Origin of the sequence: Methanococcus voltae PS, from assembly GCF_024807035.1 — an archaeon.
GTDB classification, from domain to species: domain Archaea; phylum AGJL01; class Methanococci; order Methanococcales; family Methanococcaceae; genus Methanococcus; species Methanococcus voltae.
In genome coordinates this window covers 230,687-288,357 of the sequence record NZ_JANUCQ010000002.1, presented here as the reverse complement: position 1 = coordinate 288,357, position 57,671 = coordinate 230,687, and the positions used below count along the sequence as shown (strand labels likewise).

The 57,671-nt window shown below is 28.7% G+C and carries 50 protein-coding genes and 1 pseudogene (2 of these 51 running past the window's edge); 35 read left to right on the top strand and 16 right to left on the bottom strand.

What is annotated here, in order from left to right:
- The 5 genes from M2325_RS04555 to M2325_RS04535 form a co-directional block, all read left to right on the top strand.
- Positions 1-318, top strand: partial view of a 50S ribosomal protein L13 gene (locus tag M2325_RS04555; RefSeq protein WP_209590935.1) — the 3' portion only. Its footprint begins 96 nt before the window's first position; 318 of the gene's 414 nt are visible here — the last part of the coding sequence; its start codon lies beyond the left edge, outside the window; the stop codon is at positions 316-318.
- Between the two features lie 16 nt (positions 319-334).
- Positions 335-739 carry a 30S ribosomal protein S9 gene (locus M2325_RS04550; protein WP_209590934.1) on the top strand — a complete coding sequence of 135 codons (405 nt, stop codon included), beginning with the start codon at positions 335-337 and terminating at the stop codon, positions 737-739.
- A 438-nt stretch (positions 740-1,177) separates the two neighbouring features.
- Positions 1,178-1,384: a DNA-directed RNA polymerase subunit N gene (locus M2325_RS04545; RefSeq protein ID WP_209590933.1), complete on the top strand. Its 207-nt coding sequence runs from the start codon at positions 1,178-1,180 to the stop codon at positions 1,382-1,384.
- Between the two features lie 39 nt (positions 1,385-1,423).
- Complete coding sequence (locus M2325_RS04540) at positions 1,424-1,609, top strand: DNA-directed RNA polymerase subunit K (RefSeq protein ID WP_209590932.1); 186 nt, start codon at positions 1,424-1,426, stop codon at positions 1,607-1,609.
- A 233-nt stretch (positions 1,610-1,842) separates the two neighbouring features.
- On the top strand, positions 1,843-2,781 hold the full coding sequence (locus M2325_RS04535) for a phosphopyruvate hydratase family protein (protein WP_259051623.1): 939 nt from the start codon (positions 1,843-1,845) through the stop codon (positions 2,779-2,781).
- Positions 2,782-2,871: 90 nt separating this feature from the next.
- On the opposite strand, the gene M2325_RS04530 is transcribed toward M2325_RS04535, so the two are convergent.
- The 7 genes from M2325_RS04530 to M2325_RS04500 form a co-directional block, all read right to left on the bottom strand.
- On the bottom strand, positions 2,872-3,069 hold the full coding sequence (locus tag M2325_RS04530) for a 4Fe-4S dicluster domain-containing protein (protein WP_209590930.1): 198 nt from the start codon (positions 3,067-3,069) through the stop codon (positions 2,872-2,874).
- A 143-nt stretch (positions 3,070-3,212) separates the two neighbouring features.
- Complete coding sequence (locus M2325_RS04525) at positions 3,213-3,512, bottom strand: HypC/HybG/HupF family hydrogenase formation chaperone (protein WP_209590929.1); 300 nt, start codon at positions 3,510-3,512, stop codon at positions 3,213-3,215.
- Positions 3,513-3,650: 138 nt separating this feature from the next.
- Positions 3,651-4,169, bottom strand: coding sequence for a YqaA family protein (locus M2325_RS04520; RefSeq protein WP_209631764.1), 519 nt, complete (start codon positions 4,167-4,169; stop codon positions 3,651-3,653).
- Between the two features lie 291 nt (positions 4,170-4,460).
- The gene (locus tag M2325_RS04515; RefSeq protein WP_259051621.1) at positions 4,461-5,819 is read right to left on the bottom strand and encodes a nucleotide sugar dehydrogenase; all 1,359 of its coding nucleotides are present in this window, start codon (positions 5,817-5,819) and stop codon (positions 4,461-4,463) included.
- Between the two features lie 90 nt (positions 5,820-5,909).
- Complete coding sequence (locus tag M2325_RS04510) at positions 5,910-6,842, bottom strand: UDP-N-acetylglucosamine 3-dehydrogenase (RefSeq protein ID WP_209631766.1); 933 nt, start codon at positions 6,840-6,842, stop codon at positions 5,910-5,912.
- 135 nt (positions 6,843-6,977) lie between these two features.
- Entirely contained in the window at positions 6,978-8,486 is a 1,509-nt protein-coding gene (locus M2325_RS04505) for a flippase (protein WP_259051618.1), read from the bottom strand.
- Positions 8,487-8,710: 224 nt separating this feature from the next.
- Positions 8,711-11,311: a DEAD/DEAH box helicase gene (locus M2325_RS04500; protein WP_259051614.1), complete on the bottom strand. Its 2,601-nt coding sequence runs from the start codon at positions 11,309-11,311 to the stop codon at positions 8,711-8,713.
- Positions 11,312-11,577: 266 nt separating this feature from the next.
- Between M2325_RS04500 and aglA the strand changes: the two are divergent.
- The 8 genes and pseudogenes from aglA to M2325_RS04460 all read left to right on the top strand — a co-directional run bounded on the left by aglA (position 11,578) and on the right by M2325_RS04460 (position 20,243).
- A pseudogene (aglA, locus tag M2325_RS04495) lies at positions 11,578-12,593 on the top strand (GDP-2-acetamido-2-deoxy-beta-mannuronate glycosyltransferase AglA).
- Between the two features lie 198 nt (positions 12,594-12,791).
- Positions 12,792-14,546, top strand: a complete 1,755-nt coding sequence (locus M2325_RS04490; RefSeq protein ID WP_259051601.1) for an asparagine synthase-related protein — start codon at positions 12,792-12,794, stop codon at positions 14,544-14,546.
- A gap of 123 nt (positions 14,547-14,669) precedes the next feature.
- Positions 14,670-15,725, top strand: a complete 1,056-nt coding sequence (locus tag M2325_RS04485; RefSeq protein ID WP_259051588.1) for a glycosyltransferase — start codon at positions 14,670-14,672, stop codon at positions 15,723-15,725.
- Between the two features lie 58 nt (positions 15,726-15,783).
- Positions 15,784-16,767, top strand: a complete 984-nt coding sequence (locus M2325_RS04480; protein ID WP_259051585.1) for an SDR family oxidoreductase — start codon at positions 15,784-15,786, stop codon at positions 16,765-16,767.
- Positions 16,768-16,885: 118 nt separating this feature from the next.
- Positions 16,886-17,905 (top strand): PfkB family carbohydrate kinase, encoded by a 1,020-nt coding sequence (locus M2325_RS04475; RefSeq protein WP_259051582.1) that lies wholly within the window; start codon positions 16,886-16,888, stop codon positions 17,903-17,905.
- A 4-nt stretch (positions 17,906-17,909) separates the two neighbouring features.
- Complete coding sequence (locus M2325_RS04470; protein WP_259051573.1) at positions 17,910-18,728, top strand: FkbM family methyltransferase; 819 nt, start codon at positions 17,910-17,912, stop codon at positions 18,726-18,728.
- A 57-nt stretch (positions 18,729-18,785) separates the two neighbouring features.
- Positions 18,786-19,343, top strand: coding sequence for an SIS domain-containing protein (locus M2325_RS04465; protein WP_259051571.1), 558 nt, complete (start codon positions 18,786-18,788; stop codon positions 19,341-19,343).
- 63 nt (positions 19,344-19,406) lie between these two features.
- Complete coding sequence (locus tag M2325_RS04460; protein WP_259051561.1) at positions 19,407-20,243, top strand: class I SAM-dependent methyltransferase; 837 nt, start codon at positions 19,407-19,409, stop codon at positions 20,241-20,243.
- A gap of 52 nt (positions 20,244-20,295) precedes the next feature.
- On the opposite strand, the gene M2325_RS04455 is transcribed toward M2325_RS04460, so the two are convergent.
- On the bottom strand, positions 20,296-21,357 hold the full coding sequence (locus tag M2325_RS04455) for a pantoate--beta-alanine ligase (RefSeq protein WP_259051558.1): 1,062 nt from the start codon (positions 21,355-21,357) through the stop codon (positions 20,296-20,298).
- A 340-nt stretch (positions 21,358-21,697) separates the two neighbouring features.
- Between M2325_RS04455 and M2325_RS04450 the strand changes: the two genes are divergently transcribed.
- The 4 genes from M2325_RS04450 (at position 21,698) to M2325_RS04435 (ending at position 26,789) form a co-directional block, all read left to right on the top strand.
- Positions 21,698-22,291, top strand: a complete 594-nt coding sequence (locus M2325_RS04450; protein WP_209631774.1) for an acyltransferase — start codon at positions 21,698-21,700, stop codon at positions 22,289-22,291.
- Between the two features lie 91 nt (positions 22,292-22,382).
- Entirely contained in the window at positions 22,383-23,732 is a 1,350-nt protein-coding gene (gene glmU, locus M2325_RS04445) for a bifunctional sugar-1-phosphate nucleotidylyltransferase/acetyltransferase (RefSeq protein WP_259051554.1), read from the top strand.
- A gap of 391 nt (positions 23,733-24,123) precedes the next feature.
- Positions 24,124-25,548 carry a tRNA(Ile)(2)-agmatinylcytidine synthase gene (locus M2325_RS04440; RefSeq protein WP_259051552.1) on the top strand — a complete coding sequence of 475 codons (1,425 nt, stop codon included), beginning with the start codon at positions 24,124-24,126 and terminating at the stop codon, positions 25,546-25,548.
- Positions 25,549-25,778: 230 nt separating this feature from the next.
- A complete protein-coding gene (locus tag M2325_RS04435) occupies positions 25,779-26,789 on the top strand; it encodes a DUF1786 domain-containing protein (protein ID WP_259051551.1) in 1,011 nt (336 codons plus the stop codon).
- A 77-nt stretch (positions 26,790-26,866) separates the two neighbouring features.
- Here M2325_RS04435 and M2325_RS04430 read toward each other — a convergent pair whose 3' ends face one another.
- The gene (locus M2325_RS04430) at positions 26,867-27,463 is read right to left on the bottom strand and encodes a MarR family transcriptional regulator (protein ID WP_209590904.1); all 597 of its coding nucleotides are present in this window, start codon (positions 27,461-27,463) and stop codon (positions 26,867-26,869) included.
- A 350-nt stretch (positions 27,464-27,813) separates the two neighbouring features.
- Between M2325_RS04430 and lysA the strand changes: the two genes are divergently transcribed.
- The 4 genes from lysA (at position 27,814) to M2325_RS04410 (ending at position 31,617) form a co-directional block, all read left to right on the top strand.
- Positions 27,814-29,106: a diaminopimelate decarboxylase gene (gene lysA / locus M2325_RS04425; RefSeq protein ID WP_259051920.1), complete on the top strand. Its 1,293-nt coding sequence runs from the start codon at positions 27,814-27,816 to the stop codon at positions 29,104-29,106.
- Between the two features lie 195 nt (positions 29,107-29,301).
- Positions 29,302-29,640, top strand: coding sequence for a DUF167 domain-containing protein (locus tag M2325_RS04420; protein ID WP_259051548.1), 339 nt, complete (start codon positions 29,302-29,304; stop codon positions 29,638-29,640).
- A 166-nt stretch (positions 29,641-29,806) separates the two neighbouring features.
- Positions 29,807-31,129, top strand: a complete 1,323-nt coding sequence (locus M2325_RS04415; protein WP_374759684.1) for a YcaO-related McrA-glycine thioamidation protein — start codon at positions 29,807-29,809, stop codon at positions 31,127-31,129.
- A 47-nt stretch (positions 31,130-31,176) separates the two neighbouring features.
- A complete protein-coding gene (locus M2325_RS04410; RefSeq protein ID WP_209590901.1) occupies positions 31,177-31,617 on the top strand; it encodes a UPF0146 family protein in 441 nt (146 codons plus the stop codon).
- Between the two features lie 92 nt (positions 31,618-31,709).
- Here the strand turns inward: M2325_RS04410 and M2325_RS04405 are convergent, their stop codons facing one another.
- Positions 31,710-32,558: a PhoU domain-containing protein gene (locus M2325_RS04405; protein WP_209590900.1), complete on the bottom strand. Its 849-nt coding sequence runs from the start codon at positions 32,556-32,558 to the stop codon at positions 31,710-31,712.
- A 343-nt stretch (positions 32,559-32,901) separates the two neighbouring features.
- Here M2325_RS04405 and M2325_RS04400 point away from each other — a divergent pair, with 343 nt between their 5' ends.
- From M2325_RS04400 to M2325_RS04390, 3 genes are all read left to right on the top strand, one after another.
- Positions 32,902-34,557 carry a 2-isopropylmalate synthase gene (locus M2325_RS04400; protein WP_259051535.1) on the top strand — a complete coding sequence of 552 codons (1,656 nt, stop codon included), beginning with the start codon at positions 32,902-32,904 and terminating at the stop codon, positions 34,555-34,557.
- 224 nt (positions 34,558-34,781) lie between these two features.
- A complete protein-coding gene (spcS, locus tag M2325_RS04395; protein WP_259051522.1) occupies positions 34,782-36,161 on the top strand; it encodes an O-phosphoseryl-tRNA(Sec) selenium transferase in 1,380 nt (459 codons plus the stop codon).
- Positions 36,162-36,253: 92 nt separating this feature from the next.
- Entirely contained in the window at positions 36,254-36,940 is a 687-nt protein-coding gene (locus M2325_RS04390) for a hypothetical protein (RefSeq protein WP_209590897.1), read from the top strand.
- A 68-nt stretch (positions 36,941-37,008) separates the two neighbouring features.
- Here the strand turns inward: M2325_RS04390 and M2325_RS04385 are convergent, their stop codons facing one another.
- Entirely contained in the window at positions 37,009-39,276 is a 2,268-nt protein-coding gene (locus M2325_RS04385) for a tetratricopeptide repeat protein (protein WP_259051519.1), read from the bottom strand.
- A gap of 399 nt (positions 39,277-39,675) precedes the next feature.
- Here M2325_RS04385 and M2325_RS04380 point away from each other — a divergent pair, with 399 nt between their 5' ends.
- Together M2325_RS04380 and moaA are read left to right on the top strand one after the other, a co-directional pair.
- Entirely contained in the window at positions 39,676-40,860 is a 1,185-nt protein-coding gene (locus tag M2325_RS04380) for a redox-regulated ATPase YchF (protein WP_209590895.1), read from the top strand.
- A 225-nt stretch (positions 40,861-41,085) separates the two neighbouring features.
- A complete protein-coding gene (gene moaA, locus M2325_RS04375; RefSeq protein ID WP_209590894.1) occupies positions 41,086-41,979 on the top strand; it encodes a GTP 3',8-cyclase MoaA in 894 nt (297 codons plus the stop codon).
- A 109-nt stretch (positions 41,980-42,088) separates the two neighbouring features.
- Here the strand turns inward: moaA and glgP are convergent, their stop codons facing one another.
- The 3 genes from glgP to M2325_RS04360 all read right to left on the bottom strand — a co-directional run bounded on the left by glgP (position 42,089) and on the right by M2325_RS04360 (position 45,621).
- The gene (gene glgP, locus M2325_RS04370; protein WP_209590893.1) at positions 42,089-43,705 is read right to left on the bottom strand and encodes an alpha-glucan family phosphorylase; all 1,617 of its coding nucleotides are present in this window, start codon (positions 43,703-43,705) and stop codon (positions 42,089-42,091) included.
- A gap of 286 nt (positions 43,706-43,991) precedes the next feature.
- The gene (locus tag M2325_RS04365; protein WP_259051516.1) at positions 43,992-44,321 is read right to left on the bottom strand and encodes a PspC domain-containing protein; all 330 of its coding nucleotides are present in this window, start codon (positions 44,319-44,321) and stop codon (positions 43,992-43,994) included.
- A 214-nt stretch (positions 44,322-44,535) separates the two neighbouring features.
- A complete protein-coding gene (locus tag M2325_RS04360) occupies positions 44,536-45,621 on the bottom strand; it encodes a formate--phosphoribosylaminoimidazolecarboxamide ligase (protein ID WP_209590892.1) in 1,086 nt (361 codons plus the stop codon).
- A gap of 341 nt (positions 45,622-45,962) precedes the next feature.
- Here M2325_RS04360 and rnhB point away from each other — a divergent pair, with 341 nt between their 5' ends.
- The 4 genes from rnhB to M2325_RS04340 all read left to right on the top strand — a co-directional run bounded on the left by rnhB (position 45,963) and on the right by M2325_RS04340 (position 49,391).
- On the top strand, positions 45,963-46,745 hold the full coding sequence (rnhB, locus tag M2325_RS04355) for a ribonuclease HII (RefSeq protein ID WP_209590891.1): 783 nt from the start codon (positions 45,963-45,965) through the stop codon (positions 46,743-46,745).
- Between the two features lie 194 nt (positions 46,746-46,939).
- Positions 46,940-47,974: a tRNA (adenine-N1)-methyltransferase gene (locus M2325_RS04350; RefSeq protein WP_259051513.1), complete on the top strand. Its 1,035-nt coding sequence runs from the start codon at positions 46,940-46,942 to the stop codon at positions 47,972-47,974.
- A 227-nt stretch (positions 47,975-48,201) separates the two neighbouring features.
- The gene (locus M2325_RS04345; RefSeq protein ID WP_209631780.1) at positions 48,202-48,684 is read left to right on the top strand and encodes a hypothetical protein; all 483 of its coding nucleotides are present in this window, start codon (positions 48,202-48,204) and stop codon (positions 48,682-48,684) included.
- A gap of 185 nt (positions 48,685-48,869) precedes the next feature.
- Complete coding sequence (locus M2325_RS04340) at positions 48,870-49,391, top strand: hypothetical protein (protein ID WP_209590889.1); 522 nt, start codon at positions 48,870-48,872, stop codon at positions 49,389-49,391.
- A 134-nt stretch (positions 49,392-49,525) separates the two neighbouring features.
- Here M2325_RS04340 and gatE read toward each other — a convergent pair whose 3' ends face one another.
- Positions 49,526-51,460, bottom strand: coding sequence for a Glu-tRNA(Gln) amidotransferase subunit GatE (gatE, locus tag M2325_RS04335; RefSeq protein ID WP_259051510.1), 1,935 nt, complete (start codon positions 51,458-51,460; stop codon positions 49,526-49,528).
- A 120-nt stretch (positions 51,461-51,580) separates the two neighbouring features.
- Entirely contained in the window at positions 51,581-52,927 is a 1,347-nt protein-coding gene (gatD, locus tag M2325_RS04330) for a Glu-tRNA(Gln) amidotransferase subunit GatD (protein ID WP_259051495.1), read from the bottom strand.
- 349 nt (positions 52,928-53,276) lie between these two features.
- Between gatD and M2325_RS04325 the strand changes: the two genes are divergently transcribed.
- From M2325_RS04325 to M2325_RS04300, 5 genes are all read left to right on the top strand, one after another.
- Positions 53,277-53,486, top strand: a complete 210-nt coding sequence (locus tag M2325_RS04325) for an LSm family protein (RefSeq protein WP_209590886.1) — start codon at positions 53,277-53,279, stop codon at positions 53,484-53,486.
- A 469-nt stretch (positions 53,487-53,955) separates the two neighbouring features.
- A complete protein-coding gene (locus tag M2325_RS04320) occupies positions 53,956-54,144 on the top strand; it encodes a 50S ribosomal protein L37e (RefSeq protein ID WP_013179660.1) in 189 nt (62 codons plus the stop codon).
- A gap of 468 nt (positions 54,145-54,612) precedes the next feature.
- On the top strand, positions 54,613-56,514 hold the full coding sequence (locus M2325_RS08270) for a thiamine pyrophosphate-dependent enzyme (RefSeq protein WP_374759671.1): 1,902 nt from the start codon (positions 54,613-54,615) through the stop codon (positions 56,512-56,514).
- A gap of 125 nt (positions 56,515-56,639) precedes the next feature.
- Positions 56,640-57,149 carry an acetolactate synthase small subunit gene (ilvN, locus tag M2325_RS04305; RefSeq protein WP_209590884.1) on the top strand — a complete coding sequence of 170 codons (510 nt, stop codon included), beginning with the start codon at positions 56,640-56,642 and terminating at the stop codon, positions 57,147-57,149.
- 242 nt (positions 57,150-57,391) lie between these two features.
- Positions 57,392-57,671, top strand: partial view of a class III signal peptide-containing protein gene (locus tag M2325_RS04300; protein ID WP_209631784.1) — the 5' end (the start) only. It continues 392 nt past the right edge of the window; the window shows 280 of its 672 coding nt (coding positions 1-280); the start codon lies at positions 57,392-57,394; its stop codon lies beyond the right edge, outside the window.

The following is a 57,671-nucleotide window of genomic DNA, read 5'->3' as shown; positions in this document are numbered from 1 at the left end:
GCTGAAAAAGCAATTATGACTGGTAGCAAAGAATTTGTTTTCCAAAAATACGTGCAATTAAGAAACAGAAAAAGTATTTCCAACCCTAAAAAAATGGGTCCAAAATTCCCAAGAAGACCAGAAGACATATTAAGAAGAGTTATTAGAGGCATGCTCCCTTACAAAAAACCAAGAGGAGTAGCAGCTTTCAAAAACATCAAAGTTGAAGTAGGAGCTCCTGCAGGTGTTGAAGCAGATATCATTTTAGGTTCAATGCCAAAAACCAACAAGTACGTAACTTTGGGAGAACTAAGTAGCTTCTTAGGTGCTAAATTTTAATTTGAGGTGATTTAGCGTGAAAGTTATCAATACAGTAGGAAAAAGAAGAACTGCAGTTGCAAGAGCTACTGCTAAAGAAGGAAACGGAAGAATTAGAATTAATAAAAAACCTATTGAGTTAACAGAGTCAAAATACTTAAAAATGAAGTTAATGGAACCTGTTATCTTAGCTGGTGAAGAAATAAACAACATTAACATCGACATCGACGTTAAAGGTGGCGGTGCTGTTGGTCAAGCAGAAGCAGCAAGAACTGCTTTAGGTAAAGCAATCGTAGAATTCGTAGGAAACCTCGAATTAAAAGATAAGTACTTAGCTTACGACAGAACAATGTTAGTTAGCGACGCAAGAAGAACTGAACCACACAAACCAAGTAAGTCTTCAAAAGGTCCAAGAGCTAAAAGACAAAAATCATACAGATAAATTATTTACTATTTATCTTTTAGATTTTACTTTTACTTTTATGAATTATAAATTGAATTATAAATTAGATATATATTGAATAATTATTGATTTTTAAGTTTTAGATTTTACTATTATTAATCTTATTAAGTTTATTGGGTTATTAATATCCATTTCAATTAGTAAAATAATAATATATTAAGAAATTATGGTTTACTAAGTTTAAGCTTTAGATTTTAAGTTTTTAAGTTTTTTATCAGATTTAACTTTATTAACATTATGTTTAACAATTATAATTTTAATATTGACGATATAAAACGTACGGTAAGACATATCTATCATAAGTACGTATCATAAATATGTATCATAAAATAGATATTAATAAATAATAGCTTAATAAATATTAATGAGAATCAATACACTTTAAACACTTAATAATTACCGGCAAAAGGTGATAACATGATGTTTCCGGTTAGATGCTTTTCTTGTGGAACTGTCGTTTCTGAAGTATACGAAGAATACCACGAAAGACTTAGTAATGGGGAAAAACCAGACGATATTTTAGATGACTTGCAAATCACAAAATACTGTTGTAGAAGAATGTTTGCATCTCATAGATTACAAAATAACAAAGATTTATTTGACGATGTTATGGAATACAAATAAATAATTTAATCTTACTCACAATTACGTGCGGGTGATTTTTTGAGCTATACAAAATTTGAAAAAGCGAGATTAATAGGTTCAAGAGCCTTGCAAATTTCCGGTGGAGCACCAACTACAGTCGATTCAGAAAGTAGTTCTTCTTTAGATTTAGCAATTGAAGAGGTAACCAAAGAGGTTGTACCCTTAACAATCAAAAAACCTAAAGTTATTAAATTAGATGAATAATATCAATATTATTAATTATTTAAATAAATATATATACCTATAATTTTCTCAAATTTCTATTAATTTTCCTTAGTTGTTATTTACTAATACTAATTTATCGGCTAATAATCAAATAAACAAAGCTTTATTTCGTCTAATTTTACCAATATTTACTAATCTATTAATTTATTATTAATAATGCTATTATCACTATTGATACTATAATAATTTAAAAATCAAAACAGGGGATTTATTTGGAATATGAAACAGCTATAAAAAGAGTAACTGCAAAGAAAGTATTCAAAAATTCCAAAATTCAGGTTAAAATATCCACAATAACCGAAAAAGGGATAGGGTACGATGTTATAGATGTGGATAATCCAGAATATGTAATTTCGGACATTGAAAATGTAATAGCTCCTGAAATCGTAGGATATCCTGCATATGACCAGGATTTCATTGACGCAATAATTTGTGACACAAATGTGGATAATCCTATGATTACAATGAGTGCATCGGTTAGTGTGGCCAGAGCTGCATCAAACAGTATTAATATACCAATGTTTAAACACATAGGCGGTATTTTATCATCTGATTTGCCCGTGGTAAGTTGTCCAATCTTGTCAGATAAAAAAGGTAATCAATTAATCGTATTTCCCATGGCGGAATCAATAGGGGAAATGATACATATTTATGAATTCATCATTGGAAATATATATCCTAAATACCAATCTAGAAACATGGAAGGCGAATTCGTCTGCAAGTCTATTTTTGATAATATAGACGACTTTTCCGAAATAATATCAAATATTGCAGAAGAAGAAGACTTGGATATCCTAATGGGTGCAAAAATAACCAATTACGACCAAAGAATAGAAGGTTTAGATTATTTAGAAGCAAATGAGATTGTAGATTTCGATGGTTTGTTATGTACTGAATGTATGGACGAAGAAGCCGATATTTCAAAAATAAATCCATATACAACGGGTTCTTTAACAGAAATGAAATATTTGATAAGCTATATGACAAATGCAGGTATTACGCCAATGATAGATTCGGAAAATACATCTTTCGCGCATTTGGCAATAGGTTTTAAAGTGCCAATAATAAAAACATGCTTAACATCTAAAATTTTAAACGAACTTTGGAATGTAGAAAGAGTTCTAAAAAATCCAAATGTTACAAGATTTTAAAATAAATATTTAAAAAATCTTTAAAATAAATTATGCTATCTTATTTTTTTATATATTATCTTTTTTAATTTTTTATTTTTATTTTTATTTTTAATTTGATTCAAAATCTAATATAATACAATCGTTAGGACAAACATCCGTGCAAACTTTACACCATACGCAAGTTTCTTCATTAATTGTTATTATTTTATCCTTTGATATATCAAATATTTCCATGGGACACGTATTAACGCATTCTGCACAATCTAAACCACTACAGAAATTATAATCTATTTTTATTTTAACCAAATTATTCCCCGTAAAATTTTAATTAGCAATTAATCGATAGTTAGTAATTAATAATTAATAAATAATAAATAATAATCAATAACACGTTTAAATAAAATTTAAAATAGTAATTTATTGTTAATGTATATTCTGAATTATGTAATTTATTCTTTTTTCATAATTCCCTTTAAATCTTCTGGAACGTTAACATTTTCGTTTTTTCCTTCCATTTCATCCAAAGCGTCAAATAAGTCTTCCCATGTATCAAGGGTTATTTTAGCATCTTCTTCGCTTAATTTTTCTAAAGCATAACCTGTATGTATCAATACATAGTCTCCAACGCTTACATCTTCAAGTAAAGCCAATTTAGCTTTTTGTTTAACGCCTTTGTATTCTGCAACTGCGTATTTTTCCCCATCTTCTTCAAAAATTTCAACAACTTTTGAAGGTATTGCCAAACACATATTCACTACCACCTAATTTAATTTACAATTATATAGTTTTTTAAAATATTTAAAGATAAGGGATTCAATTTTTTTATGGGATTCTATAAAAATAACAATAACAATAACAATTTTCATGTTTTGATATTTTATAGTATTTTAAAATGGCCAAATACCATGTGATTTTAAAAATGCGTATAAACCAAAAGGCGCAACTATTGCGCCATGTTTTAAAACTCTACTAATTATAACGGCAATGATATACGTTTTAAATGGCATTTTAAAAGCACTAGCTGACCAACAGATTAGTTCAAAAGGTATCGGTGTAACACCTACAACGATAATGCCCATAGGACCCCATTTTTCTAAAAAACGATTGGTCTTTTCATAGTATTTATCGCTTTTAAAAAATTTATGATACCATCGTTCCCCATATCTTGATGCAAGGTGGTATGTAACAATTGCTCCAAGAGTACTACCAACCGTTGAAGCTAAAAGTACCCAAAACCAATTTAAACCAAAAGTAAGACCGGGAATCATAAATATTTCGGTAGGAAATGGTTGAAATATTGATTCTGTAAATCCTAATACGAATATAGCCCAAACACCGTATTTTTGTACTAAATAAAGTCCTAAATCGACAAATGGGTTAATAAATGTAGACAATTCTATACTCATAGTACACCCTAGGTACTTTTTTATTTATTGTGTATAGTGTAAATTAAACACAGCATGTAAATTTTTCTAATTTTTATCGTATAATAGTTTGCAATATTTTATGTAATTAAAAATTATTCTAATAATTAAAATAAGTTTAAATCAAAATCATTTTCAATTATTATTGCATCAAACAATATATTATTTTTCATATATAAAAGAATGATAATTAAACTAATAATTTAAAATAAACTATAAACTAAACTATAAACTAAACTATAAAAATAACAGAAATAAATTAAAAAATAAATTTTATAATTTAAAATTACCTGCACTCAAATATTTAAATCCTTTTTCACGTGCAACAACTGGGTCAATTATATTTCTACCATCGACAATTAATGGAACGCTCATATTATTTTTTAAATCTCCTAAGTTCATATTTTTGAATTCTGCATGGTCAGATGTTATAATAACTGCATCCCACATATGAGCCTCTAATTCAGTCCATTTTGCACCAAATCTTTCTGCATCTTCCTCATTACACAATGGGTCGAAGGTATAAACGTCTGCGTCCCAACTGTTGAGTTCAGAAATTATTGGAATGGCAGCGCTCTTCATAAATTCCTTAACGCCCCCTCTAAAGGTAAGCCCTAATACAAGAATTTTGGCATTTTTAAGTGACTTTTCAAAGCTATTAAGACCTTTAATGGTTAATTCAACCATGTGATGCGCCATATAATCATTTAATTCTCTTGCAGTTTTAGTAATTCGTGGATTGAATTCTTTTGAAGAGTTGATTACAAACCACGGATAGACAGGTATACAATGACCTCCAACACCCGCACCGGGTGTGTGGATATGACAATAAGGTTGTGTATTAGCTGATTCGAATACTTCTAGAGCTTCAACATCATGCTCTTCACACCAAAGTGCTAATTCGTTAGCTAACCCGATATTAACATCCCTATAAACGCCTTCAAATACTTTAACGGCTTCAGCTCCTTTAATGCTACTAATTGGCACAATACCTGCGCTATTTATAGTTTCATACATTCCACTTAATATTTCAAGTGTTTTTGAATCATTAGCACCTATAATTTTGGGGTATTGACCTTTAATATCTCTAAGTGCAGTACCTGTCATAGTCCTTTCGGGAGCATGCGCAAGTCCAAAATCACCATCATTTAACTTTAAACCATTCTTTTCTAAAATTGGTATAAGACTTTCGGTTGTAGAAGGGGGCATTGTAGCTTCTGTAATAACTATATTACCTTCTTTTAATCCACTAGCTATTATTTCAGCAACATTATAAACAGGTTCAAGTTTAATATTGCCTTTTTCATCAGTCAGGGTAGGAACAAGTATAATCATAATGTCGGCTTTTTCAGCGGCAAGTTTTCCATCGGTCGTGGCAGTATAAGTTCCATTTTTAACGTTTTTAGCCACCAATTCACTTAAAAATGGTTCTTCTGTAATATGGTTTATACCTTTATTCAAGTTTTGAACAACTTCTTCGCAAATATCGACACCTATTACATTAACGCCAGCTTCTGAAAAGACATTTGCAAGAGGCAAACCCATTTTACCTTGACCATAAACTGCAACAGTTATTTCACCGTTTTTAAATTTATTTTTAAATTCTTCTTTTGATAAATTTAACATACTCATTTTATTACCTTTATCGTTATCGTTATTGTTAAATATATTGTTAGTTTATCCTTTTATTATTATTTTTAATTATATTTTTTTATCCTTTTATTATTTTGAACTCTTTAAAGCCTTAAGGGCAACTTCTAAAGCATGAAGGCCATCTTCACCACATACTAGCGGTTTTACATCATTTTCGACACTTTCAATAACATTCAGTAGTTCGTTTTTAAGTGGTTCTGAATGCTCTATTTTAGCTTTTTTAACCCATTCATTATCATATATTGTCAGAGATTGGTCAATATAGTCTAAATAAGCTATCCCTTCAGTTCCAATAACGCTCAAACTTCTGGTTTTGTGCGGTGTAAGTCTATTAGTTTCAATAATTCCATCAACATTGTTTTCAAAACTTGCAATAATAAGCGCATAATCCTCAGCATCGGAAGGGTGTTTTACATTTTTAGCTTTTGCGTAAACGTCTTTTACTTTTGAACCACATAAAAAGTGCATAGCGTCAATATCATGAACTGAAAGGTCAAGAATAACTCCTACGTCAGTGATACGTGAAGTCATAGGTCCAACCCTCTTGGCAGTCATCGTAACGATATCGCCCAAGACTCCCTTTTCAATATGTTTTTTAAGTTCTAATATCGCAGGATTAAACCTTTCAACGTGCCCAACCGCTAATTTAACGTTATTTTTCTTAGCAAGCGCTATAAGTTCCTTTGCATTTTCGATGCTATCTGCAATAGGTTTTTCCACAAGTACATTAACGCCAGCTTCTATAAATTCACTTGCAATTTTTTTATGTAAGAACGTAGGTACAACAATACTAACAAGGTCAACGCCTTCGTTTATAAGCTCCTTGTAATCGGTGAAAGCCTTTGTATCGAATTCTTTTGCTATTTCGTTAACTCTTTCCTCATTAGTATCTGAAACGCCTACTAGTTTTATATCTTTTTCTTTACTTTTTTCTAATTCTTTATAAATTCGAACGTGGTTGTAACCCATCATTCCAACGCCAATAACACCAACTTTTAACATATTATCACCTATTAACATTATTCCATATTATTATCTATTTGTATAATTATATTACAATCTTTTTTATTTTAACGTATATGATGTAATTTATTTAAGTTATTTAAGTTATTTAATTTATAATAAATAATATTCTATTTATTTTTTTACAAGCGAAATAATTTCTTCAATATCTATAATTTTTAATCCAAATACCATCATCAAATAAGTTACTAAATATACTATTGAACCAGCCAATAATTTCCATAAATCTAACGATATAAAATTATTCAATAATATTCCAGGTATTAAACTTAAAAGTCCTATAATAATTAATTTAAACGATTCTTTGTATTTAATTTCTAATTTCATATTCTTTTTAATGTATTTTCCAATTAATACCTGAATAATCATATAACTAATTAATGTAGTAATCGAAGCCCCTAGACTTCCAAATGGGGGTACGAGTAAAAAGTTTAATATGACATTTACCAAGACTCCGATGTACAAAAATTTAGTAACTATTTGGGGTTTTCCTACACCCATTAATATGGTAAAACATATGGCATTAACGGACGAAAATAATGTACTTGCCATTAAGACTCTCACTGCATCTGCTACTGGTAAATAACTAGAGTTAAAGAACACCGTTATAAATTCTGAGGTATAATAACTCAAAAAAATAATTAATGGCAATGTCATAGCCATCAAATATTTAAATACATTTGTAATTGCATAATTTAACTCTTTTAATTTACCCAGTGTCCACAATTCAGATATTATAGGTAATAATACAACAGATATTGAGCCAACTGCCATATTAAGCAATGTAACTGTGGGTGTCGCAACGTTACGGTATTCTGCAACTGCTATCAATCCAGTAAATATTGTTAAAAATACACCATCGATACATGTTAAAATTACCGAAGTTGCAGAGTTTAAAGTTAATGGTACTCCAAATTTTAATAATTGGGACGATAAATCTTTAGATATTTTTGATTTCGTACTAAAATATTCGGGATATACTTTTTTGAATATCAAATACCCGTATATGATTATCAATAATATAGGAACAATTGAATAGGCGATTACAGGTACAAATACGTTATTTACTCCTAAAATCAATAAAATTACCGATATTAAAAATATACTTGTTATATTTGAAGGAATTATCGTTGCCAAATATTTTTGTTTTTGAAATCCTGTTAATATATTGCGAATTATGGTTAATAGTCCATCAAAGAAGAAATATCCAACAACCATTATCATAAATGCGTCAAAAGCAATCAACAAATTACTCGTATACTGCCCAGTACTATTTAAATAATTATTAACTACATATGGGCTTAATAATAATAACAAAGCTACCATTAATAGCATAAATGCCGTTTGAAATAAAAATACAAAGTTTACAGAAGATTTAATAGATTTGTAATCGTTTTTTGCTTTAAATTTTGGTATAAATACAGATAAGGAATATGATACTCCTAAACCTCGGAATACAGCCAAAATACTAAGTAAGTCCAACATTGCATAAAATAAACCTACCTCTGTTTTAGGTAAGTAATTTGCATATAGCATCCTTACCCCATATCCGATAGGTCCTGCTAAAACTCTTAGCATAAAATTCCAGCTGATTCCTTCAAAAGCTTTTTGTTTGTAACTCAAAATATCCCTTTTTATATTCCTATCTTAATTGATTAGTTTATATATGTTATATAAAACTTTTAATCTAAATATTTAATAATTTATGATAATCTCTAATATATTAAATATTCTATTTAATCTAATTTAATAACTGAAATTCCAGCTTTTTTAAAAATTACAAGAGATATTGTAATATACTTAGAAATAATTAAAAAATAATTAGAAAAATAATTAAAAAACTAAATTTAAAAGAAATTATCTAAAGTTTTTTGAATTTTTTTAGGTTTTTTATCTAAACTAGATATTTTTATATCTTTGTTGTCAATAATTATGTCATCATATGGGATTTTTAACTCTTCAAACACTTTGTATGCTATTTTACCAATAGATTTAACAACAAGCTCTTTTTTGGTGGCAATATCTGCTATAGTTTTTATATCGGAGTTGTAAAGTTTTCTAGCTCTTACTCTACCTAGGTTTTTTACACCTAATAATTCTACTAAATCGGATTTTGCACCATATTCAATACGTAACTGTAAATCTTCTATGGTTTTCTTAATAAACGTTTTTATACTTGTGTCGCAGTTAAATTCTTCAAAAGTTCCCGACATCTCTAAAGCCCTAAATATTTCACGCGTGGCATGAGAAATCCATTTAATTTGCTCAATTTTATAATTTAAAATACCTGCTTCTACTTTGTATTTCTCAAAAATATCTGTTTCTGATGCTTCGTTTATCCATTCTCTAATCATTTTTGAGGTTTTGTATGTACAGATATTGTCGTACTCTTCACAATCATTAAAATCAAAAGCCATCATTTCTCCAACTAAATCTTCATATTCGTACTTATTTACTCTTAATAGTGGTCTCAATTCTGTAGATTTGCACATAAAATATAACATTCGTTTTTCAACATCGGAAATACTTCTAGGGTCGTTAATATCAATTTTGTCCTTAGAAATTGATAGGATACCTTCAGAAATATTTTTAGCACTTAATGGGTCGATATATTGTTGTGCAGTAACATTACCCAATTTTGTAGATTTAAATGTAGTACTTTTATCTTTTATAAGCTCATATTCTTCGTAATTATATTTTTTACCCTTTTTTTCATTTTTAGTATTTTTAACGTTTACGTTTTTAGCACTTTTAGAATTGCCCAATATTAAATTTCCATTTTCATCAAAGGATATATTATTTATACTATATGCACTAGGTTTTAATTCTTCATTAGAATATTTAACGTAGTTTAAAATTTTTTCTTCTTTTTCAACTTTATAGTCTGTCTTTAAATTATTATCAAACTCAAAACCGTATTCTATAAATCCATTTTCCATTAAAAATATTACTTCATCTTTTATATCTTCTACAATTTTCTCATAATCCCCATATTGGACGGCATAAAACGTATTTTTCATAAATTGTTTTAATTGGTAAAATGAAACAATTTCTCCCGAGAATATGCTTCCAAGTATGAATATACGAAGTGTTTTTTTATTAGATATATTAGAATATATCTCTTCAGGTTTTCCCCTCAACATATAAAGGTTATCTCCAACTTCTGAGGACTTTTTAACTACTATAATACCTTCACCGTATGGGTCAAGTCCAGGACGTCCTGCACGCCCTATACATTGCTGTATTTCCATGTTGGGAATATTTGAAAACCCGGTTCCATCAAAACGCTTAGTATCTCTAATTATTGCACGTCTACAAGGTAAATTTAAACCTGCTGAAAGTGTTGGAGTACAGCAAATAACTTTTATAAGCCGTTTTCTAAACGCATCTTCAACCAACTTACGCTGTTTCATTGCTAAACCTGCATGGTGAAAAGCAACTCCTTTTTTAACACATTCTGAAAGCTGTTCACAGGTTTTAGATGGTTTTTCAAGAATATTTAAGATTTCCGAGCTAATTTCTGCTAATTCTTCCTTTTCTGTTTCCTTTAAATATTTTGTAAGGTCGTTCTTTTTAGCTTCAGAAACTGCATTACGTTTTGAACTACAAAATACTAGGCAAGAACCGCTACTTTTTATACAATCTAATATTAAATTTGATATTTCACTTTTGGAACTACCATAATTCTTTAAATTCTTACATTCTTTGTTTTTACCATTTTCACAAATAACTACCTTATAGTCTTCAATTTTATAGAAATCTACTTTATTTTCATCGGGATGATAAAGTCCTTTTTTAAGTTCTACGGGTCTCCACGTATCAACCACGAGCTTTGCATTTAACCAGGTTGCAAGTTCTTCAGAATTACCAATAGTGGCAGATAAACCTATTATTTGAATGGGTAACATTTTTAATTTTGTCAAAACTATTTCTAAAGTTCCCCCTCGTTCTTTATCACCCAAAAGATGTATTTCATCTATTATAACTACTGAAACATCATTTAACCATGTTGTATTCTTTTTCCTCATAAGGCTATCGAGTTTTTCAGATGTCATAATTATAATGTCGTATCTTGATAAATTTTCCTTACTATCGTAATCACCAATTGAAATACCTATTTTTAAACCAAATTTGTTATATTTTTCCCTAAATTCGTCAAATTTTTCTGTAGCGAGTGCTTTAAGTGGTACGATAAATAGTGCTTTCTTCCCACTTGGTAAAAATTCTAAATCACCAGTTTCATTGTTATTTTGGGATTTTGAAGGTTGTAATACATGATTTATAAACGCCATTTCCCCTATAAGCGTTTTTCCAGAAGCCGTAGGTATGCTAATTATAAAGTTTTTATCCTTTTCAAGTATTCCTTCTTTTAATACTTTTTCTTGAGGTGGTCGAAGGTTTTCTATTCCATTTTTAGATAAAACGTTCATTAAAAGTTCTTTATTCATTATTATCATTTCCAATAACTAATTTAAATTATAAATTTAAAATCTTCTATAAAATAAAATTATTCTAATTTGTGCTTATCAATTATATTGTATCTTTATTTAAATAAATACTGATTTTTAATTTTTATATTACTTTTAATATTCATTTTTAATTTACCTTTAAATTTAAAACAATACTTATTAATATCTTAAAGTAATAAATTATTATGATATAAACTAGCATACTGCATATATTATGAGTATTTAAGCTATTAAGGAATGAAATTATGAAAATATTAATGACTGCAACAAACCCGGTAACCAACGACCCTAGAATATTGAAAGAAGCAAAAGCCTTAATTGAAGCGGGACACGATATAACAATTGTTGCATGGGATAGAGAATGCAAAAATCCCTCTGAAACTACAAAAGAAGGTATAAATATTATAAGGGTTCCTGTTAGGGCATCTTACGGAAATATGAAGGAATTTATAAAAACATTGCCTATTTTCTATAAAAAAGCTTATAAAATAATTAAGAAATTGGATTTTGACGCAATACATACACATGATTTTGACACTGCTTTTTTAGGATATATTTTAAAGAAACAAGGTATAAAAAGTAAAGATACAAATAAACGCATAAAATGGGTTTATGATGTTCACGACTTGTACGAGAGTTTTGTTGAAAAAAATAATCCAAATTTGTCTAAAATAATTTCAAAACTAGATGGTATCTTTATGAAAAATGCTGATACTTTGATAGTTACTACAGAATACGTTAGAGATTTACTATCTAAAAGAATGCCTGAAGTTTCTAAAAAGATAACAATTGTTAGTAACTCAATAAATTCTCCAAATATCTTGTTAAAAACTGATAAATCAGAATTCATGGTATTTTACGGTGGAGTATTGTCCAGAACTCGGTATATCTTAGAAATGATGGATATTTGCGAGGAATTAAATATAAAAATGACAATTGCAGGAATTGGCGTTTTAGAAAATGAAATAAAAAAGAGATGTGAAAAAAGCAATTATTTAAAATTTTTAGGTGAATTACCCCATAAGGAGCTTTTAGAAGAAATGAATGATTATAGTTTAAATTTTGCAATTTATGACCCTTCCATACAAAATAATATGATTTCTGTTCCTAATAAATTATTTGAATCGATGTGTTTAGGAATTCCAATCATCGTGATAGAAGGCAGTTACATGGCAAATGTCGTTAAAACAAATAATTGTGGTTTAACAGTGCAATTTAACGAACAATCTGTAAAAGAAACAATTTTAAAATTAAAAACTGATAAAGAATTATATAAAACTTTATCTGAAAATGCTGTTAAAGCATATCCTAATTATACGTGGAATAAACAAGTTGAAAAATTGTTAAAAATGTACAATAGTTTTAAAAATTAATATATGTTAATAATATTTGTGATACATACAATTAAATTTATATCTAAACTATTATTAATATATTAATTAGATTATCGGGTGATTACATGTCTGAATTGTATCTCGAATATTTTAAAGATGGAAAAAATCCTAAAAATTTTAAACCAAATTTTAAATTATATGTTCCAAATAATCCATTTGAAGAAATTTCTGAAAAATATTCTATATTTTTTTACGATTTTGACTGGAAAAATGATTCTATAGTTAGGAATCCAAAAGAGTCTATTAACTTATCTATATTAAATGGGGAAATATTACCTAAGGAAAAGCGTTTTAACCCCGCGGATACAAATAATATAGATTATGGTGCTTTTAATATCGTAAATATTAACGAAAATTCAATAGATATATATAATGATATTTTTGCAATGTTGCCAATGTTTTATTACAATGATAATGATATATTTATAATTTCTTCAAAAATGAAACCTATTATTGAACGTTTAAAAACTCTTAAAAAGATATTGACAGAAGATAGCGTAGGAAAATATTTTTCCGCTTCATCAGGATATTTAATAGGTGATTATACATTCTACAAGGAAATAATGTATTTGAGACAAGGTAGAAAAATAACAATTGATTTAGGGTCGGATGATATCGTATTTTCAAGATATTATACTTATGATTATTCAAAAAAATATAGAAAAGAGACAATAACAGAAAACGAATTTAAAGAAATATTTGATATATTTGACGAATCACAGGAAAAGATATTGAACGAATATTCTAAAAACATTGGTTTAATGATTTCAGGGGGTTTTGATTCAAGGTATATACTTGCACAAATGGAAAGATTAAATTTAAAGCCTAAATTAATAAATATGGGTCCTAAAAATAGCTTAGATGTGATAATCGCTAAAAAAGCAGTAGATTTGAGCGGAATTTCTGAAAAATTATATAATATGGAATTAAATCATAATGATATATTGAATAATGTAGAAGATTATTATAATATAACGGAAGGATTTGAAAAATCACTAGTATATCATAATATGGTTAATTATAAAAACTGGTTATTGGATAATAATGTGAAATATTTATATAATGGTTATGCAGGAGATGCAGTTTTAGGAGGTACTTTTTATCTGAGGTTGGATTTTGATGCCAAAAGTATCTTCGAACAAGTAGTTTATTTAAGAGATTTAACAGCCGAGATAAAAACAAGAGACGATTGTGTAAAAAGAATCTTGAAAAATTTAGGTGCAGGTAAAGAAAAAGCTTTAAAAGAAAAATATCGAGATTTTAAAGAAATAAATTTGCGCGAAATCGTGGAAAGAGAAGTTGATCAAATTAAAGAAGAAATAAATTATGAGAATTATATGGATATATATATTCACTTTCAATTTCTAACAAGAGTGCATAGGCATGTATTATATTGTACTTTAACTAGTAGGAGCTTTGCCGAGTTTATTCATCCTTTCTTTGCATACAGAATGTTTGAAACTTCCATAAAAATTGATGATAATATAAAAACTCAACATGAACTTTATAAAAAATACTTAAGAGATAGATTTTCAAAATATGCAAAATTGAATAAATCCGGTTGGGGTGTTAATTGTTATCATTCACCGCAAGTTTGTAGATTTGGGGAGTATTTTCATGCATTTAAAAATCGAGTAATTGATAGTACAAATAATAAGTTAAAAAAACCAGTAATTAAAAAAGATTCATATTACGACCCAATTTATTGGTATTATAACTCCGAGGAATTTAGAAATTTCTTAGATAATGATTTAAAAGATGGATTTACAATTAGGCATTTGAAAAATCTGGAAAAATTATATAATATTAAATATAAATAAATTTTCGAGTATTTTTTAGATTAAATATATAATATATTAATAGAGTGTATTAAATTAATTGATAATCTAATTTAAATTAGTAGGTACTTTATTAACGATATAAAACTTGATTTCAGTGATTTTATGAAAATATTACTTATTTACCCTCAAGAACTTCTTTCTGGTAGTATTGTTTCTAGAAAGATTAAATGTATTTTGGAAGACCATGATGTGGATTTATACGGTGTTTCATCCCCCTTGGATTCCTTAAAAAAAGCGCTTTTTGGAGAAAAGTATGATGTCGTAATTGCCACATGTTCTTCTAGGAATATAACTGTTGCTCCATATTTTTTATTTTCAAAAGCTGACCAAAAAATATTTTTTCCATACGATATAAGTCACTTTTGTAAAATACCGGGTGACCCAATATATCGTTTAAAATGCAATATTGGATTATTATTGGAAAAATTAATGTTTTTAAAATCGGATAAAATTATTCACAAGGGTCTATCAAATGAATTAGAGTATTTGCCATTTTATGACTCCAAAATAAAAAATAAGTCAGAATATTTATTTAGAGAATTTTTAAATAATAATCTAATTCAAGAGTATAATCCAGATATAAAACTTTCAAAAAAAGATGGGGAAATACATCTAGTTTATGTTGGGGGGTTGTTCCTAGAAGATGTAATTATGTATGAATCATTTTATACATTTTATCCAAAAATAACCAATCAAAAAATACATTTGCATATTTATTCCAAGATAAGTCGAGAAACTTTGGACAGATTTAAAGAAATAGAAAAAGAAGATATGTATTTCCATTATGAGGGGGCGCTCTCACATGACGAATTAATAAAAGAGATTACAAAATACGATTATGGTATTCAATTATTTGGAAATGATAAAAATATTCCTTACAATCTATCTGCAAAACTTGCATTTTCAAATAAATTATACGATTATTGTTGCGCCAATCTCCCTATAATTGCAAATACCGAATTAGAAGCAGTCTATGAATTTGTAAACAATAATAACGAAGATTTGGGCGTATCCCTAAAATATACTGAATTATCTAAACTAAGCAATAAGTTAAAATATATCGAAGATAATGGATTATATGAAGTATATGTCCAAAATATCAATACATTATTTAAAAAAATAAATGTAAATTCATTAATTGAGTTTATAACTGAATAATAATATCATTATTAATGGTATAGTAATTTTAAATAATTAATATGTTGGAGATTTTATTATGAAAGCAATAGTTACTGGCGGAGCAGGATTTATCGGTAGTCATATGGTTGAATTATTATTAAAAAATGACTATGAAGTTATAGCAATTGACAACATGGCGAATGGTCAGTTGGATAACGTTGAAATTTTTAAAGATAATCCAAATTATCATTTTGAAAATATTGATATTGCAAAAGACTTCAACGATGAAATTTTTAAAGATGTTGATTACGTATTTCATATGGCGGCACTTGCAGATATCGTTCCTTCAATTGAAGAACCTATCAAATACCATGAAGCAAATGTTACAGGAACCGTTAGGATTTTAGAGGCCTGTAGAAAATACAATATTAAAAAATTAGTATATAGTGCATCATCGTCATGCTATGGAATACCTGATAACTATCCAACATCTGAAGAAGATAATATAAGACCGGAATATCCTTATGCATTTACCAAATACATTGGCGAAGAGTATGTTTTATTTTGGAATAAATTATATAAGCTTCCTGCAGTTTCATTAAGGTATTTTAACGTTTATGGAACCCGTGCAAGAACAAACGGAACTTATGGGGCAGTTTTCAAGGTATTTTTAAAACAAAAGCTTGAAGATGAACCACTCACAATAGTTGGAGATGGGGAACAAACCCGTGATTTTACGTATGTAACGGACATTGCAAAAGCTAACTTATTGGCAGCAATTTCTGAGTTAAATGGCGAAGTTTTAAACGTAGGTACTGGTAAACCGCAGTCTGTTAATTACCTAGCAGGACTTATAAGTGATAAGAAGACTCAAATACCAAAGAGACCTGGGGAACCTGATTCAACACACGCAAATATTGATAAAATAACTGAAAAATTAAATTGGCAACCTGAAGTTAGCTTTGAAGATGGCGTACAAATAATGCTTGATAATATAGATTATTGGAAAGAAGCACCTCTTTGGACTCCTGAAGAAATTGAAAAAGCAACAAAGTCATGGTTTAAGTACCTTGGGAAGTAAGCATATAGTAATTAACAATGGCATAACTATGAATTAGTATGGCCATTACGTTGCAAATTTATCAAAATCTTACTAAAGAATGGATTTTGTACTTATAATACATTAAAGAGGTTTTATGATGGATAGTACCACTAGTAATTTTAATATCCTAGAAATCCTTAAAAAATTTAATGATTTAAACGTTTTATTAATCGGAGAAACGATACTAGACCAGTATTATTTTGTAACTCCAAAAGGTAGGGCTTCAAAAGACCCTATGCTTTCTACACAATACGAATACGACGAAATGTATTTGGGCGGTATTCTTGCACCTGCGAAGCATCTTTCTAATTTCGTAAATTCTGTAGATGTAGTAACCCTTATCGGTGAAACTAATTCTCATGAAGAATTCATACGTAATAATGTTTTGGAAAACGAAAACGGAAATAAAATTAATTTAAATTTGTTTGTAAAAGAAAATTCTCCAACAATTGTTAAAAGACGATATTTAGAACCCGTAAGAAATTCAAAGCTTTTTAAAGTAGAATTTATAAACGATGAACCTATTTCAAAAGATTTGGAAGCTAAAATAATTGATAAACTAGATGAAATTATTAAACATAAAAATATCGATGTAATTTTGGTAAATGATTTTGGACATGGGATGATTACTGAAAACATAATACAATATCTTGAAGGTTGCAAAAAATATCTTGCAATAAATGTTCAAACGAATAGTGGTAACTATGGATTTAATCCAATTACTAAATTTAGCAAGGCGGACTTTTTATCATTAAATACGCTTGAATTACGGATAATTTATCAAAATAGACTAAAGAGTTATGAAGAATTACTCGACGACTTAATTAAAAATCATAATTTTGATAATGTATTATTAACATTGGGTAAAGAAGGTTGCCTATACTGTGATGGTACAAATTACTATCAAGATAGTGCTATTACAAAAAATACAGTTGATACCATCGGTGCTGGGGATGCAACATTCTGTTTAACTGCAATTGCAAACTATTTAAATGAAGATTCAAAGAATATTCCAAAATTCGCAAACGTTATTGGTGCAATAGCTGTGGGAATTATGGGTAATAAAGAAAGTATAACCAAAGATATGATTTTAAATTGTATGCATCATAAAGAGTGATATTATGAATATAACTTTACTAAATTTCTTAAGAAACCAATTTGTAAAAATAAACAACCCTTATTTATATATTAAATTAAAAAGTTTAATTGACTATAAATATTGTTATAAAACTAATACATTAAGTTTTAAACATTTAGGGGAGAGATTCAATGTTAAACTAGGTAATAAAATCCATCCTTTAGAATTTGCATTATATTATACTGAGTCAGCAATGTATAAATATTTTAAACATTACATTCCGAAAGAAGGGGATATTGTAGTAGATGGAGGAGGATTTACAGGTGCTTTAACCTATTATTTATCATATCTAGTGGGAAAAACTGGAAAAGTATATGTTTTTGAACCTAATAATGATAATAAAGATAAAATAGAAGAATTAATTAAATTAAATTCCTTAGATAATGTAGTTTTAGTTAATAAAGGATTATACAATAAATCTTGTACTTTAAAATTATATGGCGATGGTTCGTCAGGAAATATAAAAAACTTATATGATAATGAATTTAAGGAAGAAATTGAAGTTGTTAGTTTTGACGAGTTTGTAGATGAATATAATCTTAAATCTGTGGATTATATTAAGTTAGACATAGAATCTGCAGAAATTGAATTTTTAGAAGGTTCGAAAAAAAGTTTTGACAATAAAATTATTAAAAATATGGCTATTGCATCTTATCATAACATTGGTGTGAATAAGAGAACCTATCCGATATGTGAAAAAATATTAAAAGATTATGGATTTAAACCAAAAACCGAATTTTCAGAGGGGGACACTCCATTTGTAACATATTATAATATTAATAATTTTAAAGAAGACGAGTAATTTAATTTATAATCAATGCTAATTGCAAAAACTAAATAGAATATGTTAGGTGAAATTATGGAATGGATAGAATATAAAAATTTAATAATAGAATTATTAAATAATCTTGAAATAAGTCCTGATATTCTAAATACGTTAAAAGATTCTATAAAAAATAACCAAAGGATATATATCGCAGGTAATGGGGGTAGTGGAGCTACTGCAGCACATTACATGTGTGATTTATCAAAAGGAGCAGTTAAAGACTGGGAATCTAACAATAAAGAGAATAGATATAAGGTTCATTCACTTACTACTGAAATGCCTTATTTATTGGCAATTGCAAATGATGCGGATTACAATCAAGTATTTAAACAGCAATTGATAAACCTGGCAGAACCAAAGGATATATTAATTGCTATATCAGGGTCTGGTAATAGTAAAAATATCATAGAAGCGGTTGATTACGCAAATGAGATTGGTATGGTTACTATAGGTATTAGTGGATATGACGGTGGCAAGTTAAAAGAAAAATCAAAATATAATCTACACGTCAATTCTTTTGATATGGAAGCTTGTGAAGATGTGCATAGCATAATTGGTCACTTCATAGCAAAATGGTTAAAGAGCCATTAATTTATTATTTAATGACATCTGTATTTTATATATTTAATATATTTAGTAGACATTGGTGGAATAATGGAATTTTTATCCGGATTTATTAAAACTAAGGATAATTTATATGTAAAACCTTGGGGAAATGGAATGGCATACGCCAATTACCCCGTTTTATCTTTTATAAAAAAATCTTTAAAATACATATCTAGTACTGATAATAATATGATAGATATCGGTGCAGGAGATGCACCTTATAAAATATTATTTAAAGAATATGTCAAAGAATATACTACTTTCGATTACCCTGATTCCAACAAAAATTTTGAAAAAAGGGATGAAATTAATTTGGAAGGTTCTCTGTCTGATGAAAATTTAAAATTGCCTAAAAAATATGACATTGCACTATGTACTGAAGTTTTAGAGCACGTGCCAAATTTGGAATTGGCATTTGGTAACTTAAATAAAATCTTGGAAAAAGGCGGTTTGTTACTTTTAACGACGCCTTTTTTATACCCTTCACACATGCAACCCTATAATTACTTCCATTGTACAAAATATGGATTATTTGAGCTTGCAAATCGTTATAATTTTGAAATAATATATTATGAATCTAGAGGTACGATATTTTCAACCCTTTTTTTGATATGTTATTCCTTTTTATATCAAATCTTCGGAATTATTAGTTTGCCTTTAAAGTTAATAAGCCCTAAACTCTATAAATTGGTAATTAAATTTTATGAATTAGTTTTTAATATAGTTACGTTACCAATTCAATTAATTTTATATATAATTGACAAATTTGAATTGATATTTAGAAATAATCTACCTCTAAAACTTAAAAATAAGTATGACGATGTAATATATGGTAAATATTCAAATGGAACAATGCTCGTATTAAGAAAAAAGAATGATATTTAAATATGTCAACTATTTTTATACTTTTATAAAATATTATTATTAGTATTATTATTTATTTAATAGATTTTTTAAAAATTTCCATTATTTCATCATATTCTTTTTTAGCATCTATAAATTCAATTTTTTCATGAAACTCCATTTTTAAATTTTCACACAGTAATTCATCGTCTTTTCTATCCCCAATTACAAAACAATAGTCGAAATCTTCGATACTTAGATTACATTTTTTAAAACTTTTACTAACCATCATGATATTCGGCTTTCTACAAGAATCTTCTTTTTTTACAATGAAATTGCTATCAAAGTTTTCAATGCCCTTTAATTTTGCGTATTCAGTATCTACAACTGGGCTATACTGCCAATCTTCAATAATTATACCTTCATTTTTAAGTAATGAGGCTATATATTCGTTAACAGCTTCTACAGTACTACAATCAAAATAGTTCCAGGCAACGCCGGCTTGATTGGATATTACTATATTTTTAACTTCGTATTTTTGTTGTAATTGGATTATGGCGTCAATTACATTCCTTTTTAATAATACTTCATTTTTCCAATCTTTGTTTTTCCCCAAAAAGTTTTTTTCTTTTATGATTGTGCCATCCCTATCGAGTAGTAATAAAACTTTTTTACGGTTTAAATTTTGTAAGTGGTTTATCAATCCGCTTGTGGATAATTTTACATCGTCTGTGAATTTAAGTTGCCCCCCTGTAGATTCAATAGCTTCCTTTTCGGATAAAATACCCGGAGTTTGCTTACCAATATAATCAGGACCTTTAATATAATAATCAGGTTTTAACGTTTTAATTACATCAGTGCCTGTTTTATAAGGGCTAATCACAACATAATCTACAAATTTCAATGCAGCAATAGCATATGCCCGTAAATCTTGGTTAAATATTGGTCTATTGTCTCCCTTCCTAAGTTTAACAAAAAGGTCGGAAGTTAGGGATACGACAAGATTATCGCAAAGTTTGGATGCACTTTCAAAATGTTTGATATGCCCAGGGTGAAGTAAGTCAAAGGTACCATGACAAAGACCAATTTTTTTACCTTCTTTCTGTAATTTATTTACGATTTCTTTCATTTCCGTAATTGATTTGATGTTTTCCAAATTAAATTCTTTTTCCGTATTTATTTTGTAATTTTTGATACTATCACCGTCAATTTGAACATATAATTAACTAACTTTATAAGTTATCTCTTATTATGTGATATATTGTTAATTCACAATATAAATTATTTTATAAACACATTTAAGGAAATATGTTCATAATATTATTGTGTAATTATTTAATTATGGAATAATTGATATATCAAATATAAAGTGTATTAAGATAAATAACATATTTTATATGATAATAATTTATAGTTTATAATTATTATGTAATATTTATAACTCGATATATAATAAAAAAGGATAATTAGGAATTTAAGATTATATGGTGGGGAAAATGATTCATGAAACAGCAATAGTGGAAGAAGGCGCAAAAATAGGCAATAATACAAATATATGGCATTTTTGCCACGTACGAAAAGATAGTGAAATAGGAAATAACTGCAATGTTGGAAAAGGATGCTATATCGACGTAAATGTAAAAATAGGAAGTAACGTAAAGATTCAAAATGGCATAAGTGTTTATCAGGGCGTAGAAATAGAGGATAACGTTTTTTTAGGTCCGCACATGGTTTTTACAAATGATTTATACCCAAGAGCTTTTAATACTGATTGGAAAATTGAAAAAACACTTGTAAAAGAAGGGGCAAGTATTGGAGCAAATGCAACGATAATTTGTAATAATAAAATCGGTAATTACGCAATGGTGGGCTCAGGAAGTGTGGTTACAAAAGATGTGCCCGATTATGGTTTAGTTGTGGGTAACCCTGCGAAATTAATAGGTTTTGTATGCAAGTGTGGATTAAAACTAGATTTAACGAATATAATGGAAGAAACAACAGATTATGTTGTTGTAAACTGTGATTCTTGCGGAGAAACAATATTACTTAATAAATCAGATTTTGAACTGATTAATTCTCCTACTAAATAATTATAATACTATAACTTATATATTAATTTGAATAAATAATACTTAATATTATGACTTAAAACTAAAACTATTAACAGTAATAAGGTAAATCATGTCAAAAAAAGAAAATCAAGAAAATCAAGAAAAAATATCCAAAAATAATTTAGATGTTTTAATATTATGCGCTGGAAAAGGAACACGTCTAAGACCCTTAACAGATAATACGCCTAAACCTATGATACCAATAGCTGGAAAACCGATAGTTGCACATTTGGTCGATAAAGTAAAGGATTTTGTAGATAATATTTACATATTAGTCGGTTATCAAAAAGAAGCAATAGTTGAATTTTTTAACTCAAATGAAGAATATAAAAACCATAGTATTCATTTTATAGAGCAGAAAGAACAATTAGGGACTGGTCACGCAGTTTTAATGTTAAAGGAATATTTAGATAATAAAGGTACTTATGAAGATTTAAATGATTTTCTTGTTATAAATGGAGACATAGTATTTGAAGACGACCTTAATAGTTTTTTAAATGATAATATTGACGATTCTAAAAATTATATTGGAGCTTTGGAGGTTTCCAATCCTGAAAACTTTGGAGTTATAGTGACAGATTCTAATAACAACATTTTAAAAATAGTTGAAAAACCGCCTAAGGAAGAATTACCTTCTTTAAATTCAAATTTGGTTAATGCAGGTATTTATAGATTTAAAAAAGACATATTTGATATTTTAAAAGATTTAAAGCCTTCTAGTAGAAATGAAATTGAATTACCTGACGCAATAGATGAATTAATCAAAAAACAGCAAATTAAGGCGATAACCATAAAAGGCTACTGGGACGATATTGGTAGGCCTTGGGATGTATTAAAAGCTAGTAAAGAGCTTTTAAACAATATAAAATCAGATATTAAAGGAGAAATTCAGCAAAACGTTGTAATTGTTGGAAATGTTGTAATCGAAGAAGGAGCAGTAATTAGGCCAAATACGGTAATTGAAGGGCCTAGTATCATAAAAAAAGGTGCTGATATTGGACCTTTAGCTCATATTAGACCTTACACAGTACTTATGGAAAATACTCACGCAGGAAACTCTTCTGAAATTAAAAACACACTAATTATGGAGGGTAGCAAAATCCCTCACCTATCTTATGTTGGAGATAGTGTTATCGGCAAAAACTGTAATTTTGGATGTAATACCATTACCGCAAATTTGAGATTTGATGACAAACCTCCTAAAGTCAATATAAAGGGAGTTCCGACAATAAGTACGCGCAAAATGGGGACTATAATGGGTGACAATGTAAAAACGGGTATTCAGGTTTCATTTATGCCGGGAGTAAAAGTAGGTAGTAATTCTTGGATAGGGGCAAATTCAATAATCGATAAAGATGTGGAAAATGACACAATCGTATTTAAAAAACAAGAGATTGAAATCATAAAAAAGAAAAAATAACCTTATTTTTTTAAATATTTTAACCATCTTAACTTTTTTTAAGATTAAATGGTACTATATTTTGATAATATAGATATATATAATATGAATTTAATATAATCATTATCCAAATAACTAAAAATATCTTAAAAATATTGAACTGAAAATAATAAAATAAATAAGAAAATGATTTTAAATACAATACCTGAGAGTACAATAAATGATATTTTAAAACTTACTAATTTTAATTCAAATTCAAAATTATGGTAAACAATATATTATAATATTTGATAACATAATATGGTATAGTATAGGTCATTAAAACAAATTGATAAAATATACCTATAACTAAAATATAAGCCTTAAAATCTAAACTTTAAACCTTTAAAACTCTATTTTACTTGGTGATTTGATGTATATCGGAATTGATGATACGGACAGTAGAGAGAAGTACTGTACAACATATGTGGGTACTTTAATTGTAGAAGAGCTACTTAAATTGGGTTATATACTTGAAGAACCTCGTTTAATAAGAATGAACCCCATGGTAAAATATAAAACCCGTGGAAATGGGGGAGTTTGCCTTAAAATCATCGGCAAAAAGGAAGCTGAAAACGAATCTAAAACGGAATCTCAAAAAGAACAAAATTCGGAAAAAACAATTATTAAATCTCCAAAACCTACTAAATCCATTAGGTCTATTAAATCACAATTATATCCTGAAATAAATGAGGAAAGTTACAAATTGTCAAAATCCGAATATTTAGAAGTGAAAACACTAGTTACAAGTCTTGTTGAAAAATACACCGATTTTCATTGTTCAACCACAAATCCAGGAATTGTGTTAATAAATTCAAAATTAACAAGGCAGAAAAAGGCAATTTTAAAAAATTACTACAATAGGGTACTTATTGAAATTGTAACTTTGGATGAAGCAGAAGAAATTATAAAAAAGGTTGGCGCCGAATACGTGAAATATAAAAAAGGGCTCGGTATTATCGGTTCTTTGGGTTCAATATCTTCATATTTCGCAGAAAATCAAACATATACATACGAACTTTTGGCATATCGAGAAAAGGATAAATGGGGTACTGAACGTTATGTACTCGATAGTTCAGTTGTAGAAATGGATAAGCTCACATATCCCTATACTTTTAATAACGTAGACAATAACAAAAATATCATAGCTCCAAATACAAAATGCCCTGTTTTATATGGCGTACGTGGAGTTTCAAAGGAAATAGTTTTAAAAGCTAAAGATATCATAGAATGTGAAAATATAGATAAATTTATGATATTTAGGACTAATCAGGGTACCGACCAGCATTTAAGATTAATGAATATCGCAGATGCTAAGGAAAATACAGGGGCGATTTTATCCGGTTGTGTTACCCAGGAATTTAAGGAAATAAGTGGTGGGCACGTTTTAATTGAATTATCGGATAATACTGGTAGTATAAACTGTATGGCTTACGAACCAACCAAAAAATTTAGGCATATAATAAGGGAATTGGCAATCGGCGATTTAATAACTGTTTATGGTACTATAAGAGAAGAGCCTTATCAGTTAAATATTGAAAAAATAAACGTTGTAAAGCTTAATAATATCTATGAAAAGGTTAAAAAGTGTGAATGTGGCGGTACATTAAAATCTAAAGGTATATCCAGTGGTTATAAGTGTAACAAATGCGGAAAACGGTTAAAATATGATGAGATTCCCAAGATACAAGTAGTTAGGAATTTAAGGGAGGGATTTTATGAAGTACCTCCATCTGCAAGACGTCATTTGAGTATGCCATTAAGTTTAATTAACTATTTACCTAATAAATTAAGATAACAAATAATAATAATAAATTAATAATAAATTAATAATAAAATAAGAATAAAATAATAAAAATAACTTATTCTACTTACTTTTTTTTAGTTTTTGTAACTAACGTTGATTACAAAACATAATATTATTTATATGGTAAAAAACATATTTAACATAATTTCTCATAAGAAAAAAGAAAACATTTTTGATAAAAATTTTAAAAGTAACTTGAAGTAACTCGATAATGTGATATTATGGATATTTTTTGCATCGATATTGGAAACGGCACCCAAGATATAATATATTACAATGATGAAAAGAACATCGAAAATGCCGTAAAATTAATATTACCCTCCCCTACTCAAATATTGGGCAGTACTATTTCTAAAATTAAGGAAAATTTAAGAATAGACGGCGAAATAATGGGCGGTGGAGCTGTAAGCTACTATATTTTAAAGAAAATAAAACAAGGCTACACTGTAGAGATATCTGAAGACTGTGCACAGACCATAAGGGATGATTTAGACCAAGTTAGGGCAAAAGGAATTATTATTAAGGATAAAATAGAAAACCCGAACGTAATTTTAAAGGATTTGGATTTTAAAATGTATAAAAGTGTATTTAATACTATAAATACCGATTTCGAACCTGATTATGTATGTGTAGCTTGCCAAGACCACGGTTTTGTAAAAGGACAAAGTGATAGGGTAACACGGTTTAAATACTTTAAAGAAAAACTCGGAGAAACAAGAAATCCCTACGATTTTTATTTTGAGAAAAAAACAGGTTATTTTACCAGATTTAACGCTATTTTAAACTCATTAAACAGCGAAGGTTACAAAGGTTTTGCAATGGATAGCAAAATAGCATCTGTATGTGGAATTATGAATTATGCAACTGAGCAAAAAATAGACGAATATATTGGATTGGACATTGGAAATGGTCACACTTTGGGCGTTTCAATTAAAAATAATCTTATTTACGGGTTGTATGAACATCATACTAATATGTTGACTAGGGAAAAACTATTGGAGTATAATGAAAAACTTAAAAGTTGTACCTTAACAAATGAAGAAGTTTTTAACGATATGGGACATGGAGCTTGTCCTTTAGAACCAATAAACCTATCTAAAACTTATATCGCAGGACCTAATAGGCGTATTTTCAAAGATTATGGAGAATATGCTTATTCAGGCGGTGATGTAATGATTACTGGCTGTATAGGTCTTTTAGATACTTTAAATCATAAATTAAATATAAAATAGATATTATTAATTATTATTAATTATTATTAATTATTATTTTAGTTTATTTTATTTTATTTTTTAATTTTGAGCTTAAATTATTCTTCGTATGATTTTTTACGAGTAAATGTATATTTTACTTCCGTATTAAGTAAATTTAATCCTTTTTTATTTTTTTCAAGTGTTTTATCCATTTCAGAAATTAACGATTCTACATTGAAAACATCAATTTCAACGTGTAAATTTTTGGTAACTAATAGGTAATTATCATGAAGTATGTAGTTAATAGGCTTGTTAAAGTAATCCATAATCAATTTTAGAATTTTTAAATAATTTCTTATTTGATACGAATTACCATATTTTAAAATAATGGTTCCATTTTTTTCAAAAGTTTTACAATTATCATATTCCAAAGCAACTTTTCGAACTATATTCATACAGAAATCTTCTAATAATTTACTTTTTTCGTATTCATCCATGATAAACTCGTAAGGAGCTATTAAAAAGTATATTGAGGTATTTTTTGGACCTCTAACTTTTCCAACAATTTTTTTAGATATCAGGGTATTCATAGATTTTGAAACGTTTCTAAGCGTTTCATGTTTTGAAACGCCTACTAATTCTTTTAAATCGTTAGTAGACAGAATACCGTCGTTTTTATAGAATTCAGTTAATATTTTATCTTGAGAAACCATATTTTCAGCCTATTTAATATTGTTAGTTACCTATTAGTACAATTTTTTAGTATTTTAGATAATTTACACAATTTAGATATTTTGGACATTGTTATTTTCATTTTTCCTACTAAATTTAATTTTTGATTTAATTTTTCAATTTTATTACAGATTATATAATTAGTTTATCATATGTTATATACTTTATCCCACTTACTCACCGATATCACATAACAGCAGATGTTAAGTCCAATGAAACCTGTGACTAAAACTGCAAAACTTTAAATACTTGCTAATCAAATGTTTTAAAAACTACTTATGGTGAGACCGTGGTAAAAAATTCACAAGAAAACATTTTTCTCGGAAATGACATGATATCCAAAAAGGATGGTATATTACACATCGATGGCTATAAAATCGAAGAAATAGCAAAAGAATACGGCACTCCTTTGTACATAATGAGTGAAACTCAAATAAAAAGTAATTTTGATAAATATACTCAATCATTCGATAGGTACACCAAAGAAACAGGAAAAGAAGTAATATTTTCATTTGCATACAAAGCAAATACAAATCTTGCAATAACAACACTTTTAAACAAAATAGGCTGTGGGGCTGACGTAGTAAGCGGTGGAGAGCTCTACATTGCTAAATTATCAAAAGTGCCTTCAAGTAAAATAGTATTTAATGGAAACTGTAAATTAGTTGAAGAAATAAAAATGGGTATAGAAGCAGACATTAGAGCTTTTAACGTAGATGGTATAAGCGATTTAATCCTTATAAACGAAACTGCAAAGGAAATGGGAAAAATAGCAAACGTAGCGTTTAGAGTAAATCCAAACGTTGACCCTAAAACCCACCCTAAAATTTCAACAGGTTTGAAGAAAAATAAATTTGGATTGGATATAGAAGATGGAACAGCTTTAAAAGCCATAAAAATGGCTGAAGAAATGGAAAACGTAAAATTTGTAGGAATCCACTGTCACATTGGTTCACAATTAACTCAAATTGACCCATTCGTTGAAGAAGCACACAAATTAATGGAATTCATTGTTACTTTAAAAGAAGAGGGCATAGAAGTAAGAGACCTCAACATCGGTGGCGGTTTAGGTATCCCATACGATAAAAATACAGAAATTCCAGTTCAAGCTGACCTCGCAAAAGCTGTAATTGACACAATCGTAAGTTACAGCGATAAAATAGAACTTCCAAACTTAATCGTAGAGCCAGGTAGAAGTATCGTAGGAACTGCGGGCGTTTTAGTTGGAAAAACAATCCACAGAAAAGAAACAAAAGTAGCTAATTGGATAATGATTGACGCAGGTATGAATGATATGATGAGACCAGCAATCTACGAGGCATACCACGAAATAACACCTTGTACAATCAGAGATGGAACCGAGGAAGTTTTAAATATTGCAGGTGGTTTATGCGAAAGTTCAGACGTTTTTGGAAAAGACAGAACTATTCCAACAATAAAAGTTGGAGATTACGTCGCAGTACTTGATGTAGGGGCTTACGGTATAAGTATGGCAAATAATTACAATTCAAGGGGAAAACCAGCTATGGTTTTGACCAATGAAAAAGAAATTAACTTAATACGTGAAAGAGAATCTTTAGCAGATTTAATTGCAAAAGATATCGTACCAAATCACTTATTATAAAAATATTTAATTTATTAATTCATTCATCATCATTTAATTTACTTTTTTTACAGAATTTTAAGATTTTAAATAATTAATAATTTATACAAGATATTCGATAATTTATACCGTATTTTTATAAATCATTACTCAATAATCAATATTAGAAATTTAACAATTTATATTAAAATCTATAAATCCATTAAACGCGATAAGATGAATAATTCACCAAAAGAAACTAAATCCAAATCCAATTTATTGGATGAAGTAGTAAAAGAAGCCGTTGACGGCACTTATATAAATATAGACGTTACTACAAATGCGCGGACTAACGAAATCGGAAAAATAAACGAATGGCGTAAAAGGTTAGAAATACGTATAAAACAACAACCTATTGAAGGTAAGGCAAATAAAGCTATTATTAAGTTTATAAAATCAGAGTTAAATTTAAAAACAGACGTGGAAATAGCCACTGGCTCCACAAATAGTCAAAAGACATTATTTTTTAGAGATTTGGATAAAAATACTGTTTTATCTAAATTAAAACTATTATAAATAATAGAATAATATTAAATTATTATATTTATTAAATTATTATTGTGATACCATGGATAATTTGCAAAAAGATACTAATTCAAAAAATATTACCGATACTAATAGTACTAATACCAAAATAAATTACACTTTGGCGGCATACAGACTTTGTACTCCTGAAGAAACAATGGAAAAGGTAGAACCAATCTTAAAAAGAATTGGTGTGACTAGAACAGCTAGGATTGACGGTCTTGACCGTATTGGCATACCTGTTTATTCTTCAATACGTCCAGAAGCTAAAGAAGGGGCTATAAGCGTATATGCGGGTAAGGGAGCAACAGAAACACAAGCAAAAGTTTCTTCGTCAATGGAAGCAATAGAGAGATATTGTGCTGAACAAGACGAACATACGCTTTTAAAATCAACTAATAATCCAAAAAATCCATTGGAATTAAGTGAATTAATAATACCAAATTTAAATATGTTGATAACCCCTAAATTGAACAATAATCCAAAAACTGATGCAGATAACGATAAGGATAATACTGATAAGGATAATAAACATAAAAATAAAGAAAATAAAGAAAATAAAGATAATAATACGAATATGGATAATGGTAAGTTAGATGATAATTATAGTTTAAATAATTCGAATTTAAATCTTTCAGCGGTTGAATGGGTTGAAGGTTACGATATAACAAACGATGAGTACGTAGACGTACCCGCAAACAGTGTATTTCACCCTTATGAGGCAAATACTGGCAAATGGTTATTTAGAAGTAATACAAATGGTTTAGCGTCCGGTAATTCTTACGAAGAAGCAGTCTTTCACGGAATACTGGAAGTAGTAGAGCGTGACGCGTGGAGTATTTCTGAATTATCAAGAAATACATACAGGAAAATAAATTTACAAAATGCAAAAAACCCCCTTATACACGAAATGCTATTAAAATTTAGAAAAGCAAAAATAAACGTCATAATCAAAGACTTAACAAGTGAAGTAGGCATACCTACAGTTGCGTGCATAAGTGATGAAGACGTGCTTAAAGACCCTGCACTTTTATGTATGGGTGTAGGTTGCCATTTAGACCCTGAAATAGCAGTTATAAGAGCATTAACTGAAGTGGCACAAAGTAGAGCAACTCAAATTCACGGGGCTAGGGAGGACACTGTAAGGGCAGACTTAATCCGTAAGGTAGAATACGACAGAATGAAGAGAATTCAAAGAAGATGGTTTAATCATAAAGAAGAAATAGATATCGCAGAAATAAAGAATTGTGCAAGCTATGACTTAAAAACAGATATCGAAACTGTAAAAACTATGTTAAAAGATAATGGATTCGATAAAATCGTTGTATTAAATTTAAATAAGGCTACCGTGGATGATGTAAACGTGGTACGAGTAATTATCCCAAAAATGGAAGTCTACGCCGTAGATGACGCTAGAATCTCCAAAGATGTAAAAGAAAGAATTAAAACTAATTTACTCGGTACTAGAAAAATTATCTAGAAATATGGTATAAAAATAATAAAATAAAAATAGAATAAAGTGATAAAATGATTGTAAAAGAGTTTAAGGAAGAAAAATTTAATCTTGTAAAACCTTTATATGATTATCTTTTGGAAAATTATCTTTTTGAAAATCCAGATTTACAAATTTTGGAATTGGGCGTTGGTTTTTACTTTGAAATGGCTTTAAAATTAAAGAAAAATAATTATAACGTTACAGTAATGGATTTTAACCAAAAAGCAATTGATAACGCAAATTATTTGGGATTAGATGCTTTCAAAGATGACCTTTTTAACCCGAATCATAGTTTGTACAGAGAATATGATATAATCTATTCTGTACGACCACCGCGTGATTTACAGAATGATATATATAATATTGCAAAATTAAACAACTGTAAGCTTGTTATACAGCCATTATCTAATGAAACACCATTGGAATCTTTAAAAGTCATAAATTATAATGGGAAAATACTTTGTAAATTGTAATATATATCGATAAAAATAAGAATAAAAATAAGAATAAAAATAAGAATAAAAATAAAAACTAAAATTAATAATAATAATAATAATAATAATAATTATCCATTTCTAACGTTTTCCGGAATTTTAGTACTAGATGGGATGTTATAGTGTAATTCCCTACTTAATTCATAAATTTTAATACTTCTATCGCCAAATCTTTCTACATCTTTTAAAAACATTCCAAATTCAATATATTTTAATATATTGCTAATTTCGGGGGTTTGGTTACTTATTTTATCTAATACTTTGTCAATAATTCTATGTAATTTCTTTTCTTGCTCGTAAATATCCATGTTTACTTCTCTATCAATCACCATTTGCATAGCAATAGGAAACATTTTAGTCATGGTTTTTTGTAATTCGTGGATATCTGGTTTAATGTTCTCATTAATAACTAGTCCATCAACTATTTCTTCAGCAATATTGGATAAATAATCTCCACACCTTTCAATATTTGAAGCTATGGACGTTATAAGTAAAATTTGTTCATTTGTCAAGTATTTTGAGTATTTCATCTTTATTACTAAGTTTAATTCATCTTCCATTCGATTTAACATGTAGTCCATAACTATAATTGATTTTGCTTCTTCTATATCGTTAGTATTAAGCGCATTTATTATTTTAGCGTTATGTTCCATTACGCAATTACCCATTTCGTGCAATGAGTTAATTATTTGTCCAAAAAACTTTTCTTCTTCGATATATTTTCCATAATCTTGTAATTTATCAATATTTAATACGTACGGGTGTTTTACCACTTTATCATCTATAAGGGGTTTTAAAAGTTTTGCAACGTATCTTCTACTGACGTCTAATTTTTCAGCGATTTCGTCCTGAGTTTCAGGTTCATCTTCAATTATTGTATTTAATATCGCGTGTAGTGTTGCATCTTTTCCTCTCATCATATTATCACAACAAATAAAATAATTACGCCAAAATAACAATTTCTGAACATATAATTATTTAGTTTACTTTATAAATTTAAGTGTTATATTGATTTATCGATGTATCAATTATTATTAACTATTTGGTTTTAAATTACTATTTAATTGTATATATTTAACTAAATACCTATATTTAAAATTAATTCATAAATAATGAATATAATTATAATCGTTATAAATATATTACTATATCGAACAAAGTATTTATCATTACCACAATGTTAAACATATAAACAAATATATAACATAAGTAAAAAAGTAATGATTTAATGTAAATAATAAATTACGATATCTCGTGAGATGTATGAAAAACAACGGACTAAAAAAGAATAATAGAAATAAAAACATAAGAAATTTAGAAATTTTTGACACTACACTAAGGGACGGGGAACAAACTCCGGAAATATCATTTCCAATAAATGCTAAATTAGAAATAGCTAGTAAATTAGACGAATTAGGCGTAGATGTAATAGAAGCAGGGTTTCCAATATCTTCAAACGGTGAATTTGAAGCCGTTAAGAAAATAAAACAATTAAATTTAAACGCAAAAATTTGTGGGCTTTCAAGGTGTCAAAAAGGAGACATTGACACCGTTATAGATTGCGATTTAGATAATATACATTTATTTATTGCAACATCCAAATTACATCGAGAATATAAATTAAAAAAATCAAAAGAGCAAATATTACAAATAGTTTCCGATTCAATAACTTATGCAAAGGAACACGGTTTAAATGTGGAGTTTTCGGCAGAAGATGCCACAAGGACAGAGCTTGACTATTTAACCGAAGTATATACTGAAGCAATATCTTCGAAAACAGATTATATTGATATTCCAGATACTGTGGGTATTTTAACCCCTAAAAAAATGGAATATTTAATAAAAAACTTAACTAATAAGTTAAATAATAATTTAACTAATAATTTAACTAATAATTTAAGTAATACTATAAGTAATAATCCAAATAATAAGAATAATAACAACTTAAAAATGCCAAATTTATCCGTACATTGCCATAATGACTTTGGATTAGCAGTGGCTAACTCATTGACAGCTTTTGAACAAGGAGTATCTCAAGTACACTGTACTATTAATGGAATAGGTGAAAGAGCAGGTAATACAGACCTTGCAGAGCTTGTTTCAAGTTTAAAGTTCTTATATGACGATGAAGACGAACAAATGACTATACGTACCAATATAAAAACTGAGCTGTTGTATGATATCTCAAAATTAGTTTCTCATTATTCTAACATATCAATAGCCCCAAATAAACCATTAGTTGGAAGAAATGCCTTTGCACATGAAAGTGGAATACATACTCACGGCGTAATTGAAAATGCACTTACATATGAACCAATTGACCCGAAAAAGGTTGGAAATAAACGAAGATTAGTTTTAGGAAAACACGCAGGTACGCACTCTATAAAGTTAAAACTTGAGGAAATGGGTTTGATTGTGGGTGAAAATCTATCTAACGAACAGTTTGAAGAAATAGTTATTAAAATAAAGGCACTTGGGGATAAGGGAAAATTAGTTCTTGATGCTGATTTAAGGGCAATTATAAAAGATGTTACATCTAAAGTACTTAAATCTAAACGTGTGGTAAATTTAGAGCAACTAGCAGTTGTAACTGGTATAAATGTAATCCCTACAGCAAGTGTGGCAGTTAATATTGCAGGTAAGCGATATAAATCTTCACAAATGGGGGTTGGGCCAGTTGACGCTTCTTTAAAAGCTCTAGAGTCAGTTGTCGGCGAGACTGTAAAGGCAAAACTTATCGAGTACACTATAAATGCAGCTACCGGCGGTAGTGACGCTATTGCGGATGTAACCGTGAAATTGGAAAATAACAAAAAGATAGTAACTGCAAAATCTACTAGTGAAGATGTGGTTCACGCCTCTGTAGAAGCCGTAATTGAAGGTATTAATCGATTACTAGATGAAAGTACTATCGATTAATTATTAAGTAGAAAAGTATTATCAAAATATAATTTATTTCCCTCTTTCATTTTTAAATATTTATGTTAGTTTTGGTTCATATTTTTAAATTTAGAATAATTAAATAGCTATTTTTATATAATCATAATTTAATAAATACTCGTAAAATAAAAAAGTAAAAAAGTAAAAAAGTAAAAAATTAAAAATAAAAAAAATAAATAACGATATGCCAAAAATGTGAAAAAATGCTTGATATCAATATTAAAGGAACTATACCTAAAAATATGGAAGAACGGGGCTTAAACATCTTATCCGATAATCTCGGAGAAATAGAAAACATATTAAATCAGCGAAAAATGCCTAAAAAAGGTTTAAGTGACGAAAAAATAGAGTTACTTTTAAATTTCTTGGCAAACATGGACACAGATAAAGACCCAAAAGCTATACGTGTTGGTGAAAGAGAGGCTCGAATTTCATCAGAAATACATAAGAAACTATCGTCTAATTTTTGTCATGGCATCGGTAGGAGTGGAAATCTAGTAGACCCACAGCCTAAAGCACCCGGGGCAAGTGCTATGTACGCATTAACAAATAAAATACTAGAAAGCTTTTTAAAAAACTTAAATGTAAATGTTAATGCTTTAGCAACGCCTGTATCGACGGGAATGTCAATTGCATTATGTTTAAGTGCCTTAAAGCGTGGATTTTTAGTTGAAAATTCAAAAATGGATAAGGATACTAAAATTACTACAAAGCAGTATTCTAAATACGACGGTGCAAATGTGGTAATTTACCCTTACGCGTCTCATAAAAGTCCTATAAAGTCTACTTCTTTCGTAGGAATGAGAATGAGGTTTGTAGAGACCAAATTAAGTGATAAAGATGATTGCGTAGAAATACCTGTCGAAGATATAATATCAGCAACTGAAAAAGAGCTAAAAGATGGTAAAAATCCCGTAATTTTAAGTACCTTAACATTTTTCCCACCTCGTAGAAGTGACGATGTGGAAGAAATTTCCAAGTACTGTCTGGAAAATAACATTCCTCATATTATAAATGGGGCGTATGCTATACAAAACCACAAATACCTCGATAAACTTAAAAAAGCCTTAAAGTATCGAGTTGATGCCATTGTAAGCTCCACAGATAAAAATTTAATGACTCCAATCGGTGGAGGAATTATCTATTCAAAAGATAAAAATTTCTTAAAAGAAGTTTCTTTAACCTATCCGGGTAGAGCTTCCGCAACTCCTATCGTAAACACGTTTGTATCACTTTTATCAATGGGTATGGATAAATATACATATTTAATGAAAGAACAAGTTAAGAACAAAAATTTGTTGGATGAATTATTAGTTGATTTAGCAAATAAAACTGAAAATAAAAAATTAGATGTTGATAGTCCTATAGCTTCTTGTATAACTACAAAAAAAGACCCTATCGACGTTTCCGCAAAATTATATAATCTTAGGGTTACCGGTCCAAGAGGTATAAAAACCACAGACCATTTTGGAAACTGCTACATGCAAGATTACAAGTATAATTACGTAGTTATGAATGCTTCAATCGGCGTTAAAGAAACTGACGTTATTAATGCCGTAAATAAATTAAGTAAGGTTATTTAATAATTAAAATAAAAATAAAACTAAATAAAACTAAATAATAAAAATATAATAAAAATATAATAAAATAATAAAAATTAAAAGGAAGATTTTAGATGTTAGCAATTACAAAGATGTATCAAGAACTTATGGATTTAATCGGGGTAGATGACGATGATTATGAGTTAATAAACCCCTATAAAAAAGATAGTGACTTAAAACACGTTTCAGATTACTATGATTATATCATAATATCGAAAGGTTACACGAAAAGAGTTTCAAATAATACCGGTGCAAACCCAGATAAAATTGTAGAAGTAAGTGCGGTCACAATAGGCAGTTTGATAAACACATTAAACGATTTAAAGCAACTAAAAATCGGAAATTGTCAGAAGATAGATGAAAGTGTTAATCAACTAAGTGAAATGAATACGCAAATCCATTCTGATAACGAAATTAAGGAATTAGTCGATAATTTTAATTCAAAAAATATTATTATAACGAATACGTCTTTTATTCAAAAGATATTAGATGACTTAGGTTTAAACAATTGTAAAGTTAATTTAGAAATGATTGATGAAATTTGCAGAGCAGGTTGTTTAATAAATTTGGGGAGTAACACAATGGATGATTTACAAAAATTAGTGATTGTTCCAGATTATGATTTAGATAAAATAGATGATTTAAATTTAAAAGATAAATTTGACAGTAATTTATGTATTTTAAAAACGCACGATTATGATTTAGAACTAATAGAAAGAATCGAAAACAGATACAACCAAATTTTAGAATTTATAAAATAAGAACTAATTTTAAATTTTTAAATTAATTCTTATCTTTTATTCTTTTTATTCGTTTTTTACTTATTTACTTATTTACTTTCTTTTTTGACTTCGTCAGATTCAAGGTGTGCCATCTTTTTTAAAGATTTTACAAATTTTTTCAATTGTAAAGCTTCTTTAATTTCTCCGTTTTTCCTAAAATATTTTGAAAGCTTTTTAATTTCGCTAATTGCTTGTTCATATTCGTTGTTTGAAGCATGCATCATGCTTAAATTATACCTTGCTTCCCAGTAATCAGGGTTTAATTCTAAAGCTTTATTGTATTGTACTTCTGCTTCTTCGTATCTACCCATATGACCTAAGATTGTAGCTAAATTATTATGTGCTTTCATATATTGAGGGTCCACCTCTAATGCCTGTCTGTATTCGTGTTCTGCTTCTTCAAGGTTGCCTAAATTGTCCAAAAGGCAACCTAAATTATTATGTGCTTCTGCAACATTTGAGTGCATCGTTATTGCCTTCCTATAATTTTTTTCAGCGTTTTTATAGTCTCCAGACGAGTAATATTCATTTGCTTTTGTTAAAAGCTTTTGATATTCTTTTTCGTTATCTGAATCGTTTTTTATATATTGATTTTTATATTGGTAATTATCATAATCATTTAAATGATTTTGACTTGTTATGTGGTCCTTCTCCTTTATATTCTTTTTGCTAACAATACTATTTTCTGAAATATCCTCGTCATAGCATTTTTTATTAAATTGTTCTTTTTTATCATACTCAATATATTTTATTCGTTCAGGTTGCTGTTTTTCTATTACAGATGACTCTTCATCTTCTTTTTTAGGGAATATTTCTTCCATTAGCCCTTCAAGGTAGTGTTCAACCATGGATTTGTCGTGGATATTTTCGTCATCGATACTTTTCTTTAGTTCGTCAATTATCCTCGTATCTTTTAAATCTTTTAAATCTTTTAAATCTTTTAAATCTTTCTTACTTCCACCGAGTTCTGAAGGTTTCATATCTTCGGATTCTTCCATACGATTGTAAGATTCTATACTTTCAAAAGGTTTTAAAGAGTGTAATGGGGTTATTTTTGTTTTATGCCATAATTCTTTTGAAGTTACTTCTTCAGTTTGCTCTGTATCTTCATAGGAGTTTATTACAATATCGCTTTCATCGTCTAGAGCTTTTTCAGTTCGTATTATTTCTTTTTCAGGAATTCCTTCATTCATATCTATTTTTTGTTCGTGAATTTCAATTTTTACTTCTGGTTTTACCTTAGGCCAATTTTCTTTTTTAACTGCACTACCTGATAATTTATAACTTTCTAATTCTTCAGTTGCTTCATCTTCAGTTTTAACTTTATTTAATTCAATTTTATTTAATCCAATTTCTAAATCATCTTTTTTCTCATTTATGTTTTGAGCTTGATGTTCTTGAAGTGAGTCTTCTTTTAGCTCAGATAATGGAGGAATTTCAAATTTCAAATTGCCTTCCAAAGTTTCAAATTTATGTAAAACTTCTTCTTCTTTTAATTTTTCTTTTATTGAATGAACCATATCATCAAGATTATCTGTTTCATTATTTTCCTTAGTTTCAATATTATTTGCTTCTAAAATTATTTCTTCATTACATCCCTTATTTTCGTTATTTTCTTTATCTTCAATAGCAACGTGTTCAGCGCAATATTTACTTTCATATTTTTTACGTAATTCGTATTTTTTAATCAAATCCTGGTTATTTTTGGCATTACCATACTCGGGACACAATTCTAAAATTGATTCATATTCATTTGACGCATCTTCCAAAAAATTTAAAAATACATATAAATTTGCAAGATTGAATTTTGAATCACATAATTTATTAATTGATATTTCCATATTTTCCTTAATTCCAGTAATAGCATAATTTACACTATCGGTTAGTTCATAAGAGTCTTTAAATCCATTATATACAAATTTATTTTTATCAATCTTATTTTCATCATTTTCTAAATCTGAAAATATTTCAAGATTTAAATCATCTAATACGTACACCATAAGGTGTTTTTCTAATTCTATAGATTTTTTGCACAGTCTTATTAATTTATTAAACTTTAAATTGTTACCATTACCTATGGCGTTGATAGCACTAGTTTTATAGTCATCAGACGTATTTTTATAGTCATCAGTTAATAAAGCTATCACATAACAGCTATTAATAAATTCTTTTTTTATTTCAATTTCATTTAATTTTGAAATATCGTATGATGTGCACACTCTTTGGAATCCTTTTTCCAAACTTTTTTTAAGATATTCTGAATATTTTTTTCCACTTTTTTCATTATATATAATAACTGCATCATCAAAATCCATAGAATCCCTCAATATGGTTAACATTATGTTGTAAACTTGTTATCGATACTATTAATTACTTAGATTAGTATAAATTGTACATTAATTCTATATAATTCTATATAATTCTGTATAATTTTTGTGTTATTTAATGTATTTATACATTAGGAAATGAATTTATATTTTATAGCTTATCATTTTATCTTTTTGAATTTTTTTTGAATTTTATTCCAAAATATTAAACTAAAATGTATATATTTAAATAGGTTAATCGCTAATTTATTAAATTAATATGTATTTTATAAGTAATATATAACTAAATTAAATAAAACTAATACAATATTACTATTACGTAAATATTACTATTACGTAAATATTATTAGTTATATAAAATATTATTAAAAAAATAAACGTGATAAAATGGCAATATTAGGACTGGTAGGAAAACCAAACGTTGGTAAATCCACAACATTCAACGCTTTAACCGAAAACACTGCAGACATTGGTAATTATCCATTTACAACAATAAACCCAAACATTGGTACATCATATGTTACAAAAGCGTGCGCTTGTACTGATTTAAAAGTAACTTGTAATCCAAACAACTCAAAATGTGAAGACGGGATAAGATACGTGCCTGTAGAAATAATAGACGTTGCAGGATTGGTTCCAGAAGCTCACAAAGGAAAAGGAATGGGTAACAAATTTTTAGACGATTTAAGGCAGGCTGACGCATTCATATTGGTTGTAGACGCAAGTGGAAAAACAGATTTAGAAGGAAACCCTGCCGAAAACCACAACCCTATCGAAGATGTTAAATTTTTGTTAAATGAGCTTGATATGTGGATTTATAATATATTGTCTAAAAACTGGGATAAATTATCAAGAAAAGCACAACAGGAAAGAAAACCTGCAAGAATAATTGCAGAACAGCTTAGCGGTTTAAACATCTCTGAAAATCAGGTTTTAGCTGCAATAAGACCGTTAGACGAAAGTCCTATAAAATGGACTGACGAAGATATGATAAAATTATCCACAACACTTAGAAAGATTTCAAAACCTATGATAATTTCTGCAAATAAGGCAGACCATCCCGATGCTGAAGCAAATATCGAAAAATTAAAAGAAGAATTTAAAGACTTCCTTGTAATACCAACATCTGCAGAGATAGAATTAGCACTTAACAAGGTATCAAAAGCTAATTTAGTTACCTATGATGGTAAAACAGTTATCATAAACGAAGAAGCAACAAAAGGCTTAAATGAAGCACAGAAAAACGCATTACTTTATATGAAAAATTACGCTGATAAATACGGCGGTACCGGAGTTCAAGATTTAATAAATAGGGCATATTTTGAACTTTTAGATATGATTGTAGTTTACCCTGTAGAGGATGAAAATAAATATTGTGATAAAAAAGGAAATGTACTTCCAGACGCACACTTAGTTAAGAAAGGAACAACTGCTAAAGAATTAGCGTACAAAATACATACTGATATCGGAGATAAATTTATTTATGCAGTTGACGCAAAGAAAAAAATTAGAATAGGTGCAGACCAAGAATTGAAAGACGGAGACGTTATAAAAATCGTTTCAGCAGCCTAAAACTAATAATTTAATAAATTATACCTTAATAGCTTAATAATTAATAAATTATACTCTAAAAATCTAATAAATTAATAATCTAATAAATTAATTTACTTAATTTTTTAGGTTATTACTATTTTTCAATTCATATTATAAAATTTTAAATAGTTAAGTTAATATACTGATAAAGATTACTATTTTATATCAAAGATTAATTAGTTTTAATTACCCCACGTGATTATTATGCATGACAAGTATGGAAGAGCCATAAAATCTTTTAGAATATCAGTAACCCCAGAATGTAACTTAAAATGTTTCTACTGCCACAGAGAAGGTCATGGGTGTGGAAAGGATACTTTGATGAAACCCGATGAACTTGGAAAGATTGTTCACTCTGCTTTAGATTTCGGAGTTAAAAAAATAAAGATTTCTGGAGGCGAGCCACTTTTAAGAACCGATATCGTAGAAATAGTTGAAAATATTGTTCACGAACAAATAATTGATATTTCAATGACTACAAATGGTATATTGTTAGAAAAATATGCCGAAGGTCTAAAAAAAGCTGGTTTAGATAGAGTTAACGTAAGCCTTGATACTTTAGACCCAGAACAGTATAAGGAAATAACTGGCGGAAACGTAGATAAGGTTTTGAAAGGGATTGAAAAAGCCATCGAAGTAGGTTTGACGCCATTAAAAGTTAATTATCTTGCAATGAAATGTAATTTAGACCAATTACCAAAGATAATGGATTATTGTTCAAAAGTGGGTGCAATCCTACAAGTAATTGAATTTATTCCAATGGAAGAAGAATTAAAAGAACAACACGTAGATGTAAATAAAATTGAAGAAGAAATTTCAAAAGATGCTGTAGACGTTGTCACAAGGAAATTTATGCAAAATAGAAAGAAATATGTTCTTAAAAATGGTTTAGAAGTTGAATTTGTTAAACCTATGGACAATACCGAATTTTGCGGTCATTGTACAAGAATTAGATTAACTTATGACGGACAACTAAAAGCATGTCTTTTAAGAGACGATAACTTAGTAGATGTTTTAACTCCAATCAGAAACGGAGAAAAAGATATTAAAAAGTATTTTGTAGAATGTATTGATAACAGAGAACCATTCTGTAAATAATTAAAAACTTAATTTCTTTTAAATTATTATTTACTATTATTTAGTATTTATTTTACTATTATTTAGTATTTATTTTACTATTATTTAGTATTTATTTTATTATTAATTATTATTTGTCATTATCTATAATTTCGTATTTTTTATCGACTGCGTTATAAACTCTTTTGGAGTATTCTTTAAGCATTCTATCTGCGTTAAAGAAATCCACAGAAGTTAAAATGTTATCTTGAACCAATTTCCACCATTTATCGGTATCGTACATATCTATTACTTTCCAAATTAATTTATACATATCATCGGCTTCATAATCTTCATTGAGGTTTTCTCCATCGCCTATTGTAAAGCTAAGGTCGGGATATTCGTTGAACCATTCAACATGCCAACCGTCAAGTGTACTCATATGTATAGAACCATTCATTGAAGCAGTCATTCCGGAAGTACCCGAAGCTTCATTTGGTCTTTTGGGCGTATTTAACCAAATATCGGAACCCAATTTTAAAAGCTTGCTAAGATGCAATTCGTAACCTGTCAAAACGGCAGTGTTTTTAATTTCACGAGACTTTGAAATTATCCAATTAAATGTTACTTGTGCGTTAAAATCTGCAGGGTGTGGTTTTCCCGCCCATATAAGCTGTAATTTATCAGAATTTATAAGTTCTCTAAGTTTTTCCTCATCATGTAGTGGGAAATACGGTCTTTTGTATTCTGCAAAACGTCTTGCCCAAACTACGGTAAGTTTTTCCTCATCAAATAATCGTCCGCACTGGTCAGCAACTACTTGATATAGTTGTTTTTTAAGGTGTAATTTTCTTTTACGTAGATTTTCAAGGTCTCCTTCTTCAGCGCACCGTTTAAGTTCCACATCTTGCCAAGAATTAACATCTTGAGCATTTGTAACATATGTTATTTCACATCTTTTAGGGACCCAATTCCACATTTCCTCGGTGGTTTGCTGATGTAATTTTGAAACTGCATTTGCTTTTTTAGACATTTTTAAAGCAGCAACTGTCAGATTAAAAGGATTTCCACCAAAGTTCTCAGCTGTTTTTAAATCCGTACTACCAAAGAATCCCATATTGTTTAATATGTTAATATCTTGTATTTCATTTCCTGCAGGTATCGGGGTATGGGTGGTAAATACAAGGTGATTTTTTACATAGTCCAATCCTTTATCTTCCATCATTCTAAAAGCCAAGGGAATAGCTTGAGCCTCATTTAAATGGTAAACGTCTATATTTTCACATTTTTTAAGTACTTCGTATCCTGCTATACCTAATACCATTTCCTGAGCAATATGTGTAAGATTATTGCTATCATATAGGTTGTATGATATTGTACGTGAAAGATAATCGTTTTCTGGAATATCCGTGGTTAAATAATAAATTGGACGAGTGCTAAATATTCCTGCAGGTAGTAAATAGGCTTTTACCCATAGTTTAGACCTATTAATTTCTAGGGGTACTTTTACATCAATATCTACCAAATAGTCGTGGAATTTACGTGTTTTACCAATAACCATACGACCTTCAATATCTCGCATTTGGTCGTAGTAGCCGTAACTCCAAAGAATTGATACTCCAACCATCGGATAATTTGCTCTATTAGCTGCTTTAAATAACGAGCCAGCCAAAAATCCCAAACCTCCGGCATAAGTTTTTAAAGCCTGGTCGATTGCAAATTCCATGCTAAAATATGCTATTTTTGAAGTTTCCTCTTTTTTATTCATTCCTACACCCGTCCATCCCTACTTGCAACATGTGGTTATTTTTATATGACCCATACATGAATTTTTATAAATTAATCAGTTAATTTACATCTATATATTTTTTTGTTTTTAATCATATTTTAAATATAGGTATTTGTAACGCTCAATATTATGAAAACCAAAATCTAAATATTAAAAAATCAAAAATAAAATAAAAAAACTAATAAAAATTAATAAAAAATAAAAAGAATAATAAAAAGAATAAATATAGTAGTAAAAAAAAGCAATAATAAAAATAAAGAAAAATTTAATTGTTTTTATTTTCTTCGTTTTCAGTATTTTCCGTATTTTCTTCGTTTTCATCTTTTTTAGGCTCAAAAGATGTAGTTATTGGCTCATTTTTGAATTTGTATTCGTTCTTAAATTTAGATTCATTTTTAGGTATTATTATAGCTAAAACGATGTACGTTACAATTCCTAATATAAAGCCTGTGAATACAGTTAATGCTACGTACAAAATACGTACAAGTGTTGGGTCAACGTTGAAATACTCTCCGATTCCTCCGCAAACACCCTCTAACATTTTATCGTCAACAGACCTGTATAATTTTTTCACATCTTTTTTGTATTCCTGCATAATTTCACCCTCGTATAAATTTATTTATTTTTTAGATTATTTTAAATTAGTTTAGATTCTTTGTAAATTTTTGTAAATTTTTTACTTGTATATGTAAATAAAGTAAAATTTGATAGATAGTATCAATCTATATTTAAAATTAAAAATTATAAGAAATGAATTTAAGATAAATATTTACTTAATATAATATTTGGTATACTATTTAGTATACTATTTAGTATAATATTTTGTCTTCCATTCCTAATTCAAGAGCCATTTTAATTTCTTTTGCAATTCTTTGACCCATACTTAAGTTTTCACCATGGTAGAGGAATGAATAAGGGCTTCCATTCATAAATGTATTTGTACCGCCGTCAATTCTTGCGCTCATTTCAAATACAACGAGTTCAAGGTTTTCATTACATAATGATTGCAAGCAGAATGGACCTATCATACCGGGGTTAACCAAGTCTTTGGCTTTATCTACTAATTTATCGCCCATTTCAAATACTTGTGGCAATAAACTTTCTCTAATTACGATAGGGAAGTTACCTGTAATAACATATGAGGGGTTTAATTCGATTTCCATCTGGTCTTTTGCAGGAATTCTAACAAATCCATCGATATTACTTTCGTATCTTCTGTCCATACCCATTAATTCAACTCTGTTATATAATGGGGAGTAAAAATAGTGTATACAGTAGTTTGTACCCACAACATATTCCTCAATATGTGCATTTGGTACATCGCTTTCTTCTAAAACACCCTTTTTGATAAAGTCCGCTACTTTTGCGTCAAACTCTTCTTTTGAGGAACATACGAAGTAACCTCTACCTCCTCTCGCACCAGGGAATTTTACCATTGAAGGACCGTTGATATCTTCAGGTTTTGCCAATTTTTTAGGTAATCTTAAGCCACTTTCGCCTAATATCTTACCTTCCAAATCTCTTTCAGCTTCCCACCTTAATATCTTTCTGTTACCAAACATAGGAACTTTAAATGAACTTTCAACATTGTCTAATCCACAATATGCGATAAATGAGCCATGTGGCACAATAATTGCGTTCATGTCTCTTAGTTGCTGTTGAATATCATCATTGGAGATGTCTGAAAATTTGTCAACGTATATGAATTTGTCAGCTACGCCAAATCTTTTGTAGGGTACATCTCTATCTTTTGTAGTTATAACCGCGGTTGAAAAGCCTTCTAACTTAGCACCTTTTAAAATGTGTAATGAAGTGTGACTACCAACGGTTACGATTGTTATCTCATCTTTGTTGTATTTACTAAATATGTCAAGTATTTCTTCTTTCTGTATCATTCTACCACCATAAGCAAGAATTTAATTTATAACTCTTACTCTAAAATATGATATTTAGTTAGAATATTTAAAGAATTTATTTGTTTACTTATTTACTTATTTACTTATTTATTTACTTATTTATTTTAAATATATACACATTTGCACATCTAAACATATTTATTAAATTTTACTAATGTACTATTATATTTATTCATTATAGTATTTACTCGTTCAAATTTATATATATTGTTACTATATACCTATAATACAAATAAAATGCTAATCAATTATAATAGAAAACTAAATAATAAAATAATAAAGAATAAAAAAGAAAATAAAATTATAACCAAAGTGAAAAAGTGCTAAAAAACGATATAGATGAAACACCTGTAACGCCTAAAGTAATAGGATTAGATGAAGCCGGAAGAGGTCCAGTAGTAGGGCCAATGGTAATAGCGGGCGTACTATTGGAATTAAACAATAAAGAAAAAACTAAAACATTTTACGATTTAGATTTGAAAGATAGTAAAAAGCTTTCTAAGAAAAAGCGAGAAAGTCTCTACGAAGAAATACAAAAACTTGCAAAAGTAGATAAGGTAGTAGTCACTGCAAAGGAAATTGACGACCAAATGAAAATAATTAATTTAAATAAAATAGAATTGAATGGATTTTCAAGTATAATCAATAAATTTTACAAGGATGAATACGGATTAGATGAAAATAGGCGAAATAATGGCTTTTTAACATATATCGATGCTTGTAGTAGTAACGAAACATCTTTTTCAAACCAATTGAAAGCAAAATTAATCAATAAAAACATAGATTTGATAGCAGAACATAAAGCAGACGATAATTATAAAATAGTCTCTGCAGCTTCAATAATTGCTAAAGTAACTAGGGATAATATCATAGATTCTTACAATGAGAAGTATAATACAATGGGTTATACAATAGGCAGTGGTTACCCAAGCGACCCAAAAACCAAGAAGTTTTTAAAACAGTATTTAGAAGATAACAAAGAATTGCCCGATATAGTTAGATTTAGTTGGAATACAACTAAAAAACTCTTAAAAGAGTATGATTCGGAAAATGGAAATATTGATTTGAAATGTGAAAATTTATTAAAATGGGTAAAGAATTAAAGTAAGTTAGAATAAGTAAAATAAGTAAAATAGGTAATATAAACTCCATAAAAATAAAATTTATATTTGATAATTGTAAATCTATAAAAATTAGAAGGACATATTATTCATAAATTTATTACAATAACTTATTACAATAATTTATTACAATAATTTATTACAATATTATTATCCTATAATATAATGGTGAAATAGTGACCAATGAAGAATTGACCAATAAAACGGAAGAAACACAAGAAACACAAGATATTAAAACTAACGAAAATACTGAATCCGTAGAAAAGAAAGAAGAAAATAACGTAGAAATGGAAGAAAAAAAGAAAGAAAAAAAGGAAGTAAAACCAACTTGGAAATACTATACGTATGATGGTTCTACAAAGACTAAAAAATTAGTTATTGACAAAAGGGGTAAAAAATACCTAATTGCAAAAGAAAACAAGGAATTTGGAAACGATTTAGGTGTAGCAAATTTAACGGATGTTAGCGAAGGTAACGTGTTACCGACCCATAAAGGTGACGAATTTTATTTAGTTGAGCCTACAGCTTTTGACATCATCAAAAAGATGAAAAGAAGCGTTACAACATTATTACCTAAAGATATAGGTCTTATAATTGCATACTGTGGTATTGAAAACGGTGAAACCGTTATTGAGGCAGGAACTGGTTCAGCAGGTTTAACAATGTACTTATCACAAGCAGTCGGTAAGGAAGGAAAAGTAGTTACTTACGAAAAAAGACCAGAATTTGCAAAGATTGCAAGAAAAAACCTTGAAATTATGGGTTCTGTAAAATTAAACCAACCAATAATTGGTGTAGATGAAGAACCAGTTGAAACAGAGCCAATTGTAAACGAAGTAGCTGAAAGCAAAAAAGTTTATAATGTAATTCAGAAAATAGGCGATATAACAGAAGGTATTGAAGAACAAGACGTTGACGTAATTGTTTTAGATATGCCAGACCCTTGGAATGTAGTTCCACACGCAAAACAAGCTTTAAACAAGGCAAAAGGTAGAATTGCGGTTTATGTTCCATACATAGAGCAATCAAAAAAAGCTGTAGAAGCTTTAAAAGAAAATAATTTCTTAGATATTATTACAATCGAATGTATCTTAAGAGAAATGGATATTTCAGAAAAAGGCGTTAGACCATCAACAAGAATGATAGGACACACAGGATATTTGACTTTTGCAAGAGTTTGCCCTGAAAAATTACCTTTAAATGAAGAATAATTAATAAATAACTAAATAAATATTTATAGCTCATAATCATGACTTCTAAAATATCTTTCTTTTTTTAGATTTTTAATTTAATCCCAATTGTAATTTTTAATTTATTTTTAAGCCATTAAAAAAATAAATTTAGGAATTACTTAATTCAAATAAACATGTTTAAATCATATATTGAAATATATTAAGATATGTAATTAAATGTATAATTAAATGGCTCGAGGTTTTTTATGGATTTTTCAAAAAACAAATTATACATATTATTGGGACTAATTGCAATAGTTTTGATAGCTATTGGTGGTATTATCACACTATCTGCCGGTTATTTTACCATATCTTCAGTTGCCACCTCTTCAGACGATGTGCAAGTAATAACTCATTACACCGATTCCCAAATTAAAGAAAAAGCTTTAGATGTGGATTATAATGATTTAATAGACTATAACGAACAATATGTTGGTAAAATAATTCATTACAAAGGTCAAATTATTAAAATTAACGAAAGCACAGGATATATTTATTTAACCTTGGCTACTAAAAAAAGTTCTGAAAATTATTATAATGGCAATAACATAAATGCATGGTACAAAGGCGATAAACTAGCTAACGGTACTATAATAAATGTTTATGGAAATTACAGTGGCTTAAAATGGGCAGGCGAAGATTCAGAAAATGAAACTATACCTTCAATACATGCATTGTTAATTGAATAATAGTAAAAGAATAATAAAAGAATAATAAAAGAATAATAAAAGAATAATAAAAGAATAATAAAATAATCATACTTTTTTTTATTTTATAAAATAATTTTTTAATTTAATTACTATAACTAAACACTATTAATATAAGTATATTTAGATATATTATTAATACATAACAAATGGCAGAGGTTTTTTTTATGAGTTTGCCAAAAAACAAATTATATACATTGTTAGGAATTATAGCAGTGATTTTAATAGCTATTGGCGCAATTACTATATTTTCTATAGGTTATCTTACCCCATCCCCAGTTACCATCTCTTCAGAGGATGGTGAGGTAGTAAAACAAATAAATGGCTCTCAAATTAATGAGGAAGCTTTAGATGTAGATATAGATGTAAATTATAATGATTTAATAGACCATAACGAACAATATGTTGGTAAAATGATTCATTATAATGGTCAAATTATTGAAGTTGACGAAACAGATGGGCGGTCATATTTAATAATGGCTACAAAAAAAATTTCTGAAGATTATTACGAGGGCAATAACGTAAAGGTTAAATATTTAGGCACTGGCTTAATTCAAGGTTCTATAATAGACGTTTCTGGAGAATATCGTGGTTTAACATGGGTAGAAGAAGGTTCTGAAAATGAATCCATACCTTTAATTAATGCAAAAATGATTGAAGATAAATATAAAATAATAATGTGTAGATAATCTATTAAAGTAGAATATATTACAATAGTAAATTAATAAAAATAAGAATAAAATAATAAAATAATAAAATAAAAATCATACTTTTTTAATTTTAAAAATAAATAGTAAAAATAAAAATAATTTAATTAAGTAAATTATTTATTAACAATACTTTTTAATTCATCTTGTAATGTTTTATTAATCAATTTTCCGTCTGCTTTTCCACGTAAGTTTGCCATACATCTACCCATCAATAAACCCATGGCACCCATGCCTTTTTCATTAACAACAGCAATGTTTTGCTTAATAATACTTTTTATCTCTTTTACAACGTCTTCTTCAGACATTGCACTAAGTCCTTTAATTTCAAGTATTTTATCAACATTTGCATAGGGATTTTCAACAAATCCTTTCAATACATCAACAATTGCTTCTTTTGAAACTTTACCGTTTTCAATACATTCAAATAATTGTTCAAAGTGTTCTTCTTTAAGTAATTCAATGTTAAAGCCTTCTCTTCTAATTTCTTTAACTGTAGCTTCAATTGTTGTAGCAATTAAGGTCGGTTTAACTTTAAATGTTTTCGCAAGCTCTTCAAATAAATCCACGTGGTAAGACATAACCATTTGTTTTGCTAAATCGTTGTTTAAGTCATATTCTTTTATAAATCTTTCCAATTTTTCTTTTGGCATCTCTGGGAGATTATTTCTAATGTTTTCAACGAATTCATCGCTAATTGGGATGTTTGGAATATCTGTTTCAGGATACATCCTTGCAGCACCTGGTAAAGGTCTTAAATATGACGTATTACCATCTTCTAAAGCTTTTCTTGTTTCTTCTGGAATTCCTATTGTTATGGCCTCGTATGCTCTATCTAACACAGCACCTAAAGCTCTAACAGCTTTAGATTCCCTATCTGCCACAATAATAACAGCGTCTTTTGTTTCGGCATTTGCACCCATAAATTCTTTAAGTGCGTCAACTTCTTCTTGCGTAATTCCGTATTTTGGCAATTCATCAGTATGGAATAATCCTCCAACGCCTCCGATTACTTTTCCACGGTCAGAGAATTCAGTTCCTAATCTTCTGTTTGGTTGAACTTCTTTACCGATTAAACCATCAAATCCTTTGAGTAAAATTGCTTTAACTACACCTTTTTTCTTTAAAGCACTTTTAATTACTTTTGATTCAGTATTTTTAAATAATTCGGTAACATCTACGATATTTTGAGTACCTGTTTTTACTTCCGCATTTCTTTCAATTAACTCTTTTTTAATTTCGTTTAACTTAATTTGTCTTATTGCTTCGTTTTTAATAATTTGCTCGATTAAATCAAGATTTTGAACCCCTTTAACTTCAATACGTGCACCTTCTTTAATAGAAATGTTTACGTCCTGCCTAATGGTTCCTAATCCCCTTTTAGCTTTTCCTGTAGCCCTTAAGATTGTACCAATTCTTCTTGCAGCTTCTTTTCCCATTTCGGGGGTTGTAATGTCAGGTTCGGTGGTGATTTCCAATAAAGGAATTCCCAATCTATCAACGCAGTAAATTACTTTGTCTTTTTCATCCCTTACTTTTTTACAAGCGTCTTCTTCTAAGCATAAACTTGTGATTCTAACATCGCCATAATCTGTTTCTATGTTACCATCTTGCGATATAAACATAGTTCTTTGAAATCCAGATGTATTTGAACCATCAATAACCATTTTACGCATAACTTGAACTTCGTCAACTACGTGCATGTCCATAAGCTCTGAAACTTCAACTGCTGTGTAAACTCCCTCTTCACAAGGTCCTTGAGGCGGTTCGTCATCTAATTCTACAAGACAGTTTGTATCGTTATAGTACTGATAAACATAGTTTTTCTCTTTTTTAGACTCAATAAGGGCTGCTTTATCAATCTGACCCATTTCACTTTGAGAAGGTCTTAAAACTCTTTCAATTTCCCCGTGAGGTTCATCATCTCTAATTTTTGTAGGGCAATTACAAAATAATTTCCTACTCGTGTTTAGTTGTTGGTGTATCTCTAAACCAACTTTTAAACCCAATTCTTTATAGTCTAAATTTAAATTCAAATCAGAATTTGACATAATATCACCAATAATCAAATAAATAATTAAATGAAGTTATTTTATAAGTTTATTTTATAAGGTTATTCCATAATATTTTTACTTTTTATCTTATTTTATTTACATTATGATACATCATATTTAATTTAAATCAATTACACTAAATTCGGTTATTTCTCCCGCAATATTTTTTCCCATTAAGTCCTTAGCTTCTTTAAACTCGTAATTTGCCAATAAATACATCATTTTTACAAGTGCAGTTTCAGCGTTCATATCTTCACAGCTAATTACGCCCATTTTTTGCAATTCTACACCGTTTGAGTAAACGTTCATGTTTACCCTTCCATTAATGGTTTGTGTCGTCATAGCAACCAATAATCCTTTGCTTATGGCGTATTTAATGCCCTCAAATAAAGTTTCTGGAGCGTGTCCTAATCCAGTACCTTCTAAAACGATTCCTTTGTAGCCTTTATCTGCATAATATTTCAAAATATCTGAATTGATACCTGGATAAATTTTTAAAAGTGCTACTCTTTCCTCTAATTTCGTGTTTATTTGCACATTCAAGTTTTTATCTATAATGTTTTGTTTTAATTTTCTTTCGTCTGCAAGGTATTCAATTTTATAGTCTTTTTCGTTTGTTTTTTTGTTTTTTGAAAGCATATTCATTTTAGCAACAGGTTGAGCGTTAACTGATTTAAAAGCATCCCTTCTCGAAGAATGTAATTTTCTAACTTTTACGCCTTCGTGTAAGTAACAGTATTCGTCACCGTTTTCGCCGTGCATAAGTACGTAAACACCGCTTAAACCTTCTGTAGCAAATTTAGTTGAAGCAATTAAGTTTAAAGCAGCGTCTGAAGAAGGTCTATCGCTACTTCTTTGAGCACCCACTAAAATAATAGGCACATTTGATTTAACCATAAATTGAAGAGCTGAAGCCGTGTAGTGCATAGTATCAGTACCGTGCGCAATAACAATTCCGTCTGCTCCGTTTTTTACTTCTTGTTCAATGTGTTCAGCTACTTCTTTCCAGTAGGTAGGCAACATGTTTTCACTTAATATGTTCATTACTGCCTTTCCAGAGATATTTGCTATAGTCAAAAGTTCGGGAACTGCCATAATTAAGTCGTCCGCTGTGAAAGCAGGGTGAACTGCACCGGTTTTATAGTCTACTCTAGAAGCAACAGTACCGCCAGTTGATATGATTGATATATTTTTCAATTTTTTATCTTTGTTTATCTCCAAGTCGGTTTTAACGTGCTTAGGTGTTTCTCCTTTACTTAAAAGTTTAATTTCTTCGATTTTTTCCTTTTTTATACCTGCATTGTATCCGCTACTCATTTTTATCATAATAACGTCTTCTTTTAAACAAGGCATAATGTTTCCTTTATAGGTTGTTGAAGATTTATCAGCTTCTGCTTTTGTAGTTATTTCCACCAAATCTCCAATATCTGTTTTTAAATTTTCCAAACAATTATTGTTACTCATAATTTGAACACCTATTTTATTAGTAGTATGAATTTAAATATAATTTTTAAATATAATTTTTAATAATGTTTTAATAAAGTTTTAATACAAATTACATATACAATACCTTAATATATATAATTTAATATCAAAGTTTTTATAATTGATTAACAAAGTCTATTATATATCTTTTATTTAATTAAATATCTTATCATAATAAATAAAATACTTATAAAGTCCGTATAAAATTATCTAATTTAGAATAAAGTACTCTGAATTATTTATTAAGTGCAAAGTATTATATATTAGAAAATTATATCTATTCTTTACAAAATTTAAGCAGTTAATTTTTTATTTGCGAGGTGTTAATATGATGGATACACAAAGACCATTAGACGCATTAGGAAAATCAATCAACACAAATATCACCGTATTTTTAAAAGACGGTAAAGAAATCAAAGGAAGATTAAAAGCATACGACTTACACATGAATGTTGCTTTAGAAAACGCTAAATTAGGAGAAAAAGAGTACCCTATGTTAGTTGTTAGAGGAGACAACGTTTTATACGTTTCATTATAAGTTATAGTAAGTTATAGTCTAAAACTTAGCGATTAAAAAAGAATATATGTTGTTAGTATAATTTTAACTACTAACAATAGATATTCACTTTTTATATTCATATTTGTTTAAAATTATAATTTAAAGTTTATAATTTAAAGTTATATTTAAATTTCTAATCGTGAATAATTTAATAATAGTTTAATAATAATTATGTTTTATATTTTCAATTGTATTATTATCATATTTATCGAGTCATCACAAAAAGTGCTGTAATTGGTATTTATGGTATCATCATGCTATCGAGAATTATACAATAATATATTTATACTATAAGTATATATTATGTTAAAGTACTATACGTAACAATATAAACGTAATAAACGTAATAATCTAAATAAACAAAGCTTTAAAGTTAAAAATCAATAGATTGAGCTTTTAGTTTTGAGTTTATTTTTATAATTTATTATAAGCAAACACGGTGAAAAAAATGTCCAAAGGTACCCCATCACAAGGTAAACACAACAAAGGTTCAAACCACATTATCTGCAGAAGATGTGGAAAAAGATCATACCACGTTAGGAAAAAAGTATGTGCAGCATGCGGATTCGGTAGAAGCGCAAAATTAAAAAGATTTGCATGGCAATGGAAAAAATTCAACGGAGAAAGATTAAAATAATTGAATAATAATTAATTAAATTAGTAAATTAATTAAAATTAATTATGTATTCATTATTCCTAATCAATTCTTTTTTTAAAATAGATTAGAAGATTATTTTATAGATTATTTAACTAGGTTATTTATTATCTATAACGCTTTTTTATAACATGTTATTTTAACAAAATTTAAACTATATTTTTGGCTTATTATATCTCTTAATAGTTTTATACATCTATTTTTATCAATAATTATTTATAATATTTTATTTAAGTATTTTTAAATAAGCGAATCATCAATTTTATTAATACATTTACTAATATGCCATTTTAATAACAATCATTAAGATAATATACCTCTTGAAACAAATATTGTTATCAAATTATATATTTATTCAAATCTATAAATGGTATTAAACTATACAAAAAAGTAATTACGAAATTACGAAATTACGAAAATTATAATAATTATACTATAACGGTGATTTTTGTGACTAAAGTCAATAATGTAAATGGAGCAGAGGCTTTAATAAAAGCATTGGAAGCCGAAGGAACTAAGGTAATATTTGGATATCCTGGGGGCGTTTTAGTATCTTTCTACGAATCCTTATGCGATAGTAATATGATACATATACTCACAAGACACGAGCAAGCCGCGGCACACATGGCAGATGGCTACGCTAGGGTTAGTGGAAAAGCCGGCGTTTGCATAGGCACATCAGGTCCTGGTGCAACCAACCTGGTAACTGGTGTAGCAACCGCACACATGGACTCATCACCGGTAATAGCTTTAACAGGGCAGGTTAGCTCTAATATAATAGGTGACGACGCTTTCCAAGAGATAGACTCTTTCGGCATATTTATGCCTATAACAAAGCATAATTTCCAAATACGTCAGGCTGACGATTTAGTTGACATAATGAGAAAAGCACACGAAATCGCTACAACAGGTAGGCCTGGGCCAGTACACGTGGATATGCCATCTGATATATTAACAGGAGAGCTTAGCAAGGCCGTTAAAATACCTGCGGATATAAATATCTCAAGTTATAAGCCTACAACCGTAGGGCACCCCTTGCAAATAAAAAAGACGATAGAAGCAATAATGAATTCCAAAAAGCCCCTTATATTAGCAGGCGGTGGAGTTTCAATAGCTCACGCAAGTGAGGAGCTATTGGAGTTTGCAGAATTGTTAAATATACCTGTATGCACCACATTGATGGGTAAAGGCTGTATATCTGAAAAACACGAGCTTTCAACCGGATTAACCGGTATGCACGGTACTCAGGCTTCAAATAACCTCATAGATAAGTGTGATTTACTAATTGCAGTAGGTTGCAGGTTTTCAGACAGGGTAACCGGAAAAGTTTCAGAGTTTGCACCAAATGCTAAGGTTATACATATGGACATAGACCCTGCAGAAATAGGTAAGAATATTTCTGTTGATATCCCAATCGTAGGGGATGCTAAGAGAATATTACAAGATTTAATAAAACAATTGAAAAAACAGAAAAGGAAACACGAAGAATTATTAAAATCTGAAAATACTCCTGAAAATTCAAATTTAAATAATTTTAATTCAAATCCAAATCTAAATTCTAAATTTTTGGATATATCAGAATGGTCAGTTGAAGTTAAGAAATTAAAGGAAGAATCTGAAAAAGAATTAAGTGTAACTGTTGAAGAACAACAGAATTTAGAAAAAACAGACAAAGAAAAAATAGAAAAAATAGAAAAAATACACCCGAAAGTTGCAATATATGATTTAATGGAAACAATATATGATATAGACCCAGAACTTGAAAATACATATGTTACAACAGACGTTGGTCAAAATCAAATGTGGACAGCAAGATATTTCAAATTTAAGAAAGATGCTTTAATAACTTCTGGCGGTCTCGGGACAATGGGTTTTGGATTCCCTGCAGCTTTAGGAGTTAAGTTTGCAAAGCCTAATGCAAACGTTATATCCATAAGTGGCGATGGTGGATTCTTAATGAACTCACAAGAATTAGCTACAATGGCACATTATAATATACCCGTAGTAGCAGTGATATTTAATAATAGAGCTTTGGGAATGGTTCACCAATTACAATCCGTACTTAATAACAGGCAGTCACAAATAGATTTAGGTGAAACACCGGACTTTATCCAATTAGCTCACAGTTACGGAGTCATGGCAGAAAGAGTTTCAAATTCTAAGGATTTAAAGGAAACACTTAAAAAAGCAATATTGATGAATAAACCATATGTTATAGAAGTTATGATAGATTCAGGACATGCTGTAAAGGTTGTAGCACCAGGAGCTAACTTGACGAAAATGATTGAGCCAGAAAATAAAGAACCTTGCTCAGAAAAAATATTATTCAAAGATATGGTTTCAAAATTATAAAAGAATTGAAAAATAGGAATTAAGGACTATATATTAGAATTAGAATAAGATTAAATTAGGATAAAAGTAAAATTAATTGTTATTAACACATAATTAATTTTAAATTTTAGTTTACGGTGGTAATCATGGATAAAAGGCATATTATTACGGTTTTGGTGCTCCATAAACCTAGTGTCCTACAAAGGATTTCTGGACTTTTTGCAAGAAGATGGTTTAATATTTCCAGCATAACTGTTGGCACAACGGAAAATCCAGATATTGCAAGGATGACAATTGTTGTTAAAGGCGACGATACTCATTTAGAGCAAGTTTTAAAGCAATTAAACAAGTTGGTTGAAGTTGTTAAAGTAAAAGATTTGAAACACAATAATTACGTGGAAAGAGAGTTGTGCATCGTAAAAATTCACGCACCTACTGAAAGTGGTAAATCTCAAATTACGCAATATGCAAATATTTTTAGAGGTAGTATCGTTGATTTAAGTGCTGAGACTATAACTGTAGAAATTACGGGCGACGAATCCAAAATAAACGCATTTTTAGACTTAGTAAGACCCCTAGGTATTAAAGAAGTTGCAAGAACTGGTTTAACGGCTTTAATGAGAGGTTCTAAAATTTTAAAATCTAATAAAAAATAAATAAAAATATTTTTATTATATTTATTATCTTTAATATTTTTAGTATCTTTAATCATTTTACCCTTTTTTAATTTATTTTTTACTATATTTTATTATTTTTTTATTATTTTTTCATCTATTTTAAAATTTTAAGTATATTTTTAGGTAAGATTGGTTATTAAGGTTTTATATAATATAATGGGCAATAAATATATTTAATAATTATTAGGCTATTAAATAGGCATATGATGAGGGATTTATATATGTTAAAAACCAAAAAAGGACAACTGTCAATGGAGTTAGCCATAGTAATATGTGCAGCAATTGTTGTCGGTGCTGTGGTTGGGTATTCGTCGCTATCTTTTGTAAAAGATACGGGAAATTCGATAGGTGAGGCTAGCAAATGCTTCAATGACCCTCTTTCTAATTTAAAAAATAATGAAGGTACTGAATCTTCAAGTCCTATACTTACTGTAACTAATGATACTGGAAGAGGTCAATATGCTCACGACCGTTCAAAATATCCTCCAGCATTCGGTAGGA

Excerpts from the sequence above, each read along its gene's own strand:
- M2325_RS04545 (WP_209590933.1), top strand. The coding sequence starts at position 1,178 with ATGATGTTTCCGGTTAGATGCTTTTCTTGTGGAACTGTCGTTTCTGAA.
- M2325_RS04525 (WP_209590929.1), bottom strand. The coding sequence starts at position 3,512 with ATGTGTTTGGCAATACCTTCAAAAGTTGTTGAAATTTTTGAAGAAGAT.
- M2325_RS04520 (WP_209631764.1), bottom strand. The coding sequence starts at position 4,169 with ATGAGTATAGAATTGTCTACATTTATTAACCCATTTGTCGATTTAGGA.
- M2325_RS04515 (WP_259051621.1), bottom strand. The coding sequence starts at position 5,819 with ATGAGTATGTTAAATTTATCAAAAGAAGAATTTAAAAATAAATTTAAA.
- M2325_RS04510 (WP_209631766.1), bottom strand. The coding sequence starts at position 6,842 with ATGTTAAAAGTTGGTGTTATTGGCGTTGGAATGATGGGTTACAACCAC.
- M2325_RS04500 (WP_259051614.1), bottom strand. The coding sequence starts at position 11,311 with ATGAATAAAGAACTTTTAATGAACGTTTTATCTAAAAATGGAATAGAA.
- M2325_RS04490 (WP_259051601.1), top strand. The coding sequence starts at position 12,792 with ATGTCTGAATTGTATCTCGAATATTTTAAAGATGGAAAAAATCCTAAA.
- M2325_RS04485 (WP_259051588.1), top strand. The coding sequence starts at position 14,670 with ATGAAAATATTACTTATTTACCCTCAAGAACTTCTTTCTGGTAGTATT.
- M2325_RS04480 (WP_259051585.1), top strand. The coding sequence starts at position 15,784 with ATGAAAGCAATAGTTACTGGCGGAGCAGGATTTATCGGTAGTCATATG.
- M2325_RS04475 (WP_259051582.1), top strand. The coding sequence starts at position 16,886 with ATGGATAGTACCACTAGTAATTTTAATATCCTAGAAATCCTTAAAAAA.
- M2325_RS04470 (WP_259051573.1), top strand. The coding sequence starts at position 17,910 with ATGAATATAACTTTACTAAATTTCTTAAGAAACCAATTTGTAAAAATA.
- M2325_RS04465 (WP_259051571.1), top strand. The coding sequence starts at position 18,786 with ATGGAATGGATAGAATATAAAAATTTAATAATAGAATTATTAAATAAT.
- M2325_RS04460 (WP_259051561.1), top strand. The coding sequence starts at position 19,407 with ATGGAATTTTTATCCGGATTTATTAAAACTAAGGATAATTTATATGTA.
- M2325_RS04450 (WP_209631774.1), top strand. The coding sequence starts at position 21,698 with ATGATTCATGAAACAGCAATAGTGGAAGAAGGCGCAAAAATAGGCAAT.
- glmU (WP_259051554.1), top strand. The coding sequence starts at position 22,383 with ATGTCAAAAAAAGAAAATCAAGAAAATCAAGAAAAAATATCCAAAAAT.
- M2325_RS04440 (WP_259051552.1), top strand. The coding sequence starts at position 24,124 with ATGTATATCGGAATTGATGATACGGACAGTAGAGAGAAGTACTGTACA.
- M2325_RS04435 (WP_259051551.1), top strand. The coding sequence starts at position 25,779 with ATGGATATTTTTTGCATCGATATTGGAAACGGCACCCAAGATATAATA.
- M2325_RS04430 (WP_209590904.1), bottom strand. The coding sequence starts at position 27,463 with ATGGTTTCTCAAGATAAAATATTAACTGAATTCTATAAAAACGACGGT.
- lysA (WP_259051920.1), top strand. The coding sequence starts at position 27,814 with ATGATATCCAAAAAGGATGGTATATTACACATCGATGGCTATAAAATC.
- M2325_RS04420 (WP_259051548.1), top strand. The coding sequence starts at position 29,302 with ATGAATAATTCACCAAAAGAAACTAAATCCAAATCCAATTTATTGGAT.
- M2325_RS04415 (WP_374759684.1), top strand. The coding sequence starts at position 29,807 with ATGGAAAAGGTAGAACCAATCTTAAAAAGAATTGGTGTGACTAGAACA.
- M2325_RS04410 (WP_209590901.1), top strand. The coding sequence starts at position 31,177 with ATGATTGTAAAAGAGTTTAAGGAAGAAAAATTTAATCTTGTAAAACCT.
- M2325_RS04405 (WP_209590900.1), bottom strand. The coding sequence starts at position 32,558 with ATGATGAGAGGAAAAGATGCAACACTACACGCGATATTAAATACAATA.
- M2325_RS04400 (WP_259051535.1), top strand. The coding sequence starts at position 32,902 with ATGAAAAACAACGGACTAAAAAAGAATAATAGAAATAAAAACATAAGA.
- spcS (WP_259051522.1), top strand. The coding sequence starts at position 34,782 with ATGCTTGATATCAATATTAAAGGAACTATACCTAAAAATATGGAAGAA.
- M2325_RS04390 (WP_209590897.1), top strand. The coding sequence starts at position 36,254 with ATGTTAGCAATTACAAAGATGTATCAAGAACTTATGGATTTAATCGGG.
- M2325_RS04385 (WP_259051519.1), bottom strand. The coding sequence starts at position 39,276 with ATGGATTTTGATGATGCAGTTATTATATATAATGAAAAAAGTGGAAAA.
- M2325_RS04380 (WP_209590895.1), top strand. The coding sequence starts at position 39,676 with ATGGCAATATTAGGACTGGTAGGAAAACCAAACGTTGGTAAATCCACA.
- moaA (WP_209590894.1), top strand. The coding sequence starts at position 41,086 with ATGCATGACAAGTATGGAAGAGCCATAAAATCTTTTAGAATATCAGTA.
- glgP (WP_209590893.1), bottom strand. The coding sequence starts at position 43,705 with ATGAATAAAAAAGAGGAAACTTCAAAAATAGCATATTTTAGCATGGAA.
- M2325_RS04365 (WP_259051516.1), bottom strand. The coding sequence starts at position 44,321 with ATGCAGGAATACAAAAAAGATGTGAAAAAATTATACAGGTCTGTTGAC.
- M2325_RS04360 (WP_209590892.1), bottom strand. The coding sequence starts at position 45,621 with ATGATACAGAAAGAAGAAATACTTGACATATTTAGTAAATACAACAAA.
- M2325_RS04345 (WP_209631780.1), top strand. The coding sequence starts at position 48,202 with ATGGATTTTTCAAAAAACAAATTATACATATTATTGGGACTAATTGCA.
- M2325_RS04340 (WP_209590889.1), top strand. The coding sequence starts at position 48,870 with ATGAGTTTGCCAAAAAACAAATTATATACATTGTTAGGAATTATAGCA.
- gatE (WP_259051510.1), bottom strand. The coding sequence starts at position 51,460 with ATGTCAAATTCTGATTTGAATTTAAATTTAGACTATAAAGAATTGGGT.
- gatD (WP_259051495.1), bottom strand. The coding sequence starts at position 52,927 with ATGAGTAACAATAATTGTTTGGAAAATTTAAAAACAGATATTGGAGAT.
- M2325_RS04325 (WP_209590886.1), top strand. The coding sequence starts at position 53,277 with ATGATGGATACACAAAGACCATTAGACGCATTAGGAAAATCAATCAAC.
- M2325_RS04320 (WP_013179660.1), top strand. The coding sequence starts at position 53,956 with ATGTCCAAAGGTACCCCATCACAAGGTAAACACAACAAAGGTTCAAAC.
- ilvN (WP_209590884.1), top strand. The coding sequence starts at position 56,640 with ATGGATAAAAGGCATATTATTACGGTTTTGGTGCTCCATAAACCTAGT.